This is a genomic window from Vibrio rhizosphaerae (genome assembly GCF_024347095.1).
Lineage (GTDB): Bacteria > Pseudomonadota > Gammaproteobacteria > Enterobacterales > Vibrionaceae > Vibrio > Vibrio rhizosphaerae.
Genome location: NZ_AP024903.1, coordinates 3,227,640 through 3,285,310, shown reverse-complemented (window position 1 = coordinate 3,285,310; position 57,671 = coordinate 3,227,640). Strand labels below are relative to the sequence as shown.

Annotated in this window: 47 protein-coding genes, 2 tRNA genes and 3 rRNA genes (2 of these 52 cut by a window edge); 31 read left to right on the top strand and 21 right to left on the bottom strand. The window is 47.4% G+C overall.

From position 1 onward, the window contains the following. The 5 genes from OCV37_RS14265 to OCV37_RS14245 form a co-directional block, all read left to right on the top strand. Positions 1-1,019, top strand: a 16S ribosomal RNA gene (locus tag OCV37_RS14265) (it extends 523 nt beyond the left edge of the window). Positions 1,020-1,084: 65 nt separating this feature from the next. After that, a tRNA-Ala gene (locus tag OCV37_RS14260) sits at positions 1,085-1,160 on the top strand. 435 nt (positions 1,161-1,595) lie between these two features. Next, a 23S ribosomal RNA gene (locus OCV37_RS14255) occupies positions 1,596-4,484 on the top strand. A gap of 87 nt (positions 4,485-4,571) precedes the next feature. Next, positions 4,572-4,687, top strand: a 5S ribosomal RNA gene (gene rrf / locus OCV37_RS14250). Together the 16S, 23S and 5S rRNA genes with 2 tRNA genes alongside form the textbook arrangement of a ribosomal RNA operon. 163 nt (positions 4,688-4,850) lie before the next feature. Further along, a tRNA-Asp gene (locus OCV37_RS14245) sits at positions 4,851-4,927 on the top strand. Positions 4,928-5,225: 298 nt separating this feature from the next. Here the strand turns inward: OCV37_RS14245 and glnG are convergent. The 3 genes from glnG to glnA all read right to left on the bottom strand — a co-directional run bounded on the left by glnG (position 5,226) and on the right by glnA (position 9,508). Beyond that, positions 5,226-6,629, bottom strand: a complete 1,404-nt coding sequence (glnG, locus tag OCV37_RS14240; RefSeq protein ID WP_038185874.1) for a nitrogen regulation protein NR(I) — start codon at positions 6,627-6,629, stop codon at positions 5,226-5,228. Between the two features lie 105 nt (positions 6,630-6,734). Continuing rightward, complete coding sequence (glnL, locus tag OCV37_RS14235) at positions 6,735-7,784, bottom strand: nitrogen regulation protein NR(II) (RefSeq protein WP_038185877.1); 1,050 nt, start codon at positions 7,782-7,784, stop codon at positions 6,735-6,737. Positions 7,785-8,098: 314 nt separating this feature from the next. Further along, entirely contained in the window at positions 8,099-9,508 is a 1,410-nt protein-coding gene (gene glnA / locus OCV37_RS14230) for a glutamate--ammonia ligase (protein ID WP_038185878.1), read from the bottom strand. A 543-nt stretch (positions 9,509-10,051) separates the two neighbouring features. Between glnA and typA the strand changes: the two genes are divergently transcribed. The 4 genes from typA to OCV37_RS14210 all read left to right on the top strand — a co-directional run bounded on the left by typA (position 10,052) and on the right by OCV37_RS14210 (position 14,372). Further along, positions 10,052-11,881 carry a translational GTPase TypA gene (gene typA, locus OCV37_RS14225; protein WP_038186068.1) on the top strand — a complete coding sequence of 610 codons (1,830 nt, stop codon included), beginning with the start codon at positions 10,052-10,054 and terminating at the stop codon, positions 11,879-11,881. A 234-nt stretch (positions 11,882-12,115) separates the two neighbouring features. After that, complete coding sequence (locus tag OCV37_RS14220) at positions 12,116-13,027, top strand: virulence factor BrkB family protein (protein WP_051680891.1); 912 nt, start codon at positions 12,116-12,118, stop codon at positions 13,025-13,027. Next, positions 12,999-13,433, top strand: coding sequence for a D-aminoacyl-tRNA deacylase (gene dtd, locus OCV37_RS14215; protein ID WP_038185880.1), 435 nt, complete (start codon positions 12,999-13,001; stop codon positions 13,431-13,433). The genes OCV37_RS14220 and dtd overlap by 29 nt, the downstream gene beginning before the upstream one ends. 21 nt (positions 13,434-13,454) lie before the next feature. Then, positions 13,455-14,372, top strand: coding sequence for a bifunctional GNAT family N-acetyltransferase/hotdog fold thioesterase (locus OCV37_RS14210; RefSeq protein ID WP_038185882.1), 918 nt, complete (start codon positions 13,455-13,457; stop codon positions 14,370-14,372). Here the strand turns inward: OCV37_RS14210 and OCV37_RS14205 are convergent. The 4 genes from OCV37_RS14205 to hslR all read right to left on the bottom strand — a co-directional run bounded on the left by OCV37_RS14205 (position 14,358) and on the right by hslR (position 19,659). Further along, complete coding sequence (locus tag OCV37_RS14205) at positions 14,358-16,280, bottom strand: AsmA family protein (protein WP_038185884.1); 1,923 nt, start codon at positions 16,278-16,280, stop codon at positions 14,358-14,360. The two genes, OCV37_RS14210 and OCV37_RS14205, sit on opposite strands and share 15 nt — an antisense overlap. 123 nt (positions 16,281-16,403) lie before the next feature. Next, positions 16,404-18,032 carry a phosphoenolpyruvate carboxykinase (ATP) gene (gene pckA / locus OCV37_RS14200; protein WP_038185886.1) on the bottom strand — a complete coding sequence of 543 codons (1,629 nt, stop codon included), beginning with the start codon at positions 18,030-18,032 and terminating at the stop codon, positions 16,404-16,406. 341 nt (positions 18,033-18,373) lie between these two features. Beyond that, positions 18,374-19,249: an Hsp33 family molecular chaperone HslO gene (gene hslO, locus OCV37_RS14195; RefSeq protein WP_038185887.1), complete on the bottom strand. Its 876-nt coding sequence runs from the start codon at positions 19,247-19,249 to the stop codon at positions 18,374-18,376. 23 nt (positions 19,250-19,272) lie between these two features. After that, complete coding sequence (hslR, locus tag OCV37_RS14190; protein WP_038185890.1) at positions 19,273-19,659, bottom strand: ribosome-associated heat shock protein Hsp15; 387 nt, start codon at positions 19,657-19,659, stop codon at positions 19,273-19,275. A gap of 250 nt (positions 19,660-19,909) precedes the next feature. On the opposite strand from hslR, the gene gspC reads away from it, so the two are divergent. Genes gspC through OCV37_RS14130 form a run of 12 tightly spaced genes read left to right on the top strand, consistent with a single transcriptional unit; the run spans position 19,910 to position 31,125 of the window. Beyond that, the gene (gene gspC / locus OCV37_RS14185) at positions 19,910-20,809 is read left to right on the top strand and encodes a type II secretion system protein GspC (RefSeq protein ID WP_051680893.1); all 900 of its coding nucleotides are present in this window, start codon (positions 19,910-19,912) and stop codon (positions 20,807-20,809) included. A gap of 33 nt (positions 20,810-20,842) precedes the next feature. Continuing rightward, entirely contained in the window at positions 20,843-22,870 is a 2,028-nt protein-coding gene (gspD, locus tag OCV37_RS14180) for a type II secretion system secretin GspD (protein ID WP_038185893.1), read from the top strand. Beyond that, the gene (gene gspE, locus OCV37_RS14175) at positions 22,845-24,347 is read left to right on the top strand and encodes a type II secretion system ATPase GspE (protein WP_038186073.1); all 1,503 of its coding nucleotides are present in this window, start codon (positions 22,845-22,847) and stop codon (positions 24,345-24,347) included. Before gspD ends, gspE begins: the two co-directional genes overlap by 26 nt. Next, positions 24,347-25,570 carry a type II secretion system inner membrane protein GspF gene (gene gspF, locus OCV37_RS14170; protein ID WP_038185898.1) on the top strand — a complete coding sequence of 408 codons (1,224 nt, stop codon included), beginning with the start codon at positions 24,347-24,349 and terminating at the stop codon, positions 25,568-25,570. The genes gspE and gspF overlap by 1 nt, the downstream gene beginning before the upstream one ends. Before the next feature lie 44 nt (positions 25,571-25,614). Continuing rightward, the gene (gene gspG, locus OCV37_RS14165; protein ID WP_038185901.1) at positions 25,615-26,064 is read left to right on the top strand and encodes a type II secretion system major pseudopilin GspG; all 450 of its coding nucleotides are present in this window, start codon (positions 25,615-25,617) and stop codon (positions 26,062-26,064) included. 39 nt (positions 26,065-26,103) lie between these two features. Then, the gene (gene gspH / locus OCV37_RS14160) at positions 26,104-26,691 is read left to right on the top strand and encodes a type II secretion system minor pseudopilin GspH (protein ID WP_038185904.1); all 588 of its coding nucleotides are present in this window, start codon (positions 26,104-26,106) and stop codon (positions 26,689-26,691) included. Further along, positions 26,678-27,040, top strand: coding sequence for a type II secretion system minor pseudopilin GspI (gene gspI / locus OCV37_RS14155; protein ID WP_038185907.1), 363 nt, complete (start codon positions 26,678-26,680; stop codon positions 27,038-27,040). The genes gspH and gspI overlap by 14 nt, the downstream gene beginning before the upstream one ends. Beyond that, positions 27,018-27,656, top strand: coding sequence for a type II secretion system minor pseudopilin GspJ (gene gspJ, locus OCV37_RS14150; protein ID WP_038185910.1), 639 nt, complete (start codon positions 27,018-27,020; stop codon positions 27,654-27,656). The genes gspI and gspJ overlap by 23 nt, the downstream gene beginning before the upstream one ends. Further along, a complete protein-coding gene (gene gspK / locus OCV37_RS14145) occupies positions 27,643-28,671 on the top strand; it encodes a type II secretion system minor pseudopilin GspK (RefSeq protein WP_038185913.1) in 1,029 nt (342 codons plus the stop codon). The genes gspJ and gspK overlap by 14 nt, the downstream gene beginning before the upstream one ends. Beyond that, on the top strand, positions 28,640-29,851 hold the full coding sequence (gspL, locus tag OCV37_RS14140; protein ID WP_038185916.1) for a type II secretion system protein GspL: 1,212 nt from the start codon (positions 28,640-28,642) through the stop codon (positions 29,849-29,851). The genes gspK and gspL overlap by 32 nt, the downstream gene beginning before the upstream one ends. Before the next feature lie 9 nt (positions 29,852-29,860). Beyond that, positions 29,861-30,355 (top strand): type II secretion system protein GspM, encoded by a 495-nt coding sequence (gene gspM, locus OCV37_RS14135; protein WP_038185920.1) that lies wholly within the window; start codon positions 29,861-29,863, stop codon positions 30,353-30,355. 5 nt (positions 30,356-30,360) lie between these two features. Continuing rightward, on the top strand, positions 30,361-31,125 hold the full coding sequence (locus OCV37_RS14130; RefSeq protein ID WP_157635100.1) for a type II secretion system protein N: 765 nt from the start codon (positions 30,361-30,363) through the stop codon (positions 31,123-31,125). Positions 31,126-31,169: 44 nt separating this feature from the next. On the opposite strand, the gene cysQ is transcribed toward OCV37_RS14130, so the two are convergent. The 4 genes from cysQ to OCV37_RS14110 form a co-directional block, all read right to left on the bottom strand. Continuing rightward, positions 31,170-31,991, bottom strand: a complete 822-nt coding sequence (gene cysQ / locus OCV37_RS14125) for a 3'(2'),5'-bisphosphate nucleotidase CysQ (RefSeq protein ID WP_038185925.1) — start codon at positions 31,989-31,991, stop codon at positions 31,170-31,172. Further along, complete coding sequence (gene nudE, locus OCV37_RS14120) at positions 31,988-32,566, bottom strand: ADP compounds hydrolase NudE (RefSeq protein WP_038185927.1); 579 nt, start codon at positions 32,564-32,566, stop codon at positions 31,988-31,990. The genes cysQ and nudE overlap by 4 nt, the downstream gene beginning before the upstream one ends. A gap of 166 nt (positions 32,567-32,732) precedes the next feature. Beyond that, positions 32,733-33,320: a Fe-S biogenesis protein NfuA gene (gene nfuA, locus OCV37_RS14115; protein WP_038185929.1), complete on the bottom strand. Its 588-nt coding sequence runs from the start codon at positions 33,318-33,320 to the stop codon at positions 32,733-32,735. A gap of 83 nt (positions 33,321-33,403) precedes the next feature. Further along, on the bottom strand, positions 33,404-34,105 hold the full coding sequence (locus OCV37_RS14110; RefSeq protein ID WP_038185931.1) for an amidophosphoribosyltransferase: 702 nt from the start codon (positions 34,103-34,105) through the stop codon (positions 33,404-33,406). A gap of 63 nt (positions 34,106-34,168) precedes the next feature. Between OCV37_RS14110 and bioH the strand changes: the two genes are divergently transcribed. Both bioH and OCV37_RS14100 read left to right on the top strand, forming a co-directional pair. After that, complete coding sequence (bioH, locus tag OCV37_RS14105) at positions 34,169-34,960, top strand: pimeloyl-ACP methyl ester esterase BioH (RefSeq protein ID WP_051680905.1); 792 nt, start codon at positions 34,169-34,171, stop codon at positions 34,958-34,960. A gap of 151 nt (positions 34,961-35,111) precedes the next feature. Further along, the gene (locus tag OCV37_RS14100) at positions 35,112-35,588 is read left to right on the top strand and encodes a hypothetical protein (protein ID WP_038186077.1); all 477 of its coding nucleotides are present in this window, start codon (positions 35,112-35,114) and stop codon (positions 35,586-35,588) included. A gap of 123 nt (positions 35,589-35,711) precedes the next feature. Here OCV37_RS14100 and OCV37_RS14095 read toward each other — a convergent pair whose 3' ends face one another. Together OCV37_RS14095 and greB are read right to left on the bottom strand one after the other, a co-directional pair. Continuing rightward, positions 35,712-38,021, bottom strand: coding sequence for a Tex family protein (locus tag OCV37_RS14095; RefSeq protein WP_038185933.1), 2,310 nt, complete (start codon positions 38,019-38,021; stop codon positions 35,712-35,714). 24 nt (positions 38,022-38,045) lie between these two features. Next, positions 38,046-38,525 (bottom strand): transcription elongation factor GreB, encoded by a 480-nt coding sequence (greB, locus tag OCV37_RS14090; RefSeq protein ID WP_038185935.1) that lies wholly within the window; start codon positions 38,523-38,525, stop codon positions 38,046-38,048. A 294-nt stretch (positions 38,526-38,819) separates the two neighbouring features. Between greB and OCV37_RS14085 the strand changes: the two genes are divergently transcribed. Beyond that, on the top strand, positions 38,820-40,487 hold the full coding sequence (locus OCV37_RS14085; RefSeq protein WP_038185938.1) for a methyl-accepting chemotaxis protein: 1,668 nt from the start codon (positions 38,820-38,822) through the stop codon (positions 40,485-40,487). Between the two features lie 132 nt (positions 40,488-40,619). Here the strand turns inward: OCV37_RS14085 and purD are convergent, their stop codons facing one another. The 5 genes from purD to OCV37_RS14060 form a co-directional block, all read right to left on the bottom strand. Further along, complete coding sequence (gene purD, locus OCV37_RS14080) at positions 40,620-41,906, bottom strand: phosphoribosylamine--glycine ligase (protein ID WP_038185941.1); 1,287 nt, start codon at positions 41,904-41,906, stop codon at positions 40,620-40,622. A gap of 110 nt (positions 41,907-42,016) precedes the next feature. Further along, positions 42,017-43,609 carry a bifunctional phosphoribosylaminoimidazolecarboxamide formyltransferase/IMP cyclohydrolase gene (gene purH / locus OCV37_RS14075; RefSeq protein WP_038186080.1) on the bottom strand — a complete coding sequence of 531 codons (1,593 nt, stop codon included), beginning with the start codon at positions 43,607-43,609 and terminating at the stop codon, positions 42,017-42,019. Between the two features lie 212 nt (positions 43,610-43,821). Beyond that, positions 43,822-45,024 (bottom strand): mannose-6-phosphate isomerase, class I, encoded by a 1,203-nt coding sequence (manA, locus tag OCV37_RS14070; RefSeq protein ID WP_038186083.1) that lies wholly within the window; start codon positions 45,022-45,024, stop codon positions 43,822-43,824. Positions 45,025-45,347: 323 nt separating this feature from the next. Continuing rightward, positions 45,348-46,988, bottom strand: coding sequence for a methyl-accepting chemotaxis protein (locus OCV37_RS14065; RefSeq protein ID WP_211252108.1), 1,641 nt, complete (start codon positions 46,986-46,988; stop codon positions 45,348-45,350). 179 nt (positions 46,989-47,167) lie between these two features. Next, entirely contained in the window at positions 47,168-48,043 is an 876-nt protein-coding gene (locus OCV37_RS14060; RefSeq protein ID WP_038185947.1) for a LysR family transcriptional regulator, read from the bottom strand. A gap of 212 nt (positions 48,044-48,255) precedes the next feature. Here OCV37_RS14060 and OCV37_RS14055 point away from each other — a divergent pair, with 212 nt between their 5' ends. From OCV37_RS14055 to OCV37_RS14040, 4 genes are read left to right on the top strand one after another with little or no spacing between them, the layout of a single operon-like run. Continuing rightward, positions 48,256-49,719 carry an NADH-quinone oxidoreductase subunit L gene (locus OCV37_RS14055; protein ID WP_390902295.1) on the top strand — a complete coding sequence of 488 codons (1,464 nt, stop codon included), beginning with the start codon at positions 48,256-48,258 and terminating at the stop codon, positions 49,717-49,719. Further along, positions 49,716-52,154, top strand: coding sequence for a YbcC family protein (locus OCV37_RS14050; protein ID WP_038185949.1), 2,439 nt, complete (start codon positions 49,716-49,718; stop codon positions 52,152-52,154). The genes OCV37_RS14055 and OCV37_RS14050 overlap by 4 nt, the downstream gene beginning before the upstream one ends. Further along, positions 52,151-53,119, top strand: coding sequence for an L-threonylcarbamoyladenylate synthase (locus tag OCV37_RS14045; protein WP_038185951.1), 969 nt, complete (start codon positions 52,151-52,153; stop codon positions 53,117-53,119). Before OCV37_RS14050 ends, OCV37_RS14045 begins: the two co-directional genes overlap by 4 nt. A gap of 24 nt (positions 53,120-53,143) precedes the next feature. After that, positions 53,144-53,728: an SDR family oxidoreductase gene (locus tag OCV37_RS14040; RefSeq protein WP_211252109.1), complete on the top strand. Its 585-nt coding sequence runs from the start codon at positions 53,144-53,146 to the stop codon at positions 53,726-53,728. A gap of 98 nt (positions 53,729-53,826) precedes the next feature. Here OCV37_RS14040 and OCV37_RS14035 read toward each other — a convergent pair whose 3' ends face one another. Then, the gene (locus OCV37_RS14035) at positions 53,827-54,717 is read right to left on the bottom strand and encodes a LysR substrate-binding domain-containing protein (protein ID WP_038185953.1); all 891 of its coding nucleotides are present in this window, start codon (positions 54,715-54,717) and stop codon (positions 53,827-53,829) included. Positions 54,718-54,814: 97 nt separating this feature from the next. Between OCV37_RS14035 and OCV37_RS14030 the strand changes: the two genes are divergently transcribed. The 3 genes from OCV37_RS14030 (at position 54,815) to OCV37_RS14020 (ending at position 56,139) form a co-directional block, all read left to right on the top strand. Further along, complete coding sequence (locus OCV37_RS14030) at positions 54,815-54,994, top strand: hypothetical protein (RefSeq protein WP_038185955.1); 180 nt, start codon at positions 54,815-54,817, stop codon at positions 54,992-54,994. A gap of 107 nt (positions 54,995-55,101) precedes the next feature. Continuing rightward, a complete protein-coding gene (locus tag OCV37_RS14025) occupies positions 55,102-55,560 on the top strand; it encodes a GNAT family N-acetyltransferase (protein ID WP_038186093.1) in 459 nt (152 codons plus the stop codon). A 153-nt stretch (positions 55,561-55,713) separates the two neighbouring features. Next, a complete protein-coding gene (locus OCV37_RS14020; protein WP_157635101.1) occupies positions 55,714-56,139 on the top strand; it encodes a hypothetical protein in 426 nt (141 codons plus the stop codon). Positions 56,140-56,696: 557 nt separating this feature from the next. Here OCV37_RS14020 and fis read toward each other — a convergent pair. Together fis and dusB are read right to left on the bottom strand one after the other, a co-directional pair. After that, positions 56,697-56,993: a DNA-binding transcriptional regulator Fis gene (gene fis / locus OCV37_RS14015; protein WP_021021668.1), complete on the bottom strand. Its 297-nt coding sequence runs from the start codon at positions 56,991-56,993 to the stop codon at positions 56,697-56,699. Positions 56,994-57,018: 25 nt separating this feature from the next. Beyond that, positions 57,019-57,671, bottom strand: partial view of a tRNA dihydrouridine synthase DusB gene (dusB, locus tag OCV37_RS14010; RefSeq protein ID WP_051680908.1) — the 3' portion only. 268 nt of this gene lie beyond the right edge of the window; only the last 653 of its 921 coding nucleotides appear in the window; its start codon lies beyond the right edge, outside the window; the stop codon is at positions 57,019-57,021.

Sequence of the window (57,671 nt, the reverse complement as noted above, 5' to 3'; positions counted from 1 at the left end):
GCCGCGGTAATACGGAGGGTGCGAGCGTTAATCGGAATTACTGGGCGTAAAGCGCATGCAGGTGGTCTGTTAAGTCAGATGTGAAAGCCCGGGGCTTAACCCCGGAGTTGCATTTGAAACTGGCAGGCTAGAGTACTGTAGAGGGGGGTAGAATTTCAGGTGTAGCGGTGAAATGCGTAGAGATCTGAAGGAATACCGGTGGCGAAGGCGGCCCCCTGGACAGATACTGACACTCAGATGCGAAAGCGTGGGGAGCAAACAGGATTAGATACCCTGGTAGTCCACGCCGTAAACGATGTCTACTTGGAGGTTGTGACCTAGAGTCGTGGCTTTCGGAGCTAACGCGTTAAGTAGACCGCCTGGGGAGTACGGTCGCAAGATTAAAACTCAAATGAATTGACGGGGGCCCGCACAAGCGGTGGAGCATGTGGTTTAATTCGATGCAACGCGAAGAACCTTACCTACTCTTGACATCCAGAGAAGCCGGAAGAGATTCTGGTGTGCCTTCGGGAGCTCTGAGACAGGTGCTGCATGGCTGTCGTCAGCTCGTGTTGTGAAATGTTGGGTTAAGTCCCGCAACGAGCGCAACCCTTATCCTTGATTGCCAGCACTTCGGGTGGGAACTTCAGGGAGACTGCCGGTGATAAACCGGAGGAAGGTGGGGACGACGTCAAGTCATCATGGCCCTTACGAGTAGGGCTACACACGTGCTACAATGGCATATACAGAGGGCGGCTAACTTGCGAGAGTGTGCGAATCCCAAAAAGTATGTCGTAGTCCGGATTGGAGTCTGCAACTCGACTCCATGAAGTCGGAATCGCTAGTAATCGTAGATCAGAATGCTACGGTGAATACGTTCCCGGGCCTTGTACACACCGCCCGTCACACCATGGGAGTGGGCTGCAAAAGAAGCAGGTAGTTTAACCTTCGGGAGGACGCTTGCCACTTTGTGGTTCATGACTGGGGTGAAGTCGTAACAAGGTAGCGCTAGGGGAACCTGGCGCTGGATCACCTCCTTACGTAAAGATATTTTGGATGAGTGTCCACACAGATTGATTTGGTTTATAAGCAAAGAGTCGTATCTGGGGCTATAGCTCAGCTGGGAGAGCGCTTGCATGGCATGCAAGAGGTCTGCGGTTCGATCCCGCATAGCTCCACCATCTTTAAGGGTTTTTAATGAAGAATCTTTAAACATGGTTTTGTCGATACAAAATCATTGCTCTTTAACAATTTGGAAAGCTGACAAAATAATGTTTGTTTCTTTGGAAACAGATGATTATTTGTAAAAGTTCTCAATACTTTCTCGAAAGAGAAAGACCAACACAATCAAGTGTTCTTGGGAATACACAGGCAACTGTGTGTTCAAATTGAGTCCGGCAAAACCAAGTCACACACTCATGTATAAAATATTGTGTGACACCTAATTAGTTGATGATATCAACCCTTAGGTTTTTGCGCTGAGGATTTTTGCCTGAGACAAGGCAGCAAGAAGGATGTCGCAGGGCGCTATCGTCTGATAGCAACCAAGCAGCCTTCGATGCTAACGCCGTATTCAGGGAAAAAGACCAAGCAAAAAAGACTTCTTCGGGTTGTATGGTTAAGTAATTAAGCGTACACGGTGGATGCCTTGGCAGTCAGAGGCGATGAAGGACGTACTAACTTGCGATAAGCGCAGATGAGGCAGTAAGAGCCACTTGAGTCTGCGATTTCCGAATGGGGAAACCCAACTGCAGCAGCAGTTATCATTAACTGAATTCATAGGTTAATGAGGCGAACCGGGAGAACTGAAACATCTAAGTACCCCGAGGAAAAGAAATCAACCGAGATTCCGAAAGTAGCGGCGAGCGAAATCGGACTAGCCCTTAAGCTTTGATAACGTTAGGTGAAGTGTCTGGAAAGGCACGCAATAGAGGGTGATAGCCCCGTAACCGAAGGCGTTATGAGAGTGAAAACGAGTAAGGCGGGACACGTGATATCCTGTCTGAAGATGGGGGGACCATCCTCCAAGGCTAAATACTCCTGACTGACCGATAGTGAACCAGTACCGTGAGGGAAAGGCGAAAAGAACCCCTGTGAGGGGAGTGAAATAGAACCTGAAACCGTGTACGTACAAGCAGTAGGAGCCTCCTTTGTGGGGTGACTGCGTACCTTTTGTATAATGGGTCAGCGACTTATATTCAGTGGCAAGGTTAACCGATTAGGGGAGCCGTAGCGAAAGCGAGTGTTAACTGCGCGTTTAGTCTCTGGATATAGACCCGAAACCGAGTGATCTAGCCATGGGCAGGTTGAAGGTTGAGTAACATCAACTGGAGGACCGAACCGACTAATGTTGAAAAATTAGCGGATGACTTGTGGCTAGGGGTGAAAGGCCAATCAAACTCGGAGATAGCTGGTTCTCCCCGAAAGCTATTTAGGTAGCGCCTCGGACGAATACTACTGGGGGTAGAGCACTGTTAAGGCTAGGGGGTCATCCCGACTTACCAACCCTTTGCAAACTCCGAATACCAGTAAGTACTATCCGGGAGACACACGGCGGGTGCTAACGTCCGTCGTGGAGAGGGAAACAACCCAGACCGCCAGCTAAGGTCCCAAATTACAGCTAAGTGGGAAACGATGTGGGAAGGCTCAGACAGCTAGGATGTTGGCTTAGAAGCAGCCATCATTTAAAGAAAGCGTAATAGCTCACTAGTCGAGTCGGCCTGCGCGGAAGATGTAACGGGGCTAAGCTGTAAACCGAAGCTGCGGCAATGTACTTTTGTATATTGGGTAGGGGAGCGTTCTGTAAGCCGTTGAAGGTGGATTGTAAAGTCTGCTGGAGGTATCAGAAGTGCGAATGCTGACATGAGTAACGACAAAGGGGGTGAAAAACCCCCTCGCCGGAAGACCAAGGGTTCCTGTCCAACGTTAATCGGGGCAGGGTGAGTCGACCCCTAAGGCGAGGCCGAAAGGCGTAGTCGATGGGAAACGGGTTAATATTCCCGTACTTGTTGTGAATGCGATGGGGGGACGGAGAAGGCTAGGTGGGCCTGGCGACGGTCGTCCAGGTTCAAGTGCGTAGGCTGTAGAGTTAGGCAAATCCGGCTCTACGATAGGCTGAGACACGATGTCGAGTCACCAAGGTGATGAAGTCATTGATGCCATGCTTCCGGGAAAAGCCTCTAAGCTTCAGTTCACAAGAAATCGTACCCCAAACCGACACAGGTGGTCGGGTAGAGAATACCAAGGCGCTTGAGAGAACTCGGGTGAAGGAACTAGGCAAAATGGTACCGTAACTTCGGGAGAAGGTACGCTCTTGCTGGTGAAGTCCCTTGCGGATGGAGCTGATGAGAGTCGCAGATACCAGGTGGCTGCAACTGTTTATTAAAAACACAGCACTGTGCAAAATCGTAAGATGACGTATACGGTGTGACGCCTGCCCGGTGCCGGAAGGTTAATTGATGGGGTTAGCTTAGGCGAAGCTCTTGATCGAAGCCCCGGTAAACGGCGGCCGTAACTATAACGGTCCTAAGGTAGCGAAATTCCTTGTCGGGTAAGTTCCGACCTGCACGAATGGCGTAATGATGGCCACGCTGTCTCCACCCGAGACTCAGTGAAATTGAAATCGCTGTGAAGATGCAGTGTACCCGCGGCTAGACGGAAAGACCCCGTGAACCTTTACTACAGCTTGGCACTGAACATTGAGCCTACATGTGTAGGATAGGTGGGAGGCTTTGAAGCAGTCACGCTAGTGATTGTGGAGCCGACCTTGAAATACCACCCTTGTATGTTTGATGTTCTAACTTGGCCCCATTATCTGGGGTGAGGACAGTGCCTGGTGGGTAGTTTGACTGGGGCGGTCTCCTCCCAAAGTGTAACGGAGGAGCACGAAGGTGGGCTAATCACGGTTGGACATCGTGAGGTTAGTGCAATGGCATAAGCCCGCTTAACTGCGAGAGTGACGGCTCGAGCAGGTGCGAAAGCAGGTCATAGTGATCCGGTGGTTCTGAATGGAAGGGCCATCGCTCAACGGATAAAAGGTACTCCGGGGATAACAGGCTGATACCGCCCAAGAGTTCATATCGACGGCGGTGTTTGGCACCTCGATGTCGGCTCATCACATCCTGGGGCTGAAGTCGGTCCCAAGGGTATGGCTGTTCGCCATTTAAAGTGGTACGCGAGCTGGGTTTAGAACGTCGTGAGACAGTTCGGTCCCTATCTGCCGTGGGCGTTGGAGAATTGAAAGGGGCTGCTCCTAGTACGAGAGGACCGGAGTGGACGAACCTCTGGTGTTCGGGTTGTGATGCCAATCGCATTGCCCGGTAGCTAAGTTCGGAATCGATAACCGCTGAAAGCATCTAAGCGGGAAGCGAGCCTTGAGATGAGTTCTCCCTGGCGCTTCAAGCGTCCTGAAGGGTTGTTCGAGACTAGAACGTTGATAGGCAGGGTGTGTAAGCGCTGTGAGGCGTTGAGCTAACCTGTACTAATTGCCCGTGAGACTTAACCATACAACACCGAAGGGGTTTTGTGGCTCAATAAGAACAAATTGATTGTGTAGAGAACAAAAAAGACGGCTTTCCGAATTGAAGAATTTGCTTGGCGACCATAGCGTTTTGGACCCACCTGATTCCATGCCGAACTCAGTCGTGAAACGAAACAGCGCCGATGGTAGTGTGGGGTCTCCCCATGTGAGAGTAGGACATCGCCAGGCTTTATTTGCAGTTTGTCTACTGAAGCTTGATGCTTTTGATAGCTGCGATGCTCATGTGCGTTTGCACACTGCGCGTCTCGCTTCAAAATCCTCATCGCACAGCGACAAACTTCTAAATAAAGCGGTTATTGATAAGACTTTATTTAGAGAGAAATACCTCAGTGGAGCGGTAGTTCAGTTGGTTAGAATACCGGCCTGTCACGCCGGGGGTCGCGGGTTCGAGTCCCGTCCGCTCCGCCACTTGTTTAAGACCTCAGCAGCAATGCTGGGGTTTTTTCGTATCTGGCGGTGAGATATATCATTATTGTGATTGGCCGGTCAGGTGGTGCGGTCGTTCAGTGCGTTTGGCTTTCGTTTTTAAAAGAGGCGTCTTGTGACGTTTCTCCGCTGGTTGTTTGTCGGCAGAGTGGTTCACGTTTTATCGCCCGATTCATCGGTCTGTTCTCAGATGGAATGGGGGAGTTGTGGCTAGTTCTGTCCGACTGCTGACGAATAGCCACTGAAATCATTCAATACCCTATTTAATCATCCTTGATGTTTAGTAGAGCTCTTTGAGTTTTCGGGTTAACGTATTCCGTCCCCATCCCAATACTTTAGCTGCATCCTGTTTATGCCCATTGGTATGGTTTAATGCAGCCTCTAGCAGAATCCGTTCAAATTCAGGTAAAGCATAGGATAGCAGATCCGTTTCTCCGGCAGACAGCGCCGTTCTTGCCCAAGCGTCCAATTGCTTCTGCCAGCTGGTATCATTGTCGAACTCAATATTTTTCTTTTCTGATAAAAGTTCGGAAGGTAAGTCATTCGGAAGCACTTCTGTGCCACTTGCCATCACAGTTAACCAACGGCACATGTTTTCTAATTGCCGCACATTGCCCGGCCAATCAAGACGATTCAGAATCTCTAATGATTTGGGATGTAGCGTTTTCATCTCTACGCCAAGTTCTTTGGCTGCCAGAGCTAAAAAGTGTTTAGCCAGCTTTTCTATATCCTGACGGCGTTCTCTGAGTGCGGGAATTTGAATTCTGATGACGTTCAAACGGTGGAACAGGTCTTCTCGGAACTTACCCTGATGAACAAGTTTTTCAAGGTTTTGGTGTGTTGCTGCTACAATTCGTACATCCACTTTGATTGCCGAATGCCCGCCGACACGATAAAACTGCCCATCAGCGAGGACTCGCAATAGACGCGTTTGGATATCAAGTGGCATGTCACCGATTTCATCGAGAAAGAGCGTACCGCCGTTGGCCTGCTCAAAACGTCCCTGTCTGACGTTATTGGCACCGGTAAATGCTCCTTTTTCATGACCGAATAACTCTGATTCAATTAAATCTTTCGGGATCGCTGCCATATTTAAGGCAATGAATGGCTTTTGTGCTCGTGGACTATGTCGATGCAAAGCATGAGCGACTAACTCTTTACCCGTTCCTGATTCACCATTGATCAGAACAGAAATTGAAGAGCGGGAAAGGCGTCCGATGGCTCTGAATACCTCCTGCATGGCTGGAGCCTCGCCAATAATCTCCGGGGTATCATCCGTATTGGTCAGGCGGCCGGTCTGATCTTTCCGCTGTTCTTGGCCATGGGCAATCGCGCGTTCGACTAAGGTTAATGTTTCATCAACATCAAAAGGTTTAGGTAAATATTCAAAAGCCCCCTTTTGATAAGCATTGACGGCTGCATCTAAATCAGAATGAGCTGTCATAATGATGACAGGGAGTTCTGGTGAGCGAGAGTGGACTTGATGCAACAGTTCAATACCGTCGATACCGGGCATACGTATGTCAGATACGAGTACGTCAGGGGATTCTCTTTCCAGAGCCATCAGAACACTTTCTGCATCGGAGAAAGTTTCACACTTGATGTTGGCTGAAGACAGGGTTTTTTCCATGACCCATCGAATCGAACTATCGTCATCAACAACCCATACGTATCCTTTACTCATAATCAGTATTCCTTAAACAGCATCTGTGACTAACGTTGAAAGCGTTAAAATTTTTTACTTCTAAAATCGTTTTTTCATGAATTCATGTCGTTGAACAAGTCATGATTAATTAATTGGCAGATAAATGGTAAAAACAGTCCGTCCCGGCCAGCTTTCCACCTCGATTTTGCCATTATGTTGATCGATTAAATTTTGAGAAATCGATAATCCCAGTCCGCTCCCTCCTTCTCTCCCGCTGACCATCGGATAGAAGAGCGTATCCTGCAACTCATTTGGAATTCCTGGTCCGTTATCTATGATTTCAATTCGCGCAACGAGCTTGTGCCGTTGTCCATGTATATTGGCTTGATGCACTGTTCTGGTGCGAAGTGTGATTTTACCATGTGGCTGTGATGACAAAATTTGTGCAGCATTACTGACAATATTCAGTAGTGCCTGCTCAATTTGGTCCATATCCATCATAATATTGGGCAAACTTGGGTCATAATCCCGCTCAATTACAAGGTGAGAACGCGCATCAAGCTCAACCAACTGACGGACTTTCTCCAGAATTAAGTGCAAGTTTTCTGACCGTTTTTTTCCTGGCTTTTGTGGTCCAAGTAGCCGGTCAACCAAAGAGCGAAGCCGGTCAGCCTGCTCAATAATAATTTGTGTATATTCTGTCAGATTCTGATCTGGGAGCATTCTTTCTAACAGTTGTGCAGCGCCTCTCAGACCTCCGAGTGGATTCTTAATCTCATGAGCTAACCCTCGCACAAGTAACTTTGCAGCCTGCTGTTGAGCATGTTGGTTTAACTCCTGACTCAGACGACGCTGTTGACCTATTTTTCTCATCTCGACTAATAACATTAACTTTTTTTGCCAAGTTAATGGGCTAACCGTCACTTCTAGCATCAGAGGTTTACCATCAACCACAAATGTTACGTCACTATCGGTAATACTTTGACCACTCTGCAGGGGTTGAGAGAGGAGTGCGAGGTCAAGAGATGCATGTTGAATTAAATTGGAGAGAGGCTGGTTAATAATCCGTTTGGCACTTTGTGAGAATAATTGCTCCGCAGAAGGGTTTGCATAGCGGACACATAAAGACTCATCCAGTATTAGTGTGGATGTCACAATATTATTCAATATTGTCGTACTAAGTTCACTATTCATGAATGGTTACCATGTTCCAAAATGAAGCATTGCACAAAAATGGTGCGTTAATAGTATGAGTATGGCTAACTAAGGGATAAATACAAGTTTCTCTTCTTTGAAATTAGCCCGTCCAACAATGCTTTGAGTCCAATTTCACGACAACGGTAGCCATGGGTTATTACTTTAGATATGAATGCAATTATCTTGCCTGATATGCCCTTTATTTGTGAGGTTTACTAAAAGATTTATGATTATATTTCAATAAGTAATCTTTAGTTGGTATGAAAAAGCCCGCCAGAGGCGGGCCTGATAACAAGAGTATGAAATGCGGACTATACAGAGTAGTACATGTCGAATTCAAGTGGGTGAGTTGTCATATTGATGCGAGTCACATCATCTGATTTCAGAGCGATGTAAGAATCGATGAAATCATCAGAGAATACGCCACCGGCTGTTAAGAACTCACGATCCGCATCCAAAGCTTCCAGTGCTTGTTGCAGAGATTCTGCAACTGTCGGAATTTGTGCTGCTTCTTCTGCTGGCAGATCATACAAGTCTTTATCTGCTGAATCTCCAGGATGAATCTTGTTCTTAATACCGTCCAGACCAGCCATCAGCATTGCTGCAAAAGCAAGATATGGGTTAGCTGTTGGATCTGGGAAGCGAACTTCGATACGACGAGCTTTCGGGCTTGGTACCACAGGAATACGGATTGATGCACTACGGTTACGAGCAGAATAAGCAAGCATAACCGGTGCTTCGAATCCTGGAACTAAACGCTTGTATGAGTTTGTTGAAGCGTTTGCGAATGCGTTGATTGCACGAGCGTGCTTGATGATACCACCGATGTAGAATAACGCAGTTTCAGACAAACCGCCGTATTTATCACCGGCAAACAAGTTGACACCGTCTTTTGCCAGAGATTGGTGACAGTGCATACCAGAGCCGTTGTCTCCAACAAGTGGTTTCGGCATGAAAGTCGCAGTTTTACCAAATGCATGAGCAACGTTATGGACAACGTATTTATAGATTTGGATTTCATCTGCTTTCAGCGTCATGGTATTGAAACGGCAAGCGATCTCGTTCTGGCCTGCGGTTGCAACTTCGTGGTGGTGCGCTTCAACAACCAATCCCATCTCTTCCATAATCAAACACATGGCACTACGGATGTCTTGAGATGAGTCCACAGGAGCAACAGGGAAGTAACCGCCTTTAATGCCTGGACGGTGACCTTTGTTACCGCCTTCGATCTCTGAGCCTGTATTCCACGCAGCTTCGATATCATCGATTTTGTAGAAAGAACCAGACATGCTGGTTGAGTATTTTACATCGTCAAACAGGAAGAATTCAGGTTCCGGACCGAATAGAACGGTATCCGCAATCCCGGTTGAACGCATATATTCTTCAGCGCGCTGTGCGATAGAGCGAGGGTCACGATCATAACCTTGCATGGTCGCTGGCTCTAAAATGTCACAACGGATATTTAATGTGGAGTCTTCTGTAAATGGGTCTAAAACAGCAGTTGAGGCATCTGGCATCAAGACCATGTCAGATTCGTTAATTCCTTTCCAGCCGGCAATAGATGAACCATCAAACATTTTACCTTCTTCGAAGAAGTCAGCATCGATTTGGTGAGCAGGAATAGAAACGTGTTGCTCTTTACCCTTTGTATCTGTAAAGCGCAAATCAACAAACTTAACTTCGTTTTCTTGGATCAGCGATAGAACATTTTCTACTGACATCTTGGACAACCTCCAGTGTTAAAAAATCGGTAAAAGCTCGACTTGGTTTAAGCATCAATTAACTTTGTGTTTATCACGTTAACTGAAGCTAGAAGTTTACTAGCCAAAATCGTGCCATGATTAAAAATCCTTTAAATTCAATGCATTAATAAGATAATGAGCTTTCAGTTATCAATCATTGCACTAAAATGATTTGCGTAATGCACTATTGTGGTGCGGTTTAATTTGGGTTGCACCAATAGTTGCCAAACACCTCTCTATTCAGCCCTATGAATAGGCAATTTGTCAAACGGCATTTGACGGTTTTTTCCGCTTTCTGGCCGTGAAAAATTTTGATCGCAACTGTTTTTTTAACATGATGGATTGCAAAGGCTAAACTATAGAAGAGTGATTTGATGTACGAATAGAAGAAATAAGCTTGTTTTAGATCACATATTTCTGGGCATTTCTTCAAAATCTGGTACATTATTGAGCGTTTTTTTTATCCCGAAATCCAGTTACATCAAAGAGCGGGAATTGAACTTTGACAATGATGATGAATCCATGACAACACCACAGATTGATAAACTAAGAAATATTGCGATCATTGCGCACGTTGACCACGGTAAAACAACCTTGGTTGATAAGCTATTACAACAATCCGGAACTTTACAGTCTCGCGGTGAAGTTGAAGAACGAGTCATGGACTCGAATGATATTGAGAAAGAGCGTGGCATTACAATCCTAGCTAAGAATACAGCGATTAACTGGCACGATCACCATATCAATATCGTTGACACCCCTGGACACGCGGACTTCGGTGGTGAAGTTGAGCGGATTATGTCCATGGTTGACTCTGTTCTGCTTATCGTTGATGCCGTTGATGGTCCAATGCCGCAAACCCGTTTCGTCACGCAAAAAGCATTTGCGCATGGATTGAAACCGATTGTGGTTATTAACAAAATTGACCGACCAGGCGCTCGTCCCGATTGGGTAATGGATCAAGTATTTGATCTATTTGATAATCTGGGTGCGTCCGATGAGCAGTTAGATTTCCAAGTGGTTTATGCTTCAGCACTAAACGGCTGGGCTTCGCTAGAAGAAGGCGAAACCGGCGAGAATATGGAACCACTTTTCCAAACCATCGTTGATAATGTTGCTTCACCTGATGTTGATCTGGATGGGCCGTTGCAGATGCAAATCTCCCAGTTGGATTATAGCTCTTATGTCGGCGTTATCGGTGTCGGTCGAGTGACTCGCGGAACCGTTAAATCGAACCAGCAAGTGAGCATTATTGGTGCAGATGGTAAGAAGAGAAACGGTAAAGTCGGGACTGTCCTCGGTTATCTGGGACTGGAGCGACACGAAGTTGAGCGTGCTACCGCAGGTGACATTGTTGCCATTACAGGTCTGGGTGAGCTGAAAATCTCAGATACGATTTGTGATGTGAATAACATTGAAGCGTTACCGGCACTTTCAGTTGATGAGCCGACAGTTACGATGACTTTCCAGGTGAATACTTCACCTTTTGCCGGTAAAGAAGGGAAATTTGTCACCTCTCGTAATATTCTGGAACGTTTGGAAAAAGAGTTGGTTCATAACGTTGCGCTGCGCGTTGAACAAACCGACGATCCAGACAAATTCCGAGTCTCCGGTCGTGGTGAGTTGCATTTGTCGATTTTGATCGAGAATATGCGTCGCGAAGGCTTTGAGCTCGCGGTTTCTCGCCCTGAAGTTATTCTGAAAGAAGAGAACGGCCAGCTACTTGAACCTTTTGAAGTGGTGACGATTGATGTGATGGAAGAGCATCAAGGTGGCATCATGGAAAACATCGGTGTGCGTAAAGGTGAGTTGAAAGATATGTCTCCGGACGGCAAAGGTCGCGTTCGTATGGACTTTATCATGCCTTCTCGTGGCTTGATCGGCTTCCAGACTGAATTTATGACGCTGACTTCTGGTTCGGGTCTGCTATACCATACTTTCGATCATTATGGTCCACACAAAGGTGGCTCTATCGGGCAACGTAATAATGGTGTGTTGATTTCTAACGCGACCGGTAAAGCGCTGACTTACGCATTGTTTAACTTGCAGGAGCGTGGGCGTCTATTCACTGAACACGCTGATGAAGTTTATGAAGGGCAAGTAATTGGTATTCATAACCGTTCAAATGATTTAACGGTAAACTGTTTGAAAGGTAAGCAGCTGACCAACGTGCGGGCTTCTGGTACTGATGAAGCACAGGTTCTGTCTCCGGCGATTAAATTTACATTAGAGCAGGCGATAGAATTTATTGATGATGATGAGTTGGTGGAAGTAACACCTGCGAGTATTCGGATTCGTAAGAAGCATTTGACCGAAAATGATCGTAAAAGAGCGAATCGTGGCGGAAAGTAAGTCTTAACGGACTGATATGATAGAGGCGGAACATTGTTTCCGCCTTTTTTATTTTATGCGTGGGATGAGATAGTCACGCAGTGGATATCCTGCTAGTCTGCTAATCTAAATGCATATTCTTGCTCAATGGTGATAAGAAAAGGGATAAAATTTTTTCTCTGACTTATATATCATCTTCAAACAACGATTTTGTCATCTATACAATCACCGCGGTGTGCTGATGAGGTATCTGTCGTGAATACACAAAAAATAGTCGATACTTGGGGGGCCTTTGCCCGGTATCTGTTACACCGGGTCATTCATGATCGAATTCAGGTGAATGCCGGTTATCTGGCTTATATCTCGTTGTTGTCTTTTGTCCCGATGGTGACGGTACTACTGTCGATTCTGTCTGCATTTTCTGCTTTTAATGATGCCGGAGATGTCATTCAAACCTTTGTCATTACACATTTCTTGCCCGCCGCAGGGGAAGCCGTCAATCAGGCATTACATGATTTCGTGTCGAATACGAGCAAAATGACAGCGTTGGGAGGACTATTCCTGTTTGTCGTTGCACTGACGCTGATTTCTAATATTGATAAGATGTTGAATTATATCTGGCGGGTTCATCAGAAGCGTCGCTGGGTGTTCTCCTTTTCGATGTACTGGATGGTTTTGACCTTGGGGCCGTTTCTGGTCGGCGCCAGTCTGGTTGTGACATCGTATATTACCTCATTCAATTTGGTCTCTAACGAAACCTTTCACGGTTTTTCCCAATGGGTGCTCAGACGGTTGCCATTCTTACTCTCATTTGCGGCGTTCACCGGATTGTATGTGCTTGTACCGAATAAGAAAGTAAAGCTGACTCATGCGTTATCAGGCGCGCTCGTTGCCGCATTACTATTTGAGATCAGTAAAGCCGGGTTCGCGGCCTATATTACCCATTTCCCTTCTTATCAAGTGATCTATGGCGCGTTGGCTGCGATTCCGATTTTGTTTATTTGGGTCTATTTCTCTTGGTTGATTGTTCTATTCGGCGCAGAAATAACAGCGTCTTTGGGGGAACATGAATCTTGGCGGGAGGACATGTTAAAATCCGAAGCATTGATTGATAAGGGTGAAGAAAAAAGGATACATCGTGATCGCACTGATTCAGAGAGTAAGTGAAGCATCCGTTACTGTGGACGGTTCGATTGTAGGCAATATCGGGCAAGGGCTGTTGGTATTGCTGGGGGTAGAAAAAGATGATGATGAAGCCAAAGCGAAGCGTCTTGTTGAGCGTGTGACGACTTATCGCGTATTTGAAGATGAACAGGGTAAGATGAATCTTAATGTTCAACAAGTGGGCGGAGAAGTCTTAGTGGTTTCACAATTTACCTTACCGGCAGATACGAAAAAGGGAACACGCGCTGGATTTTCTCGTGGAGCGGCACCTGCCGATGCTGAGCGATTATACGACTATTTCGCTGAGCTGTGTGCCAGCGTTCTTCCTACCGGAAGAGGTCGCTTTGCTGCGGATATGAAAGTTGCGTTGGTTAACGATGGACCAGTGACCTTCTGGTTACAGGTTTAATCAATAAGATAGGGACAATTCATGTTTAAGATTATTAGTCCTCAGACGGAGAACCAGCTGAATAAATACTATTTATTTCGCTGGCAAATGCTGCGTGAGCCATGGCATTTGCCTTTAGGATCTGAGCGGGACGAATATGATCCAATGAGCCATCACCGGATGATTGTTGATAGCCGCGGGCGTCCAATGGCTGTCGGTCGATTATATATTACGCCTGATTGTGAAGGGCAGATTCGGTATATGGCGGTTAAAGCGAATCGCCGGAGCCGGGGGATGGGGTCACTGCTATTAGTGACTTTAGAGTCTCTTGCTCGCCAGGAGGGTGCGAAACGGTTGGTCTGTAACGCCAGAGAAGATGCGATTGCATTTTATGAAAAAAATGGCTTTGAGCGTCGCGGTGAACTGAGTGATGAACGCGGCCCTATCCGGCATCAACAGATGGTGAAAACACTGGATCCGATGGCGAATGTTCAGCGCAAACCGCAGTGGTGTTCTGAGTTGCAGGAACGCTGGGAAAACCAGATTCCGATCAGTGAAAAAATGGGCATTAAGATTAACCAGTATACTGGCTATCAGTTTGAGTGTTACGCACCGATGAATCCCAATATTAATCCTCATAATACTATGTTTGCCGGCTCTGCTTTCACCTTAGCCACGCTAACAGGATGGGGGATGGCATGGTTGCTCATGCGGGAGCGTAGCCTTTATGGGGATATTGTGATGGTCGATAGCCGTATCCGCTATCGGCAGCCCATTTGGGAGAATCCGGTTGCCGTTACGTCATTAGATGATATTAGTGGTGATCTGGATCGTCTTGAGTCTGGGCGTAAAGCTCGGATCATTGTCAATGTGACCATTAAAAGTGGGGAGCAACCTGCAGTTCAGTTTGTCGGAACATACATGTTGATCCCGAATTATAAATCTTTAATTGGTCGATGAATTGGATGTTTCTTGCGTGAGGCCAGCTTCGGGCTGAGGTGTCAGCGGCTCTGCTTTTGGTGCCAACAAATTGTAATGATGGCGTGTTTCCCCAGAGCTAACCGATAGTGTTAATGAGCCAGATTCTGACTGAGTCAAATCCCAACGGCCACTGAGGGTTGCATTGAGATCATCGGCATTGAGGTGAATTTCAGGGACGGTGATTGTGCCTCGATCAGCGGTGATTTGCATGGCGTCAACCATAAAGTCTTTTGGATCATGGGTATCAGGTAGTTGAAGTCGGCCATTTCTGATATCCAAATTCAACAGGCCACTTAAAGTGTGATTGATAATCACGGCGTCTCCGGAAAGCCCCTGCGCCGAACCGGACAGGTCCGCAAGCCCTTGTATACCGAGCGGAAGATGTTTGAACAGGTTGAGAGGAAGACTATCCGCATCAACTGAAAATTGCCACGGTGCACCTTTCGAGCCATATTGCCATTGTCCTTTAGCGGCCAGATATCCTTTGGCGAAAGGAAGAAATAGCCGATCCAGTATCCAGTTCTGCGCCTGACTGTGCATTTCGACTAATCCCTGCGATACCACGAACTGACCATAGCTAAGATTGTTGACGGAAATTCTTGCCGAACCCTGCCATAATCCCCACCGTTGAGCATTGAGCAGTTGCGCATGATCGATATCGGTATTAATGCCTGATAATTGCCAATACGGCTGGCGGGCGAGCTGGATAATCTGACTATTCCGAATTTTCAGTTGTTCCACATTTACTTGTTTGAATGATGGGATCAGCGATGCAAGCCAAGTGATATCAGGCTCAGAACCTGACTCGATAAACATTTTGATGCTCTGAAGCTGCAAATCCCGGATGGTCGCTGTCTCCGGTGTGATCGAGCCGGATGCATGGACTTGCCCGTCCATGAGGGTTGCACTAAAGTCATCAACATCGAACTGACCGGGCGTCAGAATGAGGTTGATACTCGGTTCTACCCACATCATTTTATCAAGGACAAGACTTTCTGCGTCCAATGATAGTTCTGCATGGTTCTGTTTCCAGAGCGATTCAGTGCCAGCCGGATGAAAATCAGTAAGTGATAAGTCGAAATTATTGAGCTGAATACGCGGCATATTGAACTGACTGTTTAACAGGTCAAGTCGATCAATCTGTGCGATGTGTGTTTCAATCAGACTGCTGAATTTATAAGAGAGTTGCTGAAATTGAGACAGAGATAGACTTAGTTTGTCTGTGGTTAAATTTTCTATTGACCAGCGTTGACCGTCGGCTTTGCCTTGTAAAGAGAGTGATGCCCCGCGCCATTTGGCGGTCAGGCTGTCAATCTGACTATGTTGTGATTGATGATTACCCGTGATGAGTAGATCGGTTAGCGTTTCCCCTTGCCAACTAACCTGAGACGCATACAACTGGATATCACCATCCGGCAGATAAGGATTTGTTGCATTCCACGTCGGATGCTGAATTTGTACATTGAGCCCGTGAATCATCAGATTGTCGGCCGTTGCAACAGAAAGGTTGCGCATCGCAAGCTGGTTGATTTTTAAGTGCTCTAATGGCTGGGGGAACGATGCTTGATCGTTGTCCAGTGTCAAGCCATCAATGAGCACACTATCGAATACCAGCTGATTGAGAGTGCTTTGGTACGGGTTCACCCAAACATCTACGGTTTGGATCGGCGCCTGATGTTGAGACAGTCTGACGTGCTCAAACTTCAGATGGAACGGATATTGGTAACTGATTTTTTGGGCATGAAACTCAGGGAGTCCTATTTTCTGGATGGTCCATTGAGCAACAGGTGTGATATAGCGAGACTGAATGACCACGATCCCGACGGTGATCCCTATCAGGATGAGTAGAATACATGTGAGGAATAGCCGGATAATACCTGTTTTCATTATTTAAGACCGCTGCTTCGTTCAGTCTAACAGATTGGAACAAAAATCGCTTGGCATCAACAAAATTCGTACTATTAAAAAAAGCCCCTGAAATAGGGGCTTAGTGAGACTTTTAATGACACATTAGTCGAGTTGTGGTCCGGCAGAAATCAGTGCCTTACCTTCATCATTATCGGTATATTTATCAAAATTTTTCACGAAACGAGAGGCAAGATCTTTGGCTTTGCTTTCCCATTGCAGGGCATCGACATAGGTATCCCGGGGATCAAGGATCTCAGGATTGACGTTCGGCAGTGACGTTGGGACTTCAAGGTTAAAGATCGGGATGGTTTTGGTTTGTGCCTTCTCAATCGAACCGTCAAGGATGGCATCAATGATTGCCCGGGTATCTTGGATTGAAATCCGTTTTCCTGTGCCATTCCAGCCTGTATTGACGAGGTACGCCTCTGCACCGGCTGCTTCCATCCGCTTGACAAGTACTTCCGCATATTTGGTTGGATGCAGAGTCAGGAATGCTGCACCGAAACAAGCCGAGAACGTCGGTGTCGGTTCAGTAATGCCTCGTTCTGTACCGGCTAATTTTGCGGTAAAACCGGAAAGGAAGTGATATTTGGTCTGCTCAGGGGTTAGTTTAGAAACCGGAGGCAGAACGCCGAACGCATCAGCAGACAGGAAGATAACTTTGCTGGCATGTCCGCCTTTCGAGACCGGTTTAACGATATTATCAATATGATAAATCGGATAAGAAACCCGGGTATTTTCCGTTTTGGAGCCATCATCGAAATCAACTGTCCCATCAGTACGCACGGTGACATTTTCAAGCAAGGCATCTCTGCGGATCGCGTGATAAATATCAGGCTCTGCTTCTTTCGAAAGTTTGATGGTTTTTGCATAGCATCCACCTTCAAAGTTGAAGACACCGTCATCATCCCAACCGTGTTCGTCATCACCAATCAGTGCGCGTTTAGGATCCGTCGATAATGTGGTCTTCCCAGTGCCGGACAGGCCAAAGAAAACTGCAACATCGCCATCTTTCGCCATATTGGCAGAGCAATGCATTGATGCAATACCTTTCAGCGGCAAGAAATAATTCATCATGGCGAAAATCCCTTTTTTCATTTCGCCACCGTACCAAGTTCCGCCAATCAGCTGCATTTTCTCGGTCAGATTAAAGACCGTGAAATTCTCTGAGTTCAGACCATGTGCTTTCCAGTTAGGGTTAGTACATTTTGCACCATTCATCACCACGAAACTGGGCTCGAATGTTGCCAGTTCTTCGTCACTAGGACGGATGAACATGTTTTTCACAAAATGTGCTTGCCAGGCAACTTCCGTAATAAAACGGACACAAAGGCGAGTATCGGGGTTGGCTCCACAGTAACCATCGACGACGAACAACCGTTTTCCTGAAAGCTGTTTGGTGACTAGCTGCTTCAGATCGTCCCAAACTGCCTGCGTGATAGGTTTGTTATCATTTTTTACTGTGTCAGACGTCCACCAAAAATTATCTTTGGTGGTGTCATCTTTCACGATGTATTTATCTTTCGGAGAACGGCCGGTAAAAATACCCGTATCAACAGCAACTGCCCCTAATTCAGTGACAATACCTTTTTCATAGCCCTCTAAGTGAGGGGCCGTTTCTTCTTCAAATAACTGCTCATAACTCGGGTTATGAATTACTTCAGTTACATCGGTGATGCCATAAGAGGTCAGATCCATATTTGCAGCCTTTATTTGTTCCATTACGGTCATAGGTGCTCCTTTGTAGGAATTGTAGAGATTTTGTAAGAATTCTTTTGTTATCTGTAAGCCATGCTAGCAACGAGGGCCATCTAAAACAGGGAGATGGTTCAAAAAATACCCACATTTCCTGTGAGTATTTAGGTGTCTCGTCACATATCTGGGTAAGTTATTCTAACGTATAGGAAGTAGTTTAGACTAGGTGACAGAAATTATTAATTTATGAAAATTAAGTGTTGATAAAATGTTGGTTTTTATGAAAGAAGTAGTTTTTTATATTAAGAAATAATAAATAAAGCCAGTTTTTCAACTGGCTTTGAAGTGCGAAAAAATTGCTTAATAATGAGCGGAAATTAATGAATGGTTTTGTTTTGTTCCAGTGCGCTGTAACGTAACTCTTTGATATCGTTTTCATCAAATTGGTAATCCGTTCCGCAGTATTCGCAATGAAGCGCAATGACAGGGTTTTCTGCCAGCATCTCTTGTACTTCTTCTTCGGGAAGTGTGATAATCGCAGCCCCACACCGTTGCCGAGAGCAACCACAGTGAAACGTCACTGGCTGGGGATCAAACAGCCGAACGGTTTCTTGGTTGTACAAACGATAGAGTAATTCATCGGCTTGCAGACAAAACAGTTCTTCATCTTTAATCGTATCGGTTAGCTGTTCAAGGTGTTCGAAATCGTCGGGAGACCCAGTGCCATCAGGCATAATTTGTAACAGCATTCCTGCTGCGCAGCGTTTCTCTTCTACTTGGCCCGTTCTGAGCCATAATCGTGTTTTTAACTGCTCAGACTGTTCAAAATAAGTTTCCAGAACATCGGCTAAGCAGTCGCCGTCCAAAGCAACAATTCCCTGATATCGTTCCCCTTTATCCGGATCGATAGTAATCACTAAATGCCCGTCGCCCATCAGTTGACGTAGGGTGGCTTCTTTAGGAATATCGCCTTTCCATCGGGCGACGCCCCGAACATTTTGTCCGTGATCGCCATTGATGACAGCCAGCGACACAGGGCCATTCCCCTGAATCTGCATAGTAATTGAACCTTCAAATTTGAGGGTTGCAGTTAAAAGAGAGGTTGCAACGAGTAGTTCTCCCAACAGAGATTGAATCGGGGCCGGATATTCCTGAGCGGATACGACTTGTTGGTAGACGTCATCCAGTTGTACCAGTTCGCCACGTACTGATAACTCGTCAAACAGGTAGCGATTTAACATATTGCTTGCCATGAAGGAAACTCCAGCTTTGTTCTTTATTGATGTTTAAATTTAATGATATCACGTCGTTGCTTTTTATCGGGACGCTTATCCGGACTTGGGTTATGCGCATTCAATTTACGTTGCATTGCATGGGCTTCACGTTTTTGAATGCTTGCTTCCGTCTCTGTATATAAGGTTTGAGCTTCGGGTGCGCCTCTGCGTTGGTCCGATATTTTGTCAATAATGACAACTTTTTCTTCTTGACCTTGTCTAAGGGTCACAGTTGCACCGACTTCTACGATTTTACTTGGTTTCGACCGTTGTCCATTATAATGGACTTTGCCACCGTCAACCATATTCCGGGCAATTGAACGGGTTTTATAAAATCGCGCAGCCCAGAGCCATTTATCTAGCCGTACCGGCTCTTCCATAGAACTCATCGCAAAATCGTCCTCTAAATATGTTGTTTTACTCAATAATAAAAGGGTAAATGGTGGTTTATACCTAGGTTTTCAAGAAAATGATGAAATTTGAGTATAAAACAGTGGATAGTAAAATGGGTGTGTTATATTAGTCAGGATCTTAATATGGCGTAACATAATTGATTACACCGATTAATCAGGGATAAATTCAAAGGGTTAGAGATTGCCACACGTTGACACACTAAAGAACTCAGTACCTGCGTTGTTCATGTCTTTATTGCGTTCTTTCATTCACTATCAATCATTATTCAGCACCATTATTTCTGCGGGAATATGGTTGGTTGCCGTCTGGATATTTGGTCAGTTGGTCTGGGCACCATTTGATACGATGCAGATTCAGTCATGGAAACCCTCTTCTGCTCAAGAAGTGCGAGGTTCCACCAATAGTTTTGACAGCGCATTTGTGAAAGAAAAGCAACTGTTTGGTCAACAACAAAAACAGAATGACAAACCAGTTGTTCAAGAACGTGTCGTCAATGCTCCGAAAACAAAATTAAATCTCAAACTTGTTGGTGTTGTCGTTAGTGATCATAACGCGGAAGATCTTGCCATCATTGATTATAAAGGTGTGCAGGCAACTTACGGATTGAATGAACGCATTGAAGGGACTCGGGTGACACTGGAGTCCGTTTTGAATGATCGAGTGATTATTCGTAATGCCGGTAGAAATGAAACACTCATGTTGGAAGATGTTGAGTACAGTCGTTTGGGGAATGTGAACATCCAACCCCATTCTGGGCTGAACAATCCGGCACCAGATGACTTTGTTAATTATGATACGGGTGAACTGAGTACTCAGCCCGAACGGTTGGCAGAAATCAAACATGAAATTGCGGAGAATCCGCAGACTTTGTTCCAATATGTTCGTTTGTCTCAAATGAAGCGTGACGATGATATTCTCGGTTACCGCTTGAGTCCCGGACGTTCACCAGAGTTATTTCAATCTGTCGGATTACAGAACGGTGATATTGCGGTTGCGTTAAATGATGTCGACTTAAGAAAGGAAAATGCAATGTCAGATATCGCCTCCGTTTTATCAGACCTTTCGAATGTAAAAATTACAGTCGAGAGAGATGGACAGACTCATGACATATATATTCAATTTTAATGCAGCGTCGCTAGGCATTGAGGGAGTGAAGACGTGAAGTATTGGCTAAAAAAAAGCACGTGGTTGTTACTGGGAAGTATGATGCTTTCTCCGGCAGCGTTGGCGAATGAGTACAGCGTCAATTTTAAAGGCACGGATATTCAGGAATTTATTAACATTGTCGGTCGTAACTTACATAAAACAATTATTGTTGACCCTTCTGTGCGAGGGAAAATCGACGTAAGAAGTTATGACACGCTCAGTGATGACCAATACTACGGTTTCTTTCTGAATGTTTTGGAAGTCTATGGTTTTGCCGTGGTTGAAATGGACAACGGTGTTCTGAAAGTCATTAAATCCAAAGATGCCAAAACCTCAGCAATCCCGGTCTTGGACTCATCCAGTAAAATAGATGCTGACAGTGTTATCACTCGGGTTGTCTCTGTTCACAATGTATCGGTGAAAGAGTTATCGCCGTTGTTGCGTCAGTTAGTGAACAATGCCGGCTCAGGTAACGTGGTTCATTATGAGCCTGCAAATATCATTTTGTTGACCGGACGGGCCGCTGTTGTTGACCGTTTGGCTCAGATTATTGATCGCGTTGACCAAGCCGGAAATACTGATATTGATGTGGTGACATTGACCAATGCTTCGGCACCGGAAATTGTGCGGATCGTCAGTGCACTCGACACCAATAAAGAGACGAGAAGTCTGCCACAAATTCTCCAGCCACAAGTGGTTGCCGATGATCGAACCAATTCGATTCTGATCTCCGGAGATCCGAAAGTCAGAAAACGGATCGTCCGGTTAATCAAACGACTCGATATTGAAATGGCGACCAAAAGCAACCATCGGGTTGTTTATCTAAAGTATGCAAAAGCTGAAGACTTGGTCGATGTATTGAAAGGGGTTTCCGATAACATTCAGTCGGAAAAACAGGGGGAGCAAAAGTCAGCGCCTTCGAGCCGGACTGACGTCACAATTGCCGCACACAAGGACACCAACTCTCTGATTCTCAGTGCGCCACAAGATATTATGAAACCTTTGCTGGATGTGATCAGCCAATTGGATATTCGGCGGGCGCAAGTACTGATTGAAGCCCTGATTGTCGAAATGTCTGAAGGCGAAGGGATTAATCTTGGAGTCCAATGGGGCTCGATTGAAAGTGGCTCGGCCATCCAGTTTGGTAATAGTGGTGCGTCTATCGGTAAGGTGATGGTTGGTCTTGAAGAAGCGAAAGAGCAGAAAAGTACCGAGTATTACACCGATAATAATGGTAATCGACGCCCCTACACGACCAGCAAATCGGGAGATTATAAGTCGTTATCTGATGCGCTGAGCGGTGTCGAAGGTGCTGCGGTCAGCCTCGTGATGGGCGATTGGACATCACTGATCAGTGCGGTTTCCAGAGACTCTAACTCAAATATTTTGTCATCACCGAGTATTACGGTCATGGATAACGGTGAGGCCTCATTTGTGGTGGGTGAAGAAGTGCCTGTATTAACTGGCGCGACGTCAAGCTCCGGTAATGACAACCCTTTCCAAACCGTTGACCGGAAAGAAGTCGGGATCAAATTGAAGGTTGTTCCCCAAATCAATGAAGGGGATTCGGTGATGCTCAAGATCGAGCAAGAAGTATCGAATGTTCTGGCCGCTGACGGTGCGGTTGATGTTCGCTTTGCCAAACGACAGTTGAATACCTCCGTGATGGTCAAAGATGGTCAAATGCTGGTTTTGGGCGGTATGATCGACGAACGCACTCAAGAAAGTGACTCCAAAGTTCCCATTCTAGGGGATATCCCTCTGTTAGGTTATCTATTCCGTTCAACGAGTACCAAAGTTGAGAAACGAAATCTGATGGTCTTTATCAAACCGACAATTATCCGTGATGGGATGACGGCAGATGGTGTAACTCAGCGGAAATATAATTTCATCCGGGCTGAGCAGCTTGTGAAAGCAGAGAAAGGTCTGAAATTGATGAATGGCAAGAAAACGCCGGTGATACCTGCGTTTAATTTACAGAACCATTATCCGGAAGAACTTCAGGCATTTCTTGATCAGATTCCTAAGGATCAGGAGTAGGGTTGTGCAGCGTTTACCTTTTAGTTTCGCAAACCGGTATAAGCTCGTATTTGACGCCTCACATGAAGATGAGACCCCCCATCTCTACTATGTTGAGCCGGTATCGATTGCGGCTGTGGCTGAGGCCAAACGGGTGTTGCAAAAATCGTTTGAGCTGGTGGCGCTTCCTGAAGCTGAGTTTGAGGCAAGACTGACGAAGGTCTATCAACGAGACACATCGGAAACTCGCCAGCTGATGGAAGATCTTGGTGCCGATAATGATGATTTCTTTGCCCTCGCGGAAGAGCTGCCCAATAATCAAGACTTGTTGGATTCAGATGATGATGCGCCAATTATCAAGCTGATTAATGCCATGTTGAGTGAAGCTATCAAGGAAGAAGCCTCTGATATCCATATTGAAACCTTTGAAACGTCTTTATCAATTCGTTTTCGGGTTGATGGCATGCTGCGTGAGGTATTATCTCCCAGCCGTAAGCTCGCCCCTTTATTGGTCTCGCGTGTCAAGGTCATGGCAAAGCTGGATATCGCAGAAAAGCGGGTTCCTCAAGATGGTCGTATTTCGCTGAGAATTGGTGGACGAGCTGTTGATGTTCGTGTTTCGACCATGCCTTCCTCACATGGGGAGCGGGTGGTCATGCGTATTTTGGATAAAAATGCGACTCAAATGGATCTCTATAGTCTGGGAATGACCGAGAAAATTTTTGTTCGATTCCGAGAGTTACTGCAGCGACCACATGGTATTTTATTGGTGACGGGACCGACCGGTTCCGGTAAGTCGACGACGCTCTATGCCGGCTTACAAGAATTGGATCGCAATGAGAAAAATATTCTGACGGTTGAAGACCCGATCGAATTTGATATTGACGGCATCGGCCAGACACAGGTCAATCCCAAAGTTGATATGACGTTTGCCCGAGGCTTGAGAGCTATTTTACGGCAAGACCCTGATGTCGTGATGGTCGGAGAAATCCGTGATTTAGAAACTGCACAAATTGCTGTGCAGGCGTCTCTCACCGGTCACTTGGTTCTTTCCACCTTACACACGAATACCGCGATTGGTGCGGTCACACGACTGAGAGATATGGGGATTGAATCTTTTCTGGTGTCATCATCTCTCGTTGGTGTATTGGCTCAGCGGTTAGTTCGTACGTTATGTCCCGATTGTAAACAGCCATTTGAGGCTGACAAAGAACAACGTGAATTATTCGATGTTCAAGCCGACGAACCTCTGACACTGTATGCTCCGAAAGGGTGTGAGAAATGCCATTACAAAGGCTACCGGGGACGAACCGGGATTCATGAGTTATTAGTGATTGATGAGAAAGTCAAATCACTGATCCATACCGAAGCGGGTGAGCAGGCAGTCGAACAGCAAGTTCGTGAGTCGTGTCCCAGTATTCGCATGGATGGGCTAAACAAGGTTCGGGCCGGGGTCACGACACTTGAAGAAGTGTTACGGGTCACTGAGGAGGTCTGATGGCAGCATTTGAATATCAGGCGCTTGATCTCAAAGGCAAACGAAAGAAAGGTGTGATCGAGGGCGATAGTGCCCGTCACGTTCGTCAGCGCTTGAAAGAGCAAGGGCTGACCCCAATTGCTGTTCAGGCCACACAAGCGCAGAAAAATAATCAAACGCAAAGCAGTCATACGTCGTGGAAAAGAGGCATTGGAGCGACGGATCTTGCGTTGTTAACCCGACAAATGTCGACATTACTCCAGTCAGGAATGCCGTTGGAAGCGTGTTTGCAAGCGGTGATTGAGCAAACAGAAAAACCACGGATTCGCAGTGTTCTCACCCGGGTGCGCTCGAAAGTGACTGAGGGGTTTTCCTTAGCGGACAGCATGGCAGATTACCCCCATATTTTTGATGGCTTGTTTCGTTCCATGATTGCCGCCGGGGAGAAATCCGGGCATCTGGATATGATTCTCAATCGATTAGCCAGCTATACAGAAAACCGGCAAAAGATGCGTTCTAAGTTATTACAGGCGCTGATTTATCCGATTGTGCTGGTTGTTTTTGCGGTGACGATCGTTGCATTTCTCTTAGCGGCTGTCGTGCCTAAAATTGTCGGACAATTCATTCAAATGGGGCAAACCCTGCCAACCTCGACTCAGCTTCTGTTGAATATGAGTCATTTTGTTCAGGAATGGGGATGGTTGGTTCTGTTGCTGGTTTTAGGCGGATGGGCATTCATCCAGTCTGCTTTAAAACGCCCTCATATCCGCTTTGCATTTCATCGTAAACTGATGAGTGTGCCCATGATTGGTAAAATTGTACGGGGTCTGAATACCTCTCGTTTTGCACGCACCCTAGCAATCTGTTCTTCGAGTAGTATTCCAATTCTCGATGCAATGCTTGTTGCCAAAGATGTTGTGGAAAACACCTATATGAAGCAAAAAGTACAAGAAGCGGCAGAATCAGTCCGAGAAGGTGCGAGTATTCGTAAATCTTTGCAACAAACTAAACTTTTTCCGCCGATGATGCTGCATATGATTGCCAGTGGTGAGCAAAGTGGCGAATTGGAGAAAATGCTGATTAGTGCTGCAGACAACCAGGATGAACAGTTTGAAGCAACCGTGAATATCGCTTTGGGACTGTTTACCCCAATGTTGATAGCATTAATGGCCGGATTAGTTTTATTTATCGTGATGGCAACCCTGATGCCAATTTTAGAAATGAACAATTTAATGACACGCTAGTCTTAGCTGTTCATTGGTTCGGAAACGTGAATGTTGGAGTTGGAATGAAAATAAGAAATCAAGTAAGCAAACAAGGTGGTTTTACGCTGTTAGAAGTGATGGTCGTGATTGTTATCCTTGGGCTTTTGGCAAGTTTTGTTGTCCCGAATCTATTGGGAAATAAAGAGAAAGCCGATCAGAAAAAAGCGATTGCGGATATTGTCTCTCTGGAAAATGCTCTGGATATGTACCGATTAGATAACAATGCATACCCAACCACCGACCAAGGGCTAGAAGCGTTAGTGAAAAAACCAACGAATCCTGAGCCGCGCAACTACCGTGAAGGTGGTTATATCAAGCGTTTACCACAAGACCCTTGGGGAAATGACTATCAATATTTAAGCCCTGGCGATAAGGGTAAAATTGATGTCTTTAGTTATGGTGCCGACGGTCAGGAAGGCGGCGAAGGCAATAATAGCGATATCGGTAACTGGAACCTGCTTGACTTCCAGTAATTGCGGATTCAGGCATCGTGGATTGGACGAATACTGCTCATGAAATACCACCGTGGTTTTACACTGCTGGAAATTATGTTGGTTCTGGTGGTCATTTCGCTGGGCAGTATGGTCGTCGTGATGTCACTGCCCAACAGGTCTCAGGATGAGGTGCAACAAACGGCAGAACGGCTTTACCAGCGATTGCAGCTTTTGAGTGAAGATGCGATTTTCAGTGGGCGGACTTATGGTCTTTATGTCGATGAGAAAAAACATGAGTTTCGCTTTTTACGGTTATCGGATAAAGGCTGGAAAGACCTTGAATCTCAGTCACCCATCAAAGGTAAGCTGACTGTCGAAGAGGGAACGACTTTCCGTTTTGAACGCGGTGGTGGCGTCTGGAATAATCCGGAGCGTCTGTTCAGTCAGGAATCTTTGTTTGAAGACATGGATTTTCCCGACCAGGACAAAGATGAGAAACCCATTCCGTCACCACAGGTCTTTATTCTCTCCAGTGGTGATATCACCCCATTTTCTATCCAGTTTTGGGCGGATTCTACACCCGATTCATTGTGGTTAGTGAAAACCTCTGAAGACGGCATTCTGCACATTCGGACTCCTTCGGATCAAGACGATGAAGCAAAGTAAGGGAATGACATTACTGGAAGTGCTGATTGCATTGGCTATCTTTGCAACGGCATCGATCAGCGTGATTAAAGCGGTCAGCCAACATGTCAATACAGTACACACACTCGAAGAAAAGATGTTTGCTGCCATGGTGGTTGATAATCAAATGGCTCGAATCATGCTTGCGCCGAAGACATTGTCTAATCAGGAAGGAACCGAAGAAATGGCGGGTACAACTTGGTATTGGAAAGTGTCTTTGGTTGAGACAAGCAACGATGTGCTGAAAGCCTTTGATGTGAGTGTTTCTCAAAGTAAATCCGGTCCGTCGGTGGTGATCGTAAGAAGTTATGTGGCAAATGAAGCGTCATAGTCGGGGATTCACTTTAATTGAGGTATTGGTCGCGCTGGCTATTTTGGCGAGTCTGACGATTGCTGCTTATCAGGTACTCAACCAAGTTCAGCGCAGCAATGTGGTCAGTAAGGAAAGTGAACAACGTTTGGGAGAAATTCAGAAGGCGTTGGCCATTATGGATAGTGATTTCCGCCAGATGGCATCCCGCCAGTTTCGTAATCAGGGAGAGGAACCCGGTTCCCAGTTATTCTGGATGCAGGACGGATTATTATCTTCAGATAGTGTCGGTATTCTTTTTACCCGACATGGCTGGGTGAACCCGCAAATGCAGTTCCCCCGTGGAGATATTATTAAAGTCGGCTACCGTTTAACCGGGGAGCGTTTGGAAAGAGTCTGGTGGCGTTATCCCGACACGGTTGCGGGAGATAATGGGATTGTTCGGCCATTATTGACACAGGTTGAATCGATAAGTTTTCGTTTATATCGTCATCATCAATGGGTTGACCAATGGGAAGACAAGGGTGTTTTACCGGAAGCAATCAGCGTAAAACTGACGCTGAAAGATTATGGGCAGATTGAGCGGATTTATCTGATTGCCGGAAGTGAGCTGAGTTTATCCAATGTATCCAAGTAGATCGTTGCAAAGGCAACGTGGTGTTGCCCTGATTCTGGTATTGCTGATATTGGCAATGATGGTTTCTATCGCCGCTACTATGTCTGAGCGTTTATTTACCCAGTACCACCGTGCGGGAAACCAAATCAGATATCAACAGGCATATTGGTATAGCCTCGGGGTTGAAGCCTTAGCCAAATCCGCGATTGAACAAAGTTACGAAGATAATGATGAGGCCGTTAATCTGAGCCAGCCTTGGGCTGTGAAAGATAAAAAATACCCGTTGGACTACGGTACTGTCGAAGGCAATATTAAGGATATGCAATCGTGCATTAACGTGAATGCCTTCGCTGGGATTAAATTGAGTCCAACGGATACCGGAGCACCTTACCTGGTGCAGGTATTACAACATCTGTTTGAAGCCGAAGGGATTGATAATTATCAGGCTGAGGTTGCTGCACACTCGACATGGGAATTTATTGATTCAGATCGCATCATTAATAGCGCCAGTGGTGTTGAAGACAGTTTCTACGAGTCGATGTCTCCTGCCTATGATCCACCGGACAGTTTATTGGCTGATGCAAGTGAGTTGCGTGCTGTTCAGGGTGTCAGTGGTGAAATAATGATGAAAAGTATGCCAAGTCTGTGTGCTTTGCCAACCAATGAGTGGCGGCTGAACGTCAATACCATTTCGGTGAAGCAGGCCAATATCTTAGTGGCGATGTTTTATCCTTATCTCAGTGAGTCATTGGCCGTTCAGTTAATTAAGGATCGTCCTTATTCGGGATGGGATAGTCTGGATGATTTCTGGGCACAAGGCGAGCTGAGCGGGCTGGATGAAACGATCAAATCCAATGCGACAGCTTTCCTTGGCGTTGATAGTAAGTATTTTGAATTGGATGCTCAGGTCATGGTTGATGATGCCCGGGTGAGAGTTCGGAGCTTAATGTTTAGTAAAGATAGAAAAACTGTGACGGTCATTCGCCGTCGCTATGGAGGAGAGCGTGAGCGAATATCTGCTCGTCCGGCTGAGTAAGCAACCCCAGGCCAAAGGGCATTGGTGGATCGGTGCTGAGCATGCGACAACGATTGAAAAGTCAGGAGACATAGCTTCCTGGACCAATATAGATGAGTTAGTTCCCCATGCTGAAGGGCGGCCGGTAATCGTCTTACTTTCTGGTGCTGATGTGGTGATGAAGACGGTTTCATTACCTGCTGGTGGTGCGCGTCAATATGAAAAAATGCTGCCATATTTAATTGAAGATGAATTAGCACAAGATGTGGATGGGCTGCATTTCTCGGTACTGGCGAAACAAGAGAATCAAGTTTATACCGTTGCGGTAGATCGGGACTGGCTCAGTTGTATTCTGGAACAGTTTGAAGCCTGTGGATTACAAGTAGAAAATGTTTTGCCGGATGTGTTGGCACTACCGACAGAAGAGAGCGCCACCGCAGTTCAATTGGGACATGAGTGGCTGATTCGTCAGGGGCAGTTTAGCGGTGTGTGTATTGAACATTCGTGGTTACCTATATTCACTCAGAATTATGACGATGGGAAGGAAAGTCCGGCCCTAGAGATTACATCTTACAGCCGGGCGCCTGAATTGAGTGATTCGAGTTCACAAGTCTGGACTGAGAAGCTGGTTGATTCCATTGACTTGCTGCTGTATCGCGGGGCTCTAAGCAGTCCGATCACGCTATTGACCGGTACATTTAAGAAATCTTCTTCGGTCATGAAATACTGGCAGGTTTGGCGCGGTAGTTTGATTGCTTTGGGCGCCTTGATGATTTTATTGCTGATCCATCATGCGGTTGATATCCGGCGCATGTCTCAAGAGGCCACTGCACTGAGAACCGAAAGTGAACATATTTTCAGAACGTTATTTCCGGAGCGGCACAAAATCCCGACGGTGAGTTATCTGAAAGGGCAGTTTACCAATGAGATTAAGACACTCTCTGGTGGCGAAGGGCAAGATTCTGCATTGTCCCTATTTACGTCGTTAGCAGAGACGATCGGCAGTAGCACCGGAATACAACTGCAACGGATTCATTATGATGGCGCCCGGGGCGATATTCGTATTGATGTGCGAGGGGCTGACTTTCCGGCAATTGAAGCAACGCGTCAGCAACTGTCCCAGAAGTTTGATGTACAACAAGGACCTCTCAATCGGGATAACAATCAGGTCTCAGGGTCTTTCATCTTAAAGAATAAGTAGGGAATCGGTATGAATCAATGGATGAATCGTGGCTATACTTGGTGGAAGACATTGTCCTCCAGAGAGCAGCGATTGTTACTGGTGACTGTCATTTTCAGTGTTTTGGCACTCCTGTATGGTGGGATTGTCCGTCCCATCCAAGAACAGCGAGTTCTGGCCCAAAATAAACTGACCGCAGAGCAAAATTTATATGCGTGGGTCAAAGACAAAGCGGATGTGTTGACTCAGCTTCGTGCGAGCGGTGGAAAGGGGACGGTGTCGAATGAACCGATGAATCAGGCTGTGGCAGGTTCTACCGGTAAATTTGGTATTCGGTTAATTCGCATGCAACCCAAAGGTGACGGCTTACAAATTTGGGTTGAACCGGTCTCGTTTAACCAGTTTATTGACTGGTTAGCCTTTTTACGGCAGCAGTATGGTATTCAGGTCATGGTCATGGATATCGACAAAGCGGAAAAAAATGGCATGGTTGATATAAAACGCCTGGAATTAGTTCGAGGTTAAATGAAGTGAAGAAAAAAATTATGTACGTCGTTGGTTTGTTGTTTGTGTTTGTGGTCAGTGTGCTGGCCCACTTACCGGCAAATATGGCTTTAAAGTTTATTCCTCAGCCCCGGGAGCTATTGTTGAGCGGCGTTGGTGGAACAATATGGCATGGCGAAGTTCAGTCGGCCAAATGGATGAACTATGATTTGGGCTCACTGGTATGGAATGTCCGGCCTCTTTCTTTGTTCAAGGGGAATATTGCTGCGGATATCGCTTTAGGCAAGCGGCATGAGGCTGCGTTACGCGGATCGGGAGAAGTCGGTATTGGTTTTTCCGGTATTTATGCCCGGGACTTGTCATTGACCGCGCCCGCCCGGTTTGTTGCCGAGAATATGCATTTACCTATGCCTGTCAGAGCGGATGGTGCATTCCGGCTTGTGATTGACAATTATCGATACCAGCCCCCGTTTTGTGCTCAGGGAGAAGGGCAAATCATTTGGACCAATGCACAGATTTCGATGCTCTCTCAATCGGTCCCATTGGAAAAAGTATCCGCCCAGCTTGCCTGTGAAAACGGCCGAATCAGTCTGAAAGGTCAGCAGTTGTCGGATGCACTACAAAGTGAGTATTCGATGGTGTTGACGCCACAGGATCAGTATGAGGTTCAAGGTTGGGTAAAACCGGGTGAACGTTTACCTAAAATGTTTAGTCAGTGGATTCAAACCTACGCATCGACAGATTCTCAAGGTCGATATTCATTTCAATCCAATGGAACCCTCACGAACTAAGCATCTTTCCATCGCTTATGATTCATGAATCATGCATTGGGGCATCAGCCCTTATGCATGAGAATTTCCTGCCAAGGCAGCGTCGGATCGCCAATCACAATAAAATTCGGATTTTCCAAAGTTTCTCTGAGGTTATAAGAGAGTGGCGAAAGTTTGGTACTCAGGATCTTCCCCCCGGCCTCTTCAACAATACATTGTGTTGCTGCGGTATCCCATTCGCCGGTTGGCCCCAGACGTAAATAACAGTCAACTGCGCCTTCTGCAACCAAACAAGCTTTTAATGCTGCAGAACCGAGCGGTACTAAGTCATAATTCCACTGGGTACTCAGTCGACTGGTGATCCGGTTGATATTTTGGCGACGGCTGATGGCAATTGAAATCGACTGACCGGGAAATTCATGCTGGTGAGTATGGATTCGCAAACTGTCGGATAAATCAGGGATCTTCCAGGCGCCTTTGCCCTGACAAGCATAGTATGTAACGCCAGATACCGGGCCATAAACCACGCCGATTACCGGTTGGTTGTCTTCAACCAGAGCGATGATTGTCGCAAAGTCACCACTACGAGCGATAAATTCCTGCGTCCCGTCCAGTGGATCAACTAACCAATAGCGAGACCATTCCGAACGTTTTTCCAGACTGATATCCGCGTCTTCTTCAGAGAGGACTGGAATGTCCGGTGTCAAGGCTTGGAGTTTTTCGGTAATGAGCTTATGTGCCGCTAAATCGGCACTCGTGACGGGGGTTTGATCGGACTTCGTGAATGCTTCGTAGGATTTTGTCTGGTAATAATCGAGAATCAGTTGCCCGGCAGAGCGGGCTATTTCAATGAGTTGTGGTAGCAGATGTGAATGATCCCGTTTCATAATGTATTCACCTCCGGAAGCAATTGATGTCGCTCCATATATTTTAAGGTGAGCAGCAGGGCCGTCACACTCCGGGCTTCGCAAAAGTCGAGATGTGTTAACAGCTCTTCAGCCTGAGATAACGGCCAACGAATGATTTCAAGCGGTTCTGGCTCATCACCAACGAGTTGCTCCGGGTATAAGTCTTGCGCGATAAACAGAGACATTTGTCCGGAAAAATAAGAGGGGGCGAGAATCAGATCTTTGAGATGAGTGAGCTGTTTCGCACCATATCCGACTTCTTCTTTGAGTTCTCGTACCGCCGCTTCTTCAGCATTCTCACCGGGGTCAATCAATCCTTTCGGAAAGCCCAGCTCATAGCGTTGTGTGCCTGCGGCAAATTCACGTACCAGCAGAATATCTCCCTGATCGGTTATGGGAACCATCATTACGGCATGGCGTCCGCTGGGGCGCATGCGTTCATAGGTGCGTTGTTCACCGTTGGAAAAACGCAGATCCAGAGATTCCACTGTAAAAAGACGCGATTGAGCAACCGTCGTGATATTCAGGATCTCTGGGTTTTTCTTGGACGTCATGCTGATATTCCTCCGTGATACTTATAGCTTAACTATATGAAAAAACTGATGGGGATGAAAACATTTGTCTGTCGATATTCACAATAGTTTTACCAACAAGAGTCACATAACAGAAAGTCGATGCCAAGGCATCGACTTTCTGTTGACATGTTTTAAAGCGGTCCACTTAGTAGTACGAGTGCTCACCACGGTCATGTTCGGTCAGATCCTTGACCGCATTCAGCTCACCGGCAAACTGCTCAAGCAGTTCTTTTTCGATGCCGTCTTTCAGGGTGACATCAACCATCGAACAACCATTGCATCCTCCACCAAATTGGATAATCGCAACACCGTCATCAGTAATTTCCAACAGTTGAATATGACCACCATGCCCGGCTAACTGAGGATTAACCTGGGTTTGGATGACATATTCAACACGATCAAGCAGTGGTGCATCATCGGCGACTTTACGCATCTTTGCATTTGGTGCTTTTAGAGTGAGCTGAGAACCCATTTTATCGGTCACATAGTCGATCACCGCATCTTCGAGAAAAGGAAGGCTCAGTTCATCAACATATGCCGAAAATGCCGAAAACGGGATTTCAGTATCAGCACTTTCTACCGCTTCAGGCGGACAATAAGAGACGCCACACTCAGCGTTCTGAGTACCGGGATTGACGACAAAGACCCGAATATTTGTCCCTTCCGGCTGTTGTTCGAGAAGTTTTGCGAAATGTTCCTGAGCGGATTCAGTAATAGTAATAGAATTTGACACGACGAATACCTGAGTAATTTTGTAGGCTATTAATTCACCATTTTACTCCTGAGAAATCAGAGATCCAATCCTTTTTACGGTAATTATTGATTGTGATATTCAGGAGTTCTGCATAAGCAATAAATATCAATGTATTCGACGCCAACTTCAAGCAATAGTTGGCATAATTGACTGATGGTACTCCCCGTTGTCACGACGTCATCAATGATCGCAATGTGTTTTGCCGTGGGGCGCTCGCGCAACATAAACGCTTTTCTCAGATTCCGTTCTCTTTCTCGTTTATGGAGTCCTTCTTGCGGTGGTGTTGCACGAACCCGTTGCAACAGTTTGCTTTGATAGGTGACGGCCAGTGTCTGACTGAGATGATGCGCCAGTAAGTCACTCTGGTTAAATCCGCGATAAAGGTAACGTCGCCAGTGCAGCGGAACCGGCAGTAATAGCGGGGCCGGAGAAGGTATAACTTGCGCCAAAAGTCTCGCGAGAGGCGGCATGAGCCAGAACTGTCGCCCATATTTTATTTGATGGATCATCGGTGCCAGCGGATAGGCATAATCGCCAAGACAATAAAGGGCGTTCCAAAGCGGCGGAGACTGAAGGCACTTCCCGCATTGGCTGGTTGAAAATGGCATCGACAAGCCGCATCGTGTACAACGGGGCGTGGGTTGAAAGTGTGCCAGACAGGTGGCACACCAGTGGTGTTCTCCGGCGGTTAATGGTAGCTCACAGAGTGCACATAATTGAGGGAGACGGCGACGGAAAGTCTGTTGAATGCGTTGCAATCGCATATGTTACTTCTCCGGTGGTTAAGAAAGGCGTTATATTGTACGGATGAACAAGGCGGCGAATGTATGAGTTTTGTAGGAGATAACGTGAACAGGGTTGCATCTTTGTACTGGCAGGTTGAAGGTCATGGAAAAGATCTGGTATTGGTCCACGGTTGGGGCATGAATGGGGGCGTCTGGCATCATATCGTTGATATTCTCAAACAAAATTTTCGCGTTCATGTTGTTGATTTACCGGGATATGGCCATAGTGCCGGTATTCATGCCGACACATTGGAAGAGATTGCTCAATTACTGATCCGGCAAGCGCCGAAGGATGCGATTTGGGTCGGCTGGTCGCTCGGCGGGTTGGTGGCGACGCATATTGCACTGCATCATACCGATTATGTCAGTCAGCTTGTGACGGTGGCCAGCTCGCCTAAATTTGCGGCTGAAAAAGGGTGGCGAGGTATTCAGCCACAAGTTTTGTCAGCGTTTACGGAACAACTGGTCGATGATTTCCAACTGACGATTGAGCGTTTTATGGCGCTGCAGGCGATGGGAAGCCCGACGGCCCGGCAAGATGTCAAACAGTTGAAACAAATGGTATTTTCTCGTCCGGCACCACAGCCGCAAGCGTTGATGGCGGGGTTAAATATGCTCGCGCATGTTGATTTGCGTGACCATATGGCCCGGATTCCCGTTCCGGTGTTACGCCTTTACGGCCGGCTCGATGGGTTGGTACCGGTACAGATTGCAGCACAATTGGACGAGATGGCACCGGACAGTCATTGCTATATTTTTCCCCAGTCTTCTCACGCGCCATTTATGACCGAAACAGAACAGTTTTGCCAGCAAATCCGCGGGTTCGCACAGTAGCTGAAGTTTGGCGATTGTCAGTTTTTTGTCATATTGTTTAAAATATCAGCGTTTGTTGTTAAATATTTGAACGGTTGGGTCGATATAGGTTCTAACTCATTCGGTGTTTGAATATTGAATGGGTCGGGCGATGCTGAAGGAGGTTTCGGCAATGATTGTGTCACCAAATAATATCAGTGTGCCACTTATCGCCCCATCGGTGAATGTGCCGACGGAACAGGCAGAGCATGACAATCGTGTCAGAGCGCCTGTCGTACCAACCGTACAACTGGAAAAAGCCAACGCAGAGCGGCGGTTGAAATCCGATGATAAGCAGCGCAAGCGCTCATCTTGGGATGCAGCAGAACATCCTCAGTATGAGATTGATTCTGAGCAGGAACAAGAAGTTGTGTCTTCCTATGAGGAAAAAGCACAAAGTGAGCTTGAGCGGCTTTTCAAATTGTTAGCTTTATCGACCTACAGTAAAGATCAGGGTAAAGGCTATACAATACGGTTCCGGTTACCGAAACACATCATTGATGCAGCGATAACCGAGGGACAGATGGCGCGAAGGCGGACGGTCATAAAATATCATTATGGTCATGCCATTGCTCCGAACACCCCTTCGGAGGTAATCGCAATATTGTAAACCTCAGTGTCACCGAGGAAGTCATATTGCTGCTATGAACTCCCTCACTTCATCTGAAGTGAGGGTTTTTTTATGAGAGAGATGAATTGCTGAAAAATAAGTTTCCCAGCCCAAGAGAATCGATTACTTTTTCGCTTTGGCAAAAGCTGCCGCGAAAGCGCCCCCCATCGCATTATTAGGTGCCGCCGTATCACGGCGCTGGGGTTTTTGCGCCGGACGCGCCGTTTGATTGCGCGCGGTTGCACGACTGGTTTGGCCCGGTTCATCTGACAGGCGCATCGACAGACCGATTCTCTTTCTCGCCACATCGACTTCCATCACTTTGACCTTGACGATATCACCGGCTTTGACCACTTCGCGCGGATCAGATACAAACCGATCTGTCAGGGCGGAGATGTGGACTAATCCGTCTTGGTGAACACCGATATCGACAAACGCGCCAAAGTTGGCCACATTGGAGACGACGCCTTCGAGTACCATGCCCGGCTCCAGATCAGCGATTTCATGAATGTCATCAGCAAACGTCGCGGTTTTAAACTCAGGCCGGGGATCGCGGCCGGGTTTATCGAGTTCTTTGATAATGTCGGTGACTGTCGGCAATCCGAAATGCTCATCGGTGTAATCTCTTGCATTGAGACTTCTGAGAAACTCGGTATTGCCAATCAACGCTTTCATCTCTTGCTGATTGCTCTTAGCAATGGCAGAAACTACCGGATAAGCCTCAGGGTGAACCGCTGAAGCATCCAGCGGGTTTTTCCCGTCCATTATTCTCAAAAAGCCAGCACACTGCTCGAATGCTTTGGGGCCGAGCCGGGGGACTTTCTTCAGGGTTGTGCGGCTCTCAAAGCGGCCATTTTCGTTCCGAAAAGCCACGATGTTATCTGCCAGTGTTGCAGAGAGCCCGGCAACACGAGTAAGCAAGGCCGGAGAAGCGGTGTTGACATCGACGCCGACGGCATTCACACAGTCTTCTACCACCGCGTCCAGACGCTTCGCAAGGAGTGACTGATTGACATCATGCTGGTACTGGCCGACTCCGATCGACTTCGGATCGATTTTAACCAACTCAGCCAGTGGATCTTGTAATCGTCGGGCAATCGATACTGCGCCACGTAGTGAAACGTCCATATCCGGAAATTCTTTGGCTGCCAGCTCAGAGGCAGAATAGACTGACGCGCCGGCTTCACTGACGACAATTTTTTGCACTTTGAGATTTCCCCGTTTGATCAGATCTGCGGCAAACAGATCGGTTTCACGCGAAGCGGTGCCGTTGCCGATCGCAATCAAATCAACATTGAATTTGCGCACCAGTCCGTCAATGATTTCAATGGATTTTTCATACTGCTTTTGCGGCTGATGGGGATAAATAGCCGTGGTTGCCAGTACCTTGCCGGTGGCATCGACAACGGCCACTTTACAGCCGGTACGCAAACCGGGATCCAGCCCAAGGGTCGCCCGTGGCCCTGCGGGAGCAGCCATCAGCAGATCTTTCAGATTGGTGGCGAAGACATCAATCGCTTCGATTTCAGCACGCTCTTTCATGGCGGACATCAGTTCGGTTTCCATATGCATGGAAACTTTTATCCGCCATGCCCAGCTGATGACTTGCTGACGCCATGCATCAGCCGGGGCGTCACTGAGATGCAGCCCGTAATGTTGTGCGATCAGGGTTTCGCAGTAAGAGCCGCGACGGCCTTCTTCTTGCTCCGGATCTGCATTGAGTGCCAGTGATAAAATGCCTTCATTACGGCCTCGTAACATGGCAAGTGCACGGTGAGAAGGGACTTTACTGATTGGCTCCTGATGCTCAAAATAATCTTTGAATTTCTCTCCTTCTTGCGCTTTGCCGTCGATTAGCGTCGAGACGAGCACCGCATGTTTGAGTAAATACTGGCGCAATTTTTCCAGAAGATTGGCATCTTCTGCGATCCGTTCCATCAGAATCGCCCGAGCGCCATCTAAGGCCGCTTTCGTATCATTGATACCCTGCTCGGGATTCAGATAAGCTTGTGCAGCTTGTTCCGGTTCGGTTTGCGGCTGTTCCCAGAGCTGATCGGCAAGCGGCGCCAAGCCGGCTTCAATGGCTATCTGTCCTTTGGTACGGCGTTTGGGTTTGTAAGGCAAGTAGAGATCTTCCAAGCGGGTTTTGCTGTCCGCCTGAATAATATCCTGCTCTAGCTCGGGGGTCAGTTTGCCTTGCTCTTGAATCGATTTCAGAATGGTCTGACGGCGGTCATCCATTTCGCGTAAATAGGAAAGCCGCGAGTCCAGTGTCCGTAGTTGGGTGTCGTCCAGCCCGCCCGTGACTTCTTTCCGGTAACGGGCGATAAAAGGGACGGTGCTGCCGTCGTCAATCAGGTTAACAGCGGCAATAACTTGTTCAGGGCGTACATTCAGCTCTGAAGCAATCGTATGACAGATAGCTTGGCTCATCCGTATATTTCTCTCTCGATGTCGTTAGTCTTGTCTATATTCGATGCGGTTGATAAACCACGCTTTCGGCCCTTGAGGCGTTTCTACCGTGAATTCATCGTCAGGTTCTTTTTTGAGCAGTGCCCGGGCCATTGGTGAGTCAATCGAAATGTAATTTTTGGCATCCCCGTAAATTTCATCCGGGCCAACAATACGAAAACAGCGTGTCTCACCGTCATCATTTTCAATTTCGACCCATGCTCCGAAAAAGACCTTGCCGTCCTGCTGGGGCGAGTAATCAATGATTTTGACTTGTTCCAGCCGTTTACGCAGATAACGGACACGCCGATCAATTTCCCGCAGGCGTTTTTTGTTGTATTGGTAATCTGCATTTTCACTCCGATCCCCGAGACTCGCCGCCCAAGTCACTTTTTGGGTCACCTCGGGGCGCTCTTTCTGCCAGAGAAAGTCGAGTTCTTGTTTCAGGCGATTATAGCCTTCACGGGTTATCAGGTTGGTTTTCATCAGTGGTGATTCATCGCAGATAGTGTTCGTTTATGGGGCTATACCTTAGCGAAAAATCGTAAAAAGGTTAATGGTTGTTTATCTGAGATGACGAAAGCTTGACGTACTCCGCCTTAACTATGCAGATTCTCTGGTGTTTTTGTTACACGTTTTTACAGAAGAAGAGGGGACATTAGTAGATATTCATATGTTCTGTTTATGTGGTGTAGTACTATCCGTTTAAAAATAACATCCATATAAAAATAACCTCCAACGTCATCGGCTTTTGTCAGAAAGGATACTGAGGAAAGCACTATGTCTAAATTAACCATCAAATCGCGTGTATATGCACTGTCTATTCTTCCCTTGCTATTGATTACGTTTGGGATGATTTTTATTTCATATCAACAAATGTCTGAGTTGAATCATCATCAACAGCAGTTGATTCAGCAACGATTGACTGAACAGAAACGGTCTGAGCTCAAGGCATATATTGATATTATTGATACTTCTTTAACGACGCTCAAAGAGCGTCATGCTGACCGACAAGATGTGGTTGAGACACTTTCTCGGATTCGTTTTGGTGACAATGGGTATGTGTTTGGATACGACAGCAAAGGGAATCGTTTTTTCTTAGGGGATACCGGTAAGGACATTGGTGAAAATTTCTGGGGCATGAAAGATACCAAGGGTAACTTCCTGATTCAAAATTTGATCAAACAAGCGAAGAATGGCGGAGGATTTTCGAGCTACTTTTTCCCGAAACCGGGTGAGAAAGTTGCTTCGGAAAAGCTGAGCTATTCTGTCTATGAACCGCAGTGGGATATGATCATCGGGATCGGTTTTTATATTGATGATGTGGAAGCGCTCACATCGCAAATGGCGGCCAGATCCGAGCAGGAAATGAAGCGGAGCTTTGTGTGGATGGCTTCCATTGGCGGGGGAATGTTGTTCATTGTGGCGATATTCACCATTCTGTTCAGTCGCGGTATTTTGGTGCCATTAAAACGATTTGACCAGTCGATTGCCCGGTTTGCCAATGGTGATGCTGATTTAACGGCCCGGATGGAAGTGTATTCGATTCCTGAATATGCTTCGCTGAGCCAGAATTTCAACCGCTTCGTCGAAAACCTCCAAAATATTATTCGTCAGCTGAGAGTGAGCAGTGATGTCATCAGTGATGAAAGCGGACGGATGCTTGAGCGTTCCAATCAGGTCGATCGGTTATCCAATACACAACGTGAAGAAACTGAGCAGGTTGCAACTGCAGTGACAGAAATGACGGCGACTGCCCATGATATTTCTCAGAATGCTTCCAGTGCTGCGTCTGCTGCACAGTCTGCCGATGGTAAAGCGAAAGAAGCGATGACCACTGTCGACTCCGCCGTTGATTCTGTCGCAGTTTTAGCGCGGAAGCTGGAATCTGCAAATGAGGTGATGGATAAGCTCGAAAGCAATGTCAGTAATATCTCCTCTTCACTGGATGTCATTCAGGATATTGCTGAGCAGACCAACTTACTGGCGCTCAATGCTGCCATTGAAGCGGCCCGGGCCGGTGAGCAAGGACGGGGATTTGCGGTGGTTGCCGATGAAGTGAGGAAACTGGCCAGCCGGACGCAACAGAGTACCGGTGATATTCACCACATCATTGAGCAATTGAAAGGTGCCACTCAGGAAGCGGTTCAGTCGATGCTGGACAGTCGTTCTCAAAGTGAAGATACGGTTGCAAAAGCGCATCAGGCCAGCCGTGCGTTGACCGAAATTATTGAGTCGGTCAGTATGATTATGGATATGAACACCTTGATTGCGACTGCTACCGAAGAGCAGAGTCAGGTGGGGCAGAATATTTCTGAACGCGTTGTGATTATCTCTGAGCAAAGTTTACGAGTGGCCGATGTCACGGATGAAAACCGTCAAGGCAGTCGTGATTTGCGGGATCAGACGCAAGAGCTTAAATCACTGGTGGATCGATTTAGCGTATAGGCGACTTTCGGGCATTAAATGCTTCGGAAATTAAACCCTCAAGTCGGTCTGTTGAGCAGGCCGATTTTTTTATATCAAAATAAAACCACCGCCTCTGTGGGCGGTGGTTGTGTATTCACTCAAGCGGGGAGATTATTTTTGCTCCCGGGCAATGGCGCGGTAACCGATATCATTGCGGTAGAACACGCCATCCCATTGAATCTGCTTGGCTAAGGCATAAGCACGTTGCTGTGCTTCCAAGACTGTATTGCCTAATGCTGTTGCACAAAGGACGCGTCCGCCATGAGTCACCACTTGACCGTCTTTTTCGCATGTACCGGCATGGAAGACTTTTTCACCTTCGGTGTCGGTTTGTGGTAAGCCTGAAATGACATCACCTTTGTTGTAATCACCGGGGTAGCCACCCGCAGCTAAAACAATCCCGATTGATGCGCGCTCGTCCCATTTGGACTCAGCTTGATCAAGGTTACCTGCAATTGCGATTTGGCAAAGTTCAACTAAATCTGACTGAAGACGCATCATGATCGGCTGCGTTTCCGGATCACCAAAGCGGCAGTTGTACTCGATCACTTTGGGATTACCTTGGCCGTCGATCATCAGACCGGCATACAAAAATCCGGTGTATGGATGGCCTTCTGCGGCCATGCCTTCTACCGTCGGATAAATGACCTGTTCCATGATGCGGTCATGAATGTCTTGCGTAACGACGGGGGCCGGAGAATATGCGCCCATACCACCTGTATTTGGCCCGGTATCCTGATCGCCGACCCGTTTATGGTCCTGACTGGTCGCCATTGGCAGGACGTTCTTACCGTCAACCATCACGATGAAGCTGGCTTCTTCGCCTTCCAGAAACTCTTCGATCACCACCCGGCTTCCTGCATTGCCAAAGGCATTACCAGCCAGCATGTCCTGAATCGCATCTTCAGCTTCTTGCAACGTCATGGCAACGATCACACCTTTCCCGGCGGCAAGCCCATCGGCTTTTACCACGATTGGTGCACCTTTTTCCCGGACATAAGCCAGAGCCGGCTCGATCTCGGTGAAATTGGCATAATCGGCGGTCGGAATCTGGTGGCGTGCCAGAAAGTCTTTGGTAAAAGCTTTGGAGCCTTCGAGTTGTGCCGCCCCTTTTGTCGGACCAAAAATGGGCAGGCCGGCGGCACGGAAGGCATCAACGACACCGATGACTAACGGCGCTTCCGGGCCAACAATGGTTAAATCGATCGCATTTTGCTGCGCGAAAGTCACTAAACCGGCAATGTCTTCAACGTCAATACTGACATTTTTGACTTTTTTCTCCAGCGCAGTGCCGGCATTACCGGGCGCAACAAAGATCGTTTCAACCTGTGGGTTTTGCGCGACTTTCCAGGAGAGTGCATGTTCACGTCCACCAGAACCGATAACAAGTACGTTCATAATGATGAATTCCTGTGTTCAAGTTGTTTGCCTTAATCAAAGACAACACGTTTAGAATAAAAGGTTCAGTGCCCTGAGCTGCGAACACTGACTAAGATTGAGCGTTTAACTTAGTGTCTGAAATGGCGCATACCAGTAAAGACCATCGCCATACCGTGTTCATCTGCAGCCGCAATGACTTCCTCGTCACGCATCGAGCCACCCGGTTGAATCACACAAGTGACGCCTGCTTCTGCCGCAGCATCAATGCCATCCCGGAATGGGAAAAAGGCGTCGGAAGCCATGACGGTTCCTGCCACTTTCAGATTTTCATCTGCGGCCTTAATCCCGGCAATTTTCGCCGAATAAACGCGGCTCATTTGGCCTGCCCCAACGCCAATCGTCATGTCACCTTTCGCGTAGACAATCGCATTTGATTTGACATATTTAGCGACTTTCCAGCAGAACAACGCATCTTTCAGTTCAGCTTCTGAAGGCTGGCGTTTTGAAACAATTTTCAAATCATCGACACTGACCATACCCTGATCTCGATCCTGAACCAGTAATCCGCCATTGACGCGCTTAAAGTCATAACCGGTGGTTTTATCCTGCCATTGACCACAGACCAGCAAGCGGACATTTTTCTTCGCCGCGACGACAGCGATCGCTTCATCAGCTACGCTCGGAGCAATAATGACTTCCACAAACTGACGTTCGACAATCGCTTGTGCAGTGGCTGCATCCAATTCACGGTTGAAGGCGATAATCCCGCCAAACGCAGAGGTTGGATCAGTCTGATAAGCGCGGTTATAGGCTTCAAGAATCGACTCACCTAAAGCAACACCGCATGGGTTGGCGTGTTTGACGATCACACAAGCGGGTTCAGCGAATTCTTTCACACACTCTAACGCGGCATCTATATCGGCAATATTGTTGTAGGAGAGGGCTTTCCCCTGAATCTGGCGAGCTGTCGCGACAGAGGCTTCTTGCGGCTGACTTTCAACATAAAATGCGGCAGACTGGTGACTGTTCTCACCGTAACGCATGTCTTGTTTTTTCTCGAACTGCATATTGAATGTGCGAGGGAATTTCGAATCGGCATCGCCTTCTTGGTTCTCACCGTAAGACGGAACCATCTTGCCAAAGTAGTTAGCGATCATGCCGTCGTAAGCCGCAGTATGTTCAAAGGCTGCAATTGCAAGATCAAAGCGAGTATCCAGCGTCAGTGAACCGCTGTTTGTATCCATTTCTGTAATCACGCGTTGGTAATCAGAGGCATTGACGATAATCGTCACATCTTTATGGTTTTTCGCGGCAGAACGCACCATAGTCGGACCGCCGATGTCAATATTTTCAACTGCGTCAGCCAGCGAACAGTCTGCTTTGGCAACGGTAGCTGCAAACGGATACAAGTTCACAACCACCATATCGATGGGCTGGATACCATGTTGAGCCATGATGTCGTCATCTTGTCCCCGGCGTCCTAATACGCCGCCATGGACTTTGGGGTGAAGGGTTTTGACACGACCATCCATCATTTCAGGGAATCCGGTATAGTCGGAAACTTCAGTCACAGAAATACCTTGTTCAGCTAAAAGGCGTGCGGTGCCACCGGTTGACAGAATGTCAACGCCACGGTCAGCGAGTGCTTTGGCAAATTCTACAATACCAGTTTTGTCTGATACGCTGATAAGCGCACGGCGAATGGGGCGAGCGTTATTCATGCTTCCTTCTTCCTCAAATTCACAGAGTTGATTGAACGAAATAGATGTCAAATTTTGTGGCGCACATTCTAGCGAATTAATCACTAAAAAGCTCGCGCAATCGTTTGGCATACGCAAAATAATTCTCAATTCGTTGATTTTTTACTGATGGTTCTGGGGGATCTGGCATCAGACCGATGCCAGAGAAGATGCGATTAAGACATGTTTGGGGGCTAGTTATACACTCGTGCAACCCGACCGGATGCATTGAGCCGGTAGGAACGGGCCGATGCCGGAATAAACGCCGACTGACCTTTGCTCAAAGTCAGTGTCAGACCACCTTCATGCTGTAAATGGACATCGGCATCGATGGCAAAAATGATTTCTGCGCTGGTCGTGGTGATAGGGGTGTTGCCCGGGGCTGAATAGATAGAGAATTTAAAGTCCTTGACCGGGACCGGATAATGACAAACATCCGCAGACTTTTCCGGTGCAATCAGCAGTGTTTCTTGCGGTTTAGGTTCGAAGGACGTGCATTTCGCCAGCTCTTCAACATCGATGTGTTTCGGGGTCAGCCCGGCCCGGAGCACATTATCCGAACTGGCCATCACTTCTAAACCGGTTCCTTTGAGATAGGCGTGAGGGGTTTTGGCATCCAGATACATCGCTTCGCCTGGCTGGAGAACGACATAATGGAGTAACAGCGCGGAAAACAGCCCGATGTCTCCGGGGTAGTCTTGCGCGAGGTCGAGGACCAACCGGGAGAGCGGGTCATCTTGTTGATGTTGTGTTGCGTCATCCAGTAATGCCGCAATTGCCTGTGTTTTCTGTTCTCCGGACAATGACAGTAAACGAATAAAGAATGACCGAAATCCGGTGGTACTTCTATCCGCTTGCAGTTGAGTGACCAGTGCTTCAATCGGCTGCAGATTCATTCTGGTCAGCGTCTGAATAATGTCGTCCAACGGACGGAACCCATTCAACGCATGATAAGGCGTTAAAGCATACACCAGCTCTGGTTTGTGGTTCGGATCTTTATAGTTGCGTTCGGGCGCATTGAGTGGGATGTGCTGCTGATTTTCGCGGGCATATCCGATCTCTGCATCGGCTTTACATGGATGCACCTGAATTGAAAGCGCTTTGTCTGCCGCGAGCACTTTAAATAAAAACGGCAGCTCCCCATAAGTCTGATGAATTTGGGCGGATAAACATGCATTTGGATGACGCTGGATGAACTCAGCAAGCGATTCCTGTTGATTACCGTCGATAAGCTGAGAGCAGCCACCGGGGTGCGCACCCATCCAAATTTCAGCCTGAGGGCAATTTTCCGGATTTGGGATATTAAATAGTTTGTGGATGGATTGTGTACTGCCCCAAGCATAATGTTGAATCACATTCTGCATTAAATAGAAGGGGAGCAGAGTTTTATCGTTCATGGTCATCCTGAATCAGTGACTGGTTTATAAAATAGGTATTGAATCACATTTATGGTATCCGACTTTGTACTTATATCAAATGTATCTACATTTATGCGGATACATTTTCAGTGAGTGTCCATCAACGGATGACCTGAAATTCTTTTCTTCCATTGGCTTAACAAAAAATTTTCTCTTGATAACCCTATAAGTCAATGCGTTTGTCGTCCGCTTCCTGAAAGCGAGAATCCGAAGAACTTCGTTTGGGATGAGCACAATGTTATTTTATAAATCATACGATATTTGCTGTGAGCACGGCCTGTCCTCAAATTACCGCGAATGGCTCAGGTTTTGAAAATACTAAAACTCTGACTTAACGACTGACTGTTTTGCAGCAGCCTTTGACTGGTGTTACCGACATCCCGTGCGCTTTCGGTGATTTGTTGACTGTGTTCGGCCAGATGAGTGAGGTTGTGACCGATGTCCTGACTGGCTGAGGACTGTTGCAGACAGGCGGCGGCAATATTTTCGTTGAGAGCCTGAATAGTATGAATTTGTTCATTGATGTCATTGAGCATCTCTTGTGCCTTACGTGTTTCTTGTTGTGTTTCGAGTGACTGCTGTTTGGTCTGCGCCATAGAGTCACTTAATTGACTTGCACGTTGTTGCAAGGCGGTAATGATCGTTTCAATTTCATCGGTACTTTTTTGCGTTCGGGTGGCGAGAGTGCGGACTTCATCAGCGACCACCGCAAATCCTCGTCCCTGTTCGCCGGCTCGAGCGGCTTCAATCGCGGCATTGAGTGCCAGCAGATTGGTCTGTTCAGCGACCCCCCGAATGACGTTCAATACTTCACCGACGTTATCTGCGTCTTTCGTCAAATGTTGGGTATTGTGCTCGGTTTCCGTCAGGATCTCAGACAGCGAGGTCATATATTGGGTGGCACTGATGAGTATCTGACGGCTGTCTTGGCTCTTTTGACTGGCAATTTGTGCTGCGTGAGCGGCTTCATCGGCAGCGGTTGACATATCTTGTGTGCTGGATTGTAACTGATTCATCGCCGAGGCCACTGAATTTGCGGCTTGTAACTGCTGTTCTGACTTCTCGATCGACTGTTCTGCGACGGTGTTGAGATCGGTTGCGGAATGGGTGAGGTGACTTGAAATCGGGGTGATGTTTTGGATCACGTCACGAATTTTAATCGTAAACCGGTTGAATGCTACGGCAATCTGAGAGAACTCGTCTTTACCATTGACGGGGAGCTGGCGGGTTAAATCACCTTCTCCCTGAGAGATATCATCCAGCGCCTGACGGGTGGCGTCGCAGGGGCGAGTGATACTCCGGATGATCAACGTTGATAAGGCAAGCAGCATTAACACAATGAACAGTCCGGACCATAAGGTGGTTGTGGTTCTCTCTGCTATCAACTGGTCGATATCATCCACATAAACCCCGGAGCCAATGACCCAGCCCCAAGGTTTGAAGAGTTTGACGTAGGAGACCTTTTCTATATCGGTTTCTGAGCCGGGTTTCGGCCACATGTAGTGAACCACGCCACCGCCTTGCTCCTTGGCAACTTGCACCATTTCGACAAAGAGTGCTTTTCCGGTCGGATCTTTGACCTGAGAAAGATTTTTGCCATCCAGCTGCGGTTTAAAAGGATGCATAATCATGGCCGGCGTCAGGTCGTTGATCCAAAAGTAATCATCCTGCCCATAGCGAAGATGTTTGACGGCCTGTTTCGCCTGTCGTTGTGCATCCTGACGGGTCAGGGTTCCCTCGGTTTCTAACTGATGATAGTAGGAGAGCAGGCTATAGGTACTTTCGATAAGATGCTGGGTCTTGACTTGCTTCTCTTCCATCAAGTCATGTTTATATTCAATGAGGAGTCTGGTGAATGGGAGCATCATTAATAAAATATTAACGAAGAGCAACAGATACAGACGCGTTCTTATTTTGGTTTGGCGTAGGCTGAAAGACATCACAACAATTCCTCTCGTTATAGAAATAGTGTTTCAGTCTAGATATATCAGATAATTGTTATCAAAATGAAAATAAATTGTTCTTTTTGTTAATCGAGTCTCGAATTATTCACTTAGATGCATTGTTTTGATACAGCAGCTTCAATACGGGTATGACTGGTTGTGTTGTGACTGAGCATGTCTTAATGAATTTTAAACAATTTTTTTAAGATCGGCAGTTCCACATGGCGTTTGGCTGTAATGGCATAGAAACTTTCGATGACCGATTCTAATGTGGCATAACTTTTCAGGATACCGGCCTGAATTTCATCCTGAACCACGACTTCGGGAATCACTGCGACGGCGCCTGCATCGCGGGTTAACAGGCGTAGCATCGCCATGTCATCGACCTCCGCATAAGGCGTGACGGACAATCCATGTTGTTCACAGTACAAGTCGAATTGAGTGCGGATCTCACTGTCCGGCCCCGGTAGCAGTAATTTGGTGCGCATCAGATCTTGTGGAAAGCGTAATGCCTCGAACTCAGGCATATTCGGCCCGACCAGACAGACGCCTTGCTGGGCAATCAACTTACAGCGCCATGGCGTTGTCGAGTCGGACGCCACAGGACGGTTGGATAGAATCAGGTCCAGCTTGTGCACGCGCAGTTGTTCCAGCAGATCATCAAAATTGGAAGAGCACAGTGCCAGCTTGATGTTGTCCCGGCCAATCACCGGCCGCAGAAAGTTCTCTTGAAAGTTCCGCGAGAGCGTTGCCACCGCCCCAATCCGCAGTTGCTCGACACGGTGTTGTTCACCGCTTTCCATCATCGACAGTAATTCACTGCCCAGATTAAAAATACTTTCTGCGTATTCCAGTACCAGATGCCCTACATCGGTCAGTAATAATGTGCGTCCCTGCCGATGGAACAGCGGATGACCGAGTTGCCCTTCTAACTGTTTTATCTGTGAGGAGAGGGCGGATTGGGAAACATTGAGTTTCTGTGCTGCCCGGGTCAGATGTCCCTCTTTAGCGACGGTCCAGAAGTAGTGTAGGTGATGAAAGTTGAGATTTCTCATTCTATTGTTCACTTAAAAAGAACGTTTTGTGAATATCTATCTATTTTACATCTCAAATCACTTGCTGCAACAATATGATCCAATTGATGCCCACTTTCTGGAGAGATAATTTGATCGATTTGACACTGAGCGGCTATTGGATTGCCGCTCTGTACGGACTCGGCTTCCTGACCTGTTTGGTAACCCGTCAGTATGATTGGGCGGTTGCCCGTATGACGTCACGCCTTGCGTTGCTCGCGAGTCTCGGCTTCCCGTTGATCTCGGGATTGTTGACTCAGAGCTTGCCGCCTGCGTTATCGACCCTGATGGGGGGACTGATCGCGTTACTGGGTTGGGTGATTATTGATTACGCTTCCCGCTATCTCGAAGGGGATACCGGCCAGCATCGCTTTGTCTGTGCGATGTTATTTACGCTCGGCTCGGTCGCCTTACTGGTAAAAAGTGACAATCTGTTATGGATGATGCTGGCGTGGAGCGCAACCAGTCTCAGCCTGCATTTTCTGCTCACTCATTACCGGGATCGTAAAGCAGCTAAAATCGTGGCGCATAAAAAATTTTTGGTCAGCCGCATGGCAGACGTCTGTTTAATCGCCGCATTAGTCTTGATTTATCAAACGCTGGGGAGCTTTTCACTCCCGGCACTCAATCAGCACCTGAGTCAGATGACGACACTCTCACCGGCATTAAACAGTGCAGCTTTATTGTTTGCTGTTGCTGCGATTCTCAAAACTGCCCAGTTACCGTTACATGGCTGGCTGATTCAGGTGATGGAAGCGCCAACCCCCGTATCAGCCCTGCTCCATGCCGGTGTAGTCAATATGGGTGGATTCGTATTGATTTCACTGGCAGCGCTGATCAATCTCTCGCCTTTGTCTCAGTCAGTCTTGGTGATTGTCGGCAGTACCACGGCTTTGCTGGCCGGATGGGTGATGATGACTCGCATCAGTATCAAGGTGCGTCTGGCATGGTCAACTTGCGCACAAATGGGATTCATGCTGATGGAGATCGGTCTTGGATTGTACGAGCTGGCATTGCTCCATCTGATCGCTCACTCGGTTTACAAAGCGTATAGTTTTCTCAGTGCAGGAGATGTGGTGGCACAGACGGTGCACAAAGATTATTTCCCGCCAGTGGTTCAGGTTCACGGGGTCTTGGCGGCAGTGTTGCTTTCAGCCGTGATTGTGATCGGACTGCCGATGCTGTGGCAACAGGTGTTGCCGAACTTGTCATTACCCGTTTCGGCCACGGTTATTCTGATCTTCGGCTGTGCGCCGCTGTTTTGGCACACGACAATCAAGACGACAGGCAATACCGTCACCAACACCGGACGTTCAGCCGTACGACTGGGGTTACTGCGTAGTCTCACCGTCTTACATCTCTATCTGCTCTGGCATAGTGCCTTTGCACAGATAGCGCCGCCAACCGGCCCGGAACAGATGGGATTACTGGGTTTTGTGAGTGTGGTGTTTATGTTGCTTTATCTTGGTCAGGTTGCGATTCGGTGTTATCCGCACAGTCGTGTGGTCAGACGCCTCTATCCCTGGGCCTATAACGGCTTCTATCTCGATGAAACTTTTACCCGTTTCACCTTTAAAGTCTGGCCAGCCAAACTCACGCTTGAGCAAGCGCAGACACAGGTCAACCGCAAGCATACCCCTACCGGAGAATCGATATGACCGCTTTATCTCGTGATGAAATCAATCCAGCCACAATGTTGAATCATGCGATTGAGGCCGCGTGTGACAGTATTGCGCCCAACTGGCCGCTGGACCGGATGATCGCCGTGAACCCGTATTGGTCATGGATTGATCGTCCCTTCAGCGAAGTGGCGCATCATCTTGCTCAGTTTGCAGGATCACCGATGGCGATGCCGTTAGCTTATTATCGTGAACGGTGGGAAAACGGGGCGATTATCGCTGCGGATCTGACGCAAGCGCTGAATTCACTTTCGTTGGCTGACGGCTGGGATCCGGCTGCCGCAGTCGCAGCATTACAAGATGAGGAATATCCGTTAACCCCGGCACCGCTGCTGTGCGATAGTATGGATAGTCAGCGCAATCTGAACAAAGAGCCAGCTTGGTGCGATACCATTACCCATCAGGTTGCCCAGTTTTGTGCTGCTTACTTCGATCAGGATCAGGCAGACTGGCATCCGCATAGCGGGGTGGGGTTATATCAAAGCTGGCGTGAGACCTTGTGCCACGATCACAGTGTGGCTTTACTGATGAAAGCGCCCTATATTCCTCAGCGCGCTGCCACGATGGCTGCGTCCCCGCGTGAGCAAATCCGCCAAGTCTTAGCGTTACTGGATATTGCTCCTGAGCAGTGGCAAGACTATTTACAGGCAGTGATGTACCGGGTCAGTGGCTGGGCGGCGTGGTGTGCCTATCTCAAGTGGCAGGCGCAGTTATCGCAACAAACCGACGAGACATTGATTGATTTACTGGCTGTTCGTTTGAGCTGGGAGTGGCTGGTGGATAATCAGGCACGTCATTCCGGGTCGGTCTGGCAGCACTGGCAACACCGTTGGCAGCAACATTTTCGGCAGTATCAGCCAGAGACGATCAACCGCCGGTTGATTTGGCAGCGGGCACACGAAATCAGTTATCAGCGCCAGCTCAGCCAAGCATTCACACAGCCCACGCCCATGCTCAAACATGTTCCGAAAGTTCAGGCCGCATTTTGTATTGATGTCCGTTCTGAAGTGATCCGCCGCCATCTTGAAGCCCAAGGAGAGGAGATTCATACCCTTGGATTTGCAGGTTTTTTCGGCTTACCTGTCCGTTATACACCATTGGGAACTGATATAAAGCGCCCTCAGCTTCCCGGCTTGCTGGCTCCCTCTTTCACGGTAAGCGAGAGTGCGGGTGATCATGAGCACGATACGGCGATCGCTGAACAACGACAGACAACATTGCAGCGCGAATCAGGCTGGTCGTGGTTCAATACCATGCCGGCATCAACCTTTACGTTGGTTGAATCCCTCGGTCTGGGATATGTGGGCAAACTGATCAAACGGGCATTGCCGCTTCACGGACATGCGGTGAAAGCACCGGGGTTGTCGGCGGCCAGTGCCAAGCAGCTGCGCCCGACATTGCTCGCTGATCCGGAGCAGCAGCTGACGCTGGCGGAAAATGTACTGAAAGGGATGGGGCTGACCACGGGGTTTGCACCGGTTGTCCTGTTGATCGGCCACGGCAGTGAAAGCGCCAATAACCCACACCGTGCCGGTCTGGATTGCGGTGCGTGTTGTGGTCAAACCGGAGAGGTCAATGTCCGGGCATTGGCCCGGTTATTGAACCAGTCGGCGGTGCGTGAAGGTTTAGCTCTGCGGGGGATTCCAGTACCAGAAACAACCTACTTTGTCGCCGGATTCCATAACACCACCACAGACGGATTGTCACTCTACGATACCGACGTTTTTGACCAACAGGTGCAACGCACGCTGGCAACATTACAAACGCAACTGGATGCGGCTTCTCTTGCGGCAAGGATGGAGCGAGCCCCACAACTCGGGTTGACACATCAGTCATTGCACTCGATTGAAAACCGGATCAACCGACGTGCCAATGACTGGGCTCAGACACGGCCTGAATGGGGACTGGCCAATAACGCGGCGTTTATTGTTGCCCCGAGAGAACGGACCCGTGGTATCCGGCTGGACGGGCGTACCTTCCTTCATGAATACCGCTATGAGCAGGATCAGGATGCCAGCGGGCTGGCGCAGATCATGACGGCACCGATGATCGTCACCAACTGGATCAACATGCAGTATTACGCCTCAACGGTCGATCATCATCGCTATGGTTCCGGTAATAAAACTTTGCACAATGTGGTCGGTGGCCGACTGGGTGTTTTTGAGGGCAACGGCGGTGACTTGCGTATCGGCTTGTCTCGTCAGTCGCTGCACGATGGTCAGCAGTGGCGACATGAGCCATTGCGCCTAACGGTGGTGATCGATGCGCCGGAAGCGGCGATTGAGTCAGTGTTGAACCGCCATCCGATGGTTAAACAACTGGTGGATAACCAGTGGCTTTATCTTGCCCGCTTTGACCAACACCAACTGGCTTTCTTCGACAATGGTGTATGGACTGTGAGAGACCGGACATGAAAACAGAAAGACTCAATGCGAATTCACCGGCGGATCAACAGCGTGCCGGAGAACTCTTAAAAGCTGGTCAACTGGTGGCTGTACCGACGGAAACCGTTTACGGACTTGCGGCTGATGCGAGTAACCCAGAGGCGGTTGCGCAGATTTTCACTGCCAAACAGCGACCGAGAAATCACCCGTTGATTACCCATATCGGCCATTTGGATCAACTTGGACGGTGGGTCAATCATGTACCGGATTGGGTTGCCCCGTTAGCTGATGCCTTCTGGCCCGGTCCGCTGACACTGATTTTTGAACGTCACCCGGCGGTCTCTGATGTCATCACCGGCGGATTGCCGACTATCGGCGTCAGAATGCCCAATCACCCGGTACTACTATCGTTATTACAGCAGTTCGATATGGCGGTAGCGGCTCCGTCCGCGAACCCTTATCAAAAGCTGAGCCCGACCAGCGCGGCACAGGTGATCCACGGTTTGGATGGTAAGATCGCAGCGATTCTCGACGGGGGAATCTGCAACATCGGGACTGAATCGACTATCTTGCGAGTCCGTGAGCATCAGGCTGAAATTTTACGTTGCGGGCCGTTATCCGCGGTAGATCTCCAGCCTTATTTGCCGTTTCCGATCCGCGTACCGGATAGCCATACCGAGTCCGTGTCGGGCAATCAGAAAGTCCATTATCAACCCAATGCCAAAGTTATCATCTGTCCGACCGAATCACTGGCAACCCTGTTGCAAGCGGCACCGCAGACCACCGGTATTTTAGTTTATTCACCGCGACTCCGTCAGCTTGATTGCCCCCATCGTATCGTCGCTGCCGATAATCACCCTGACTATCGCAAGGCGCTTTATGCTGCATTGCATCGCTTAGATCGGCCGGGGGTCGAGCAACTGCTTGTCGAAGCGCCGCCTCGTTTACCTGAGTGGGCCGATATCTGGGATCGATTAAGCCGTGCGGCTGGCTGAGGTGGGTGAGAACGGGGAGGGAGAGTGACCAGCCTGTATCGTATGTCATTACAACAGCAGCAAGCTTTAGCGGATGAAATCAAACGACAGTTCCCGAGACTCGATGTGATTTATATCAATGCCGGAGATGTGACACACAAGCCATTCGATGAATGGGATGAAGCAGCTTTTGATCGGGTCATGAATACCAATTTAAAAGGGCCTTTCTTTCTCATCCGGGCATTATTGCCGTTATTATCTGATTCAGCTTCGATCATTTTATGCGGGAGCGTTTCAGCACAAATCGGATTACCGCAAAGTAGCGTTTATGCTGCCAGTAAAGCCGGGCTTATTTCGCTTGCCCGGACATTATCGGGAGAGCTGAAACATCTGGGCATTCGTGTGAATACGCTGAGTCCGGGGCCCACATTGACAGAGGCGTTTGACAAATTTGGCTTACCGGAAGATGAACAGGCGGCTCTGATCGATCAAGTTAAAGAGTTGGTGCCATTGAAGCGCTTAGGGACACCTCTTGAACTGGCAAAAGCGGCCGTTTTTCTTGCCTCTGATGAGTCTTCTTATATGCTCGGGTCTGAACTGCTTGTTGATGGCGGTGTCGGGAATTTATGAGCTTCCCCTTGCTGAGCAACAAACGCATTCATCGCGATATGTTAGCTGGCTTCTGCCAGCTTTTTATATGGGGTGCTGACGCGGTGCTCAAATCACGATTAGACGTTTAATTCTTTTTGTAACCACGATTTAAATGCATTGACTCTCAGAACCCGTGAGGATGACGGATCACTAATGACTGAATAGCGAATTCCGGGGGTTAGCCCGATATTGAATGGCCTAACTAACAGACCTCGTTCAACAAAGTCAGCCGAAATACTCTCAGTCGCGAGACATGCGCCATGTCCGGCGACGACTGCATTGATCGCCATATCAAAGGTGCCGACTTCCATCCATTGAATCCCTTCTCTTTTTGCACTGACATTTGCGATGTGGAACCATTGCTCCCAGCTAAAAGGAGCAGCATGAAAATCAATTAACCAACATCTCAGGAGTTGCTCTGGGCTATCGAACTTCATTGATTCTGCGAGTTGCGGAGAACAATAAGGGTAGATGTCTTCTTCAAATAGCGTCTCTTGATCTAAATCCAGATGCTTTACATTTTCATTTCCTTGCCAGATTAATACATCCGTTTCGGTGTGGCGAATATCGATTTCCTTCACGCTTTGTACCCGAATCGGGATATGTGGGAACGCCATAGTGAACTTCCACAGTCTGGGCATTAACCAGCGCGTGGAGAATGAACGAGGCGCACTGACGTTCAGCATTCCTTCGAGTGGTTCATTTTGAATTCGGTTTAATCCAGTGATGATGTTTTTAAAACCGTCATTGACATGTTTCTGAAGTATCTGTCCCTTATCGGTCAGGTGCATTTCACGTCCACGACGGATGAATAATTTACATCCCAGACGGTCCTCAAGTTGTCGTAGCTTTTGGCTGATAGCTGCTTGTGTGACATGTAGTTCTTCCGCCGCTTTACTATAGCTTTTCAGACGAGAAGCCGATTCGAAAAAACGCAGTGCTGAAAGATAACGGAGTCGATTGTCCATAAGTTGTACTTATAGTTCCTGTAATGAATCGTTGTTCGTAACGGTAGTGATTAACATCGATAATAGCGGCATCGAATCAGTAATCAAGAGTAATACGATGCTGTTAACCGTACCTTACAAAAATATTTTTCCTTTCAAGATGTTGAAATTTATATATTTTAATGTTTTCCCTAATAAGGGGAGCCATAATATTACCGATATGAATAATCATCTTAAAAAAGATATTGGATTATGCCCTGAAGAGCAAGATGATCACCATCACTCAAATTTTTTATAACCTGAAATAATGGGAGCGCTAGCTTGGCTTCAGATGACAAATTCAGTGTCATGGTTGATTATGGGGTTGGTTCATCAGTAAAGGTTATAAGTGGAGAGAAGCTAATGATGAATATTATTATTGATGACTTATCGAGTGATGCTGTCATTAAACTGCTCGAAGAGCACCTCGCTGATATGTACGCGACTTCGCCCCCGGAAAGTGCTCACGCTCTTGATGTCGATAGCCTTCAATCTCCTGAAATTACATTGTTTAGTTGTTGGATTGACAATGAGTTACAAGGTTGTTTAGCAATGAAACAACTGACGCCAGATCACATCGAACTGAAATCTATGAGGACGTCTAATACGGCCAGACGGTCTGGTATTGCGAGTCATTTACTGACGCATGTGTTGAGTCTTGCGAGTGAAAAGGGGTATCGGCGGGTAAGTTTAGAGACCGGGTCTCAGGCGTTTTTCAAACCAGCCAGAAATCTATACAAAAAATTTGGATTTCGTTATTGCGGGCCTTTTGCCGGTTATAAAGAAGATCCCCATAGCCGCTTTATGACAAGAGAGCTTGGTTAATCCGTAAGTCTGTTCGTCATCAAAAGTGTTCAAACTGATGATGTAGTTGAATTGTATTTGGTTTATAGTCTTATTTTTCTGTGTATCGCTGCACTGATTCAGAGATTCGGTGCATCGGGTAAGGTGGTGGTATTGCATCAGTTTCGGTATCAAATGAGTCGAAAGACAACCTTCTGGTCTTTTATTTTCTCTGTGATTGGCATTGCGTATTTTTATCTGAAAAGCAACGGGAGTGTGTCGAATCCTAAGCTGGATTCAACTTTGTTTGTAGTCAGTGCCGGGGGCATGACTCTCCTTTGTATTCTCACCGTACTCTGTTATCTGATCTCATTGTATGTCATCCGGTACATTGAGGTGACTGCCGATGAAATACGAGTCCCAAAGTCGATTTTCTCGTCGCAGGTTAGAACCTATCGGTTTGAGGATATTCTGGCTGTTCATATTGGTAAAATCGGCTGGGCTCCTGTTGCGACCCTTTTCTTTGGCGATAAAAAGGAAATGGTTCTAGGGAGCCTGTTTCAATCGAAGCGAGATTTTGATCAATTTGTTGAGCTTTTACTAGAACGAATTCAAAGCTAGCCGCATCAAGAAGCTTTATGGATGGATGAGTGGGGCAATCGATACTGGCGGGTCAACTCTGCGATTGAATCTAATATCGATGTGTTGGCCAGAGCCGACACAACCAGAGCTGAGTTAGTGAATCATGGCATTGGTTGATTTTATTCCGGGAGCGTGAATGCATCGGTTGCCACTGAGCCTTATGTTGAACGTGAGCCTGTATCTCAACAACTTGTTGACCTGTAAGGTGGCAAGGTTGATACAGGAATATCAGATTGAGTGAATGTCCGGGGAAATAAGTTCTATATAATTCAGAGTCGCCTTGTGCGGCTCTTTTTCTATTAATGAGATAAAAACACCTCATCACTGACTAAAAATAGTACTGAGTGCTTTTGAGTGCCTGAGAAGCAATGCAACGTTTAATCGATCTAGTCATTGGATGATTCTGAACGACAGGAACGTCTATATACAAGGGTGTGCAAAATTTATTGTGTGTAGCAATGTGTGTAGCAAAAACAAAAACCCGAAGCAGATTTCTCTACTTCGGGCTTTAAATTCAAATGGCTAATGAACAGTGATTAGTTCATGCCGTATTTTTTCAGTTTCTTGCGAAGTGTTCCACGGTTGATACCCATCATGGTTGCTGCGCGGGTTTGGTTACCGCGAGTGTACTGCATGATTGTATCGAGCAGCGGCTGCTCAACTTCAGCTAGAACTAATTCGTATAATTCACTTACTTCTTGGCCATTTAACTGGGAAAGATAGTTTTTAAGAGATGCTTTAACGGAGTCACGCAGAGGTTTCTGAGTGATTTGGTCTTGTGAAGTAACGGTAGTAACGGTTAAAGCTTCTGAAGTCAGATTTTGTTCGAACATATTCGGTCTAGCTCTTCTCTTAATTTTATGATGCAACGTTATCAAAATAACCTTCGAGTGCTTCCAGTTGCAGCGGGGCCGCTTCTAGGGCATTGAAGGTCCGTCGAAACCCACTTGCTTGCTCATGTTCTTTGAGATACCACCCCACGTGTTTACGTGCGATTCGTGGTCCCAGATACGTTCCGTAAAATTGATGGAGCGCTTGTACATGACCAAGCAAAATGCTTTTGACTTCCGTAATCGGAAGCGCAGGCATTGTTGTGCCGGTTTCCAAAAAATGTTGGATTTCCTGAAAAATCCAGGGTCGTCCTTGGGCCGGGCGACCAATCATTAATGCGTCAGCGCCGGTGTATTCCAGTACATATTTGGCCTTTTCCGGACTATCGATGTCACCATTGGCGATCACCGGAATCGAGATGGCCTGTTTGACCGCTCTAATGCTGTCGTACTCTGCCATGCCGCGGTACAGGCAGGCTCTGGTTCTGCCGTGAAGCGCCAGTGCCTGAATGCCGCAATCTTCGGCCAGCTTCGCGATGTGAACACAGTTCTTATTCTCTGTATCCCAACCGGTTCGTGTTTTTAGCGTCACAGGCACACGAACAGCCTGAACTACCGTGGTGAGGATATCCTCAATTAAGTCCGGGTAGCGTAACAGGGCGGAACCTGCCAACTTCTTGT

What these genes read in the sequence shown, in the direction of transcription:
- gspK (WP_038185913.1), top strand. Translation starts at nt 27,643, where the DNA reads ATGTATCCAAGTAGATCGTTGCAAAGGCAACGTGGTGTTGCCCTGATT.
- OCV37_RS14055 (WP_390902295.1), top strand. Translation starts at nt 48,256, where the DNA reads ATGACGTCACGCCTTGCGTTGCTCGCGAGTCTCGGCTTCCCGTTGATC.
- glnG (WP_038185874.1), bottom strand. Translation starts at nt 6,629, where the DNA reads ATGAGTAAAGGATACGTATGGGTTGTTGATGACGATAGTTCGATTCGA.
- OCV37_RS14025 (WP_038186093.1), top strand. Translation starts at nt 55,102, where the DNA reads ATGAATATTATTATTGATGACTTATCGAGTGATGCTGTCATTAAACTG.
- gspH (WP_038185904.1), top strand. Translation starts at nt 26,104, where the DNA reads ATGAAATACCACCGTGGTTTTACACTGCTGGAAATTATGTTGGTTCTG.
- OCV37_RS14020 (WP_157635101.1), top strand. Translation starts at nt 55,714, where the DNA reads ATGAGTCGAAAGACAACCTTCTGGTCTTTTATTTTCTCTGTGATTGGC.
- manA (WP_038186083.1), bottom strand. Translation starts at nt 45,024, where the DNA reads ATGAACGATAAAACTCTGCTCCCCTTCTATTTAATGCAGAATGTGATT.
- gspG (WP_038185901.1), top strand. Translation starts at nt 25,615, where the DNA reads ATGAAAATAAGAAATCAAGTAAGCAAACAAGGTGGTTTTACGCTGTTA.
- pckA (WP_038185886.1), bottom strand. Translation starts at nt 18,032, where the DNA reads ATGACCGTAATGGAACAAATAAAGGCTGCAAATATGGATCTGACCTCT.
- OCV37_RS14060 (WP_038185947.1), bottom strand. Translation starts at nt 48,043, where the DNA reads ATGAGAAATCTCAACTTTCATCACCTACACTACTTCTGGACCGTCGCT.
- glnL (WP_038185877.1), bottom strand. Translation starts at nt 7,784, where the DNA reads ATGAATAGTGAACTTAGTACGACAATATTGAATAATATTGTGACATCC.
- OCV37_RS14110 (WP_038185931.1), bottom strand. Translation starts at nt 34,105, where the DNA reads ATGCGATTGCAACGCATTCAACAGACTTTCCGTCGCCGTCTCCCTCAA.
- OCV37_RS14050 (WP_038185949.1), top strand. Translation starts at nt 49,716, where the DNA reads ATGACCGCTTTATCTCGTGATGAAATCAATCCAGCCACAATGTTGAAT.
- gspF (WP_038185898.1), top strand. Translation starts at nt 24,347, where the DNA reads ATGGCAGCATTTGAATATCAGGCGCTTGATCTCAAAGGCAAACGAAAG.
- gspI (WP_038185907.1), top strand. Translation starts at nt 26,678, where the DNA reads ATGAAGCAAAGTAAGGGAATGACATTACTGGAAGTGCTGATTGCATTG.
- purD (WP_038185941.1), bottom strand. Translation starts at nt 41,906, where the DNA reads ATGAACGTACTTGTTATCGGTTCTGGTGGACGTGAACATGCACTCTCC.
- fis (WP_021021668.1), bottom strand. Translation starts at nt 56,993, where the DNA reads ATGTTCGAACAAAATCTGACTTCAGAAGCTTTAACCGTTACTACCGTT.
- typA (WP_038186068.1), top strand. Translation starts at nt 10,052, where the DNA reads ATGACAACACCACAGATTGATAAACTAAGAAATATTGCGATCATTGCG.
- gspJ (WP_038185910.1), top strand. Translation starts at nt 27,018, where the DNA reads ATGTGGCAAATGAAGCGTCATAGTCGGGGATTCACTTTAATTGAGGTA.
- gspC (WP_051680893.1), top strand. Translation starts at nt 19,910, where the DNA reads ATGTCTTTATTGCGTTCTTTCATTCACTATCAATCATTATTCAGCACC.
- glnA (WP_038185878.1), bottom strand. Translation starts at nt 9,508, where the DNA reads ATGTCAGTAGAAAATGTTCTATCGCTGATCCAAGAAAACGAAGTTAAG.
- hslR (WP_038185890.1), bottom strand. Translation starts at nt 19,659, where the DNA reads ATGAGTTCTATGGAAGAGCCGGTACGGCTAGATAAATGGCTCTGGGCT.
- cysQ (WP_038185925.1), bottom strand. Translation starts at nt 31,991, where the DNA reads ATGAAACGGGATCATTCACATCTGCTACCACAACTCATTGAAATAGCC.
- OCV37_RS14100 (WP_038186077.1), top strand. Translation starts at nt 35,112, where the DNA reads ATGATTGTGTCACCAAATAATATCAGTGTGCCACTTATCGCCCCATCG.
- OCV37_RS14030 (WP_038185955.1), top strand. Translation starts at nt 54,815, where the DNA reads ATGCTGTTAACCGTACCTTACAAAAATATTTTTCCTTTCAAGATGTTG.
- purH (WP_038186080.1), bottom strand. Translation starts at nt 43,609, where the DNA reads ATGAATAACGCTCGCCCCATTCGCCGTGCGCTTATCAGCGTATCAGAC.
- gspM (WP_038185920.1), top strand. Translation starts at nt 29,861, where the DNA reads ATGAATCAATGGATGAATCGTGGCTATACTTGGTGGAAGACATTGTCC.
- OCV37_RS14205 (WP_038185884.1), bottom strand. Translation starts at nt 16,280, where the DNA reads ATGAAAACAGGTATTATCCGGCTATTCCTCACATGTATTCTACTCATC.
- OCV37_RS14045 (WP_038185951.1), top strand. Translation starts at nt 52,151, where the DNA reads ATGAAAACAGAAAGACTCAATGCGAATTCACCGGCGGATCAACAGCGT.
- OCV37_RS14085 (WP_038185938.1), top strand. Translation starts at nt 38,820, where the DNA reads ATGTCTAAATTAACCATCAAATCGCGTGTATATGCACTGTCTATTCTT.
- OCV37_RS14210 (WP_038185882.1), top strand. Translation starts at nt 13,455, where the DNA reads ATGTTTAAGATTATTAGTCCTCAGACGGAGAACCAGCTGAATAAATAC.
- OCV37_RS14095 (WP_038185933.1), bottom strand. Translation starts at nt 38,021, where the DNA reads ATGAGCCAAGCTATCTGTCATACGATTGCTTCAGAGCTGAATGTACGC.
- nudE (WP_038185927.1), bottom strand. Translation starts at nt 32,566, where the DNA reads ATGACGTCCAAGAAAAACCCAGAGATCCTGAATATCACGACGGTTGCT.
- hslO (WP_038185887.1), bottom strand. Translation starts at nt 19,249, where the DNA reads ATGGCAAGCAATATGTTAAATCGCTACCTGTTTGACGAGTTATCAGTA.
- bioH (WP_051680905.1), top strand. Translation starts at nt 34,169, where the DNA reads ATGAGTTTTGTAGGAGATAACGTGAACAGGGTTGCATCTTTGTACTGG.
- greB (WP_038185935.1), bottom strand. Translation starts at nt 38,525, where the DNA reads ATGAAAACCAACCTGATAACCCGTGAAGGCTATAATCGCCTGAAACAA.
- OCV37_RS14035 (WP_038185953.1), bottom strand. Translation starts at nt 54,717, where the DNA reads ATGGACAATCGACTCCGTTATCTTTCAGCACTGCGTTTTTTCGAATCG.